Below are 57,671 nucleotides of genomic sequence, written 5' to 3'. Positions count from 1 at the left end.
CCTATCAGATCATTGAGAAAAAAGGAGCCACGTATTATGGAATTGCGATGGGTCTGACCCGCATTACGAAAGCAATCCTTAATAACGAAAACAGCATCATGACCGTCAGCGCCTATTTGAACGGTGAATACAATGTGGACGATGTGTATATCGGTGTTCCGGCCGTCCTCAACCGCACGGGTATCCGTAATGTGGTGGAAATCAACCTGAATGAAGAAGAACAAGAGAAACTGAATCACAGTGCCACTGTTTTGAAAGATATTCTAAGCGAACAATTCGATGTGAAACAAACGAACTAAACTTCTTTTGAAAAGAGATGATCCGCCATGTGGTTCCAACAGTACGATCCTTTTGGTAATCTGGGCGTGAGCGCGCTGTTAGCCGCTCTCCCCATCTTTTTCTTCTTTTTGGCGTTAACCCGCCTCCGTATGAAAGGGATTCTAGCTGCCTTTCTCACACTCATCATGAGTCTGGTTATCGCTGTGTTGTTGTTTGATATGCCATGGGATAATGCGCTTGCCGCAGCCCTTCACGGCATAGCGAACGGTCTGTGGCCGATCGGATACATTGTCATTATGGCCGTCTGGTTGTACAAAATTGCTGTACATACTGGAAAGTTCACGGTCATCCGCTCCAGTATCGCGAACATCTCCCAGGATCAGCGGCTGCAGCTTCTGCTGATCGGGTTCAGCTTCAACGCTTTCCTTGAAGGGGCCGCAGGATTTGGTGTACCGATTGCCATCAGTGCCGCCCTGCTTGTAGAACTGGGCTTCCGCCCGTTGAAAGCCGCAGCGTTATGCTTGATCGCCAATGCTGCTTCCGGTGCTTTCGGAGCAATCGGAATTCCTGTCATCGTAGGTGCCCAGATGGGAAACCTTGAAACGATGGAGCTTTCCCGGACACTGGCTTACCTGCTTCCCGCTATCTCCTTTGCCATTCCGTTTGTGCTCGTCTTTTTGCTGAATGGATGGAAAGGCGTGAAAGAAACCCTGCCTGCCCTGCTCGTCGTCAGTGGCATTTACACAGGTACCCAGCTGTTTACGATTCTATTTCTCGGTCCCGAACTTGCCAACATCCTTGCCGCCCTCTTAAGTATGGCTGGTCTTGCGCTGTTCCTAAGAAAATGGCAGCCGAAAACGATCCACAGAGAAGCGGATGCTCCAGCCGTTCAGAATGGCGAAACATACAGCCTGAAGGAAATTGTTAAAGCCTGGTCTCCGTTCTACATCTTAACGGCCGTCATTACCATATGGAGTCTTCCTGCATTTAAAGCCCTGTTCAATGATGGAGGCCTGCTTGCTGGTACGACCCGGTTGGTATCGATTCCATACCTGCACCAGCAGATTCAGAAAGCTCCACCGATCGCGCCGGAAACAACCGCGCTTGATGCCATTTTTAAACTTGATTTTATTTCTGCGACCGGCACAGCGATATTGGTGGCTGTTCTTCTGACTGGATGGTTCAGCTCTGCGATCACCCTTCCAGAAGGGATGAAAAACTTGAAAGCGACGATCCAGGAATTGTGGATCCCCATCTTGACGATCTGTTTCGTCATGGGCTTTGCAAACTTATCCAATTTTGCCGGGCTGAGCTCCACCATCGGACTCGCCTTATCCAAAACGGGAAGCCTGTTCCCACTCGTCAGTCCTGCGCTCGGCTGGATCGGTGTTTTCATTACCGGCTCTGTCGTCAGCAATAACGCCTTATTCGGTCACTTACAGGCAGTTACTGCTGATCAGATCACAGCCAACCCGGCCCTGCTTCTCGCCGCCAATACCGCCGGCGGCGTGATGGCCAAGCTGATCTCCCCGCAGTCCATTGCGATTGCGACAGCAGCGGTTAAACAGACCGGTCAGGAGTCCACGTTATTCAAGATGACACTGAAATACAGTTTCATTCTGCTGATGGTTGTCTGTGTAACAACTTATGCTTTGTCCCTCATCGGTGTATAAAAAGAAATCCCCGCTCTTCTTTAAGAAAGCGGGGATTTTCTTATGACTTCTCATTTCGATCATGGAGATGTTCAAGAGTTTTCACGAGCGAAGCCTTGAACTGTTTCAGTTCTGCTTCATCCATAGCGAGGTGATCAATGACCTGAAACGGGATGTCACTGGCATCCTTTTCCGCATTTCTACCCTGGTCTGTCAATGTTACGATCACCCGTCGCTCATCCTCCGGCGACCGTTTCCGTTCAAGCAGTCCCGATGTTTCCATCCGCTTCAGCATCGGTGTGAGCGTTCCGGAATCCAGATATAAACGTCTGCCAAGCTCATTCACCGTCATGCTGTCCTCTTCCCATAGTACAAGCAGCACCAAGTACTGCGGATAGGTGACATCCAACTTTTGAAGCAGGGGTTTATACATTTTCGTCATTTCACGCGCCGCTGCATAAATGGAAAAACAAATCTGGTTTTCCAATTTCAAATGCTCTTCAGCCATATCGATCTCTCCTTTATATCTTCAGTGTAGCGAATCCATCCATTTGTCACAACAAAACCAGTTTTTGAGTATCGCTGGTTGACAAAATGATCTCTTTGCTATAAATTAAATTGTGCACAACTTAATTATACACAATTTAAAAGAGGAGTGAAGAAAGATGGAAAAAGCTTTATATACAGCAGCAGCAACAGCACAGGGAGGACGACAAGGTACGGTAACGTCCAGCGACGGTACGTTGAACCTTGATCTATCCATGCCTAAAGAACTTGGCGGCTCAGGAAAAGAAGGAGCGACTAACCCCGAGCAGCTATTTGCAGCCGGTTACTCTGCATGCTTTGACAGCGCTCTTCAACTCGTTGCCTCTCAGGCGAAGAAAAAAATTACATCTGCGATTACAGCCAACGTAAGCATCGGAAAAGAAGGGGAAGGCTTCGGTCTTGCTGTTGAACTTGCAGTGGAAATCGAAGGAGTTTCCCAGGAAGAAGCGGAAGAGCTTGTTGAAAAAGCCCACCAGGTGTGCCCGTACTCCCGTGCGACACGCAACAACATTGAAGTTAAACTGACAACAACTGCAAAATAAAAAAGAGAGCTCCTTTCTAAAGGACCTCTCAGCTTGTAGAGAAACCCCTGTTTCTTTACAAGCTTTTTTCTTTCTTACCGCCAGGAGCGAAAGCCCCCTTCCCTTTCCGCGGAAGGGGCAACGCTCCTTAGGGGGTCTTTTTCATATTCTGGCAGGCAGCCGTCATCAGCGCCTGTTTTTTCACTTTTTCATTTCCAAGCAAACGGAAATAGCACAGCCCATGCCTTTCTTTTGAATCTGCAAAGCTACGCTCAACAGCCTGAAAGATACGTTTCGGCGGCTTTTTTATGTAATTTTATGAATGTGGACCCGTCTGCTCGTTATCCAGTGTATCCTGCTTTTCTTTAAGGCTGGGATACGCCGTCTTCAAGTGTTACGAGAAGCGTTCGGTGGTGACGCCTGCGGGAACAGCACGAGCCGAAGATCCACTTGGGAAGGTGATTTTTTCCTGACCAAGTTAGCTGAGGCCGGGCCCGAGGCAAGCACCCACCGATAAGCGGAACGTAGCCCAAACCACACGGAATGACAAAGGTTTTCTCTACAGACGAAAAGAAGCCCCATAAAAGGGACCTCTCTTTTTCTATTCAAAGGAAAAACCCTCCATAGGCTAAAGCGCCGGCGATTACGAAAGCGGGATGCACCTTCACCCGCTCCATCAGCACGTAGCCGGCCACGATCAGAATGGCCGTCTGCAGCCAGCCGATGCCTTCAAACGATTCCTTGAAAAAGCTCCACGCCATGACGCCGAGCAGCACGGCGATTACCGGACGGACATACATTGTCATCCGCTTCACTTTTGGTGAATCCTTATACTTGAACAACAGGCCGAGCAGCATGATCATTAATATCAAGGACGGGGCCACCGTAGCAAAGACCGCAACAAAGGCACCCGGCACTCCGGCCACTTCATAGCCGATATAACCGGCCATTTTTGTCGCAATCGGTCCGGGAAGTGAATTCCCGAGTGCAAGTACTTCACTGAACTCCTGCACATCCATCCACTCGTAGTTCTGGACCACTTCATTTTCCACAAGCGGAATCGAAGCCGGCCCCCCGCCGTAACCGAGGATGCCGGGAATGAAGAAGGCGAGAAAAAGCTGCCAGTAAATCATCATGAAGCTCCCGCCTCCTTCGCTTTCTGCTTATCTTTTTTAACAAGGGCAAATACTAACAGGGCTCCGATAATGATCCCCGGGTGGATGGAGAGCACTTCCATCAGGATGACCAGCACGACAGCAGCGATGATTGTGTTCCGCCACCCCATCCCTTTGCCTGCCTTATCTAAAAACTGCCACGTCAACACCGCCAGCATCACGCCCACGACAGGAATAACAGCGGCTGTCATCCCCTGCACCCAGTCAAATTGTTTAATGGATGACAGAGAGGTCAAAAGAATGATGATCAGCAGGATGGTCGGAATAATCGTCGCCAGAACCCCGATCAGCATCCCTGTCATTCCCTTCACCTGATGGCCGATATAGCCGGCGAGCTTTGTTGCAATAGGGCCTGGGAGCGTATTGCCGAGCGCCAGGATGTCTCCGAACTCCTCTGCTGTTACCCATTTGTATTTGTCCACCACTTCTTTATGAATCAATGGAATCGACCCGGGGCCGCCGCCATAACCGAGCATACCGACTCGGAAAAAAGCGATAAATATATCCCAATAGGTTCTCATGATTGCAGAACTCCTTCTCCTCAATTACCACCCCGCGGTTATCCCATCGGTACGCGATTCCGTGCCTCCGACGAGGACACCGCTTTCCGGATCTCTCCAGATCATCTGCCCCCGGCCGAAGCTGTTCGGCTCGACCTGAACCGTAATGTCATGGCCTTTATCCACGAGCTGCTGGGCGATGTGGGAGGGGAAGGTCTGTTCCACTTCCACCTGCTTATCCTTCAGCCACTGCCAGCGCGGCGCATCAAGGGCCGCCTGTGGATTCAATCCGAAATCAATGGTATTCATGACGACCTGCACATGTCCCTGCGGCTGCATGAAGCCACCCATCACACCGAAAGGGCCGACGGGGTTGTTTCCTTTTGTTAAAAATCCTGGAATGATTGTATGATACGTCCGCTTTCCACCTTCAAGAGCATTCACATGGTCAGGATCCATGGAGAAATTATGCCCGCGGTTCTGCAGGGCGATGCCTGTGCCGGGAACGACCAGTCCTGACCCGAAGCCCATATAGTTGCTTTGAATGAAGGAAACCATATTGCCATCTCCGTCCGCGGCCGCTAAATAAACCGTCCCGCTCAAAGATGGTTCACCCGCTTCCGGCTGACGTGCTTCTTCTCTGATGAGCTGCCGGCGCTCCTCCCCGTAGGATTCATTCAATAGATCTTCTGCTGTATGCCTCATGTAGGAAGGTTCGGTAATATGTTTCTGTCCATCCGCAAAAGCAAGCTTCATCGCTTCCATCTGCTTATGATACGTATCCACCGAATCCTTGGCAGGAAATTCGAAGCCCTTCAAAATATTCAACGCCTGCAGCGCTATCAGACCCTGGCCGTTCGGCGGGATTTCCCACACTTCATAGCCACGGTAATTGACGTGGATCGGATCCACCCACTCACAGCGGTGCTGAGCCAAATCTTCCTTCGTTATGTATCCGCCGTGCTTCTCTGAAAAAGCCGCAATTTTCTCCGCCAGTTCTCCTTCATAAAAAGAGGCGGCCTTCGTTTTCCCAATCGAGCGCAGCGTTTCTGCATGATCGTGGGACGACCAGATCTCCCCTGCTTTTGGAGCCCGTCCTTTTGGTGTGAACGTATGGAACCATTCTGAAAATACATCATCCTCCAGTTCCTTTTCAAACGTCTGGACAGCCTTGTTCCAATATTTCGCAAGGGTTGGTGAAACAGGGAAGCCTTCTTCGGCATACTGTACAGCGGGTGCGAGCACCTCTTCTAATGGAAGCTTTCCAAACGTTTCACTGAGTTCCGCCCACGCACTCGGGGCTCCAGGAACAGTGACAGGCACCCAGCCGTATTTCGGAATCTCCTCATGACCATCCGCCTTCACCTGGTCAATGGAAATCGACTGCGGCGAGCGCCCGCTCGCATTCAGTCCGTGCAGCTTTCCTTTCGTCCAAACCAGCGCAAAGGCATCTCCACCAATGCCGTTGGAGGTCGGTTCGACAACCGTGAGACAGGCGGCCGTGGCAATCGCGGCATCAATGGCGTTGCCTCCTTTCTTTAAAATGTCGAGGCCCGCCTGCGCCGCCAGCGGCTGGGATGTTGAGACCATTCCATTTTTGGCATAGACGGCCTTGCGTGAGACCGGATAGGGCTGGGCATGGTGGTTAAATGATATCATAATCAAGCACTCTCCTTATTCTCTTGTTCATATTCATTCGGTTTGTTCTGTTTCATACTGCTGATGATCCCGTACGTTAAGGACGCGGCGGCCATCACCAGAAGCACAGCTGAAATCGGTCTGGTAAAGAAGGTTGTCAGATCGGGACTTACGGAAATCGCCTGACGCAGGTTTTCTTCAATCATCGGACCAAGGATGATGCCAAGAATGAACGGGGCCAGAGGAAACAGATTGGCTTTCATCCAATAGCCGATCAAACCAAAGGCAAGCAGCACCCACACATCAAACATACGATTGTTCACTGCAAAGCTTCCGAGCACGCAAAGCAGTAGAATCACTGGAATTAACACATGCTGGGGAATGTTATTGATTTTCAAAAACACTTTAATCCCAAGGCTCTGAACAATCAGCATCAGGAACGCCGCCAGGAAGAAGGAAATAAAGATTCCATAGACAAGAACCGGCTGGTTTTCCATCAATAACGGTCCAGGCTGAATGCCGTGAATGAGCAGGGCCCCAAGCATCATCGCCGTTACGGCATCACCTGGGATCCCAAAGGCAAGCATCGGGACGAAGGACCCTCCAATGGACGAGTTATTGGCAGATTCCGCTGCAATGATCCCTTCCTTTGTCCCTTTTCCAAATTCATGAGACTTCCTGGAAAACTTCTTCGCAATATCATAGCTTAAGATATTCGCAATGCTCCCTCCGGCTGCCGGGAGAATACCGACAAGTGTCCCGATAAAGCTCGACCTTATCACATTCGTTCCGGACGACCACATATCCTTTAAAAGCTTCGGGAGTGGGTAGCTGACGTTGGACGCCTCACTGAACGGAACAGGAGCGGGCGGTCTTTTGATATCACTCATCAGCTGGGAAAAGGCAAACAATCCGATCAGCACCGGAAGGAAATTAAAGCCTGACATGAGCTCAGACATTCCGAACGTAAAACGTGGAATCGCGGTAAGCGGATCGGAACCGACAAGGGCGAACAATATACCGAGCATCCCGGAAATCAATCCCTTAATTAAGGACCCATCACTCAAGCTGGCGATGGCACTGATGCCAAACAGCATCAAAGCGAACATTTCCCAAGGGCCGAACTCCAGCGCCCATTCCGCAAGAATCGGAGCTGTGAAAATAAGTATGATACCGGAGATGATCGTACCGATGAACGATGACCACAACCCAATGGCCAGCGCTTTTCCAGCTTCTCCGTTTTTCACCATCGGATAGCCGTCGAACGTTGTTGCGACGGACGAAGGAGTCCCTGGAATCCCGAACAGGCAGGATGTAATCAGACCTCCAGCGCTTCCCCCCACCTGTACACCCATCATTAACGCAATTCCGTTGACCGGATCCATGCTGAAGCTGAATGGCAGCGTCAAGGCTACCCCCATCGTTATGGTAAAGCCCGGGATGCTTCCCACAATGATCCCGGCAACAACGCCGGCAAGCAGGATGAGGATCGTCTGTATATTCAATATGGATTCGAAACTTAATAAAATACTATCCATTATTCAAACCCCTTTTTAAAAAAGAACTCCTGATGGCAGAAAGACTAGCAGGAACTTTTGGAAGATAAAGCTCAAGACATACGTCACAACGTTAGAAATGATCAGCACAAGCCAGAGACGCTTTCTGTTGGATGATAGAAGCAGATACAGAGTGAACAGAAACGCAACCGAAGATAGAAAGTACCCGGCTAATGGCATGATGAAGATGTAGGCACCAAACAAAGCGAACGTGTACCACACTTTCTTCCCTTCCGCCCACCGCTCTTTCAAGCTTGTCTTTGGTTCTGCGCGCTGCTGTTTTTCTGATGTTACATACGCATACACACTTTTCACGAGCAAAAGAAGGCTCAGGACGGCAAGGATACCAATGATAATATTTGGAAAGAAGTCTCCTTCGGTTTTGCCGAGGCTTCTTTCCGGGATTAATGTGGATCCGTAAAAGGCCAGTCCGCAAAAGGCTAAGAGGATTACAGCGTTCATGGCATCTCTTTTAACGGTCATCATGTCAGACGCCTCCTCTTATTCAAGCAGCCCGCTTGTTTCAAGGGACTCTTTCATTTCCACTTCATTTTCTTCCAGGAACTGAACGTATTCTTCGGTATTTTTGTAGGAGACTTCACTTCCGAGCTCTTCCATTCTTTCCTGGAATGACTCACTTTCAGCTACGTTTTGAAGAGCATCACTCAACTTCTCTACAATTGCCTCCGGCGTATCTTTCGGTGCAGCAATCCCACGGCTTACTGCAGAGGTAACGTCAATCCCTTGTTCTTTCAATGTTGGTACATCCGGGAATTCAGCACTGCGCTCTTCACCTGTGTATCCAAGCAGCTTCATCCGGTCATCCGCCATATACTCCTTACCAGCAGCAATCGATACACTGCCTAAGTGCACATCATTAGCAACAATCGCTTTCATCCGTTTGGCTGTTCCTTCATACCCGACAATGTTGAATTGAATATCTGCAGCGGTTTGGATCAACGCCGGCTCAAGCTGGGAAGTAGAGCCGATGGAAGCGGCATATGTAATGCTTTCCGGATCTCCTTCTGCATCAGCGACGACGTCTTCCATATTGTCCCACGGGTTTTCCGGGTGCGTAGCGACAAGATCATAGGTCGATGTCATAAGCGATACAGGCTGGAAGTCAAAATAGCCGAAATCTGCCTGCCCCATCAATTCGGACATCGCCATGGAATCATGAATCGCAAGAAGCGTATAACCATCCGGCTTGGCATCAAGCGTCTGCTGAGCTCCAATGACACCACTTCCACCTGAAATGTTTTTAACAATGACATCCTGGTCCAGTTCCTTTTCCAGCTCTTCGGCAATAACACGGTTAATGGCATCGGTATCTCCCCCTGCATCCCACGGAACAACAATCTGAACCGGCTGTTCCGGATAGCTTTCTCCTTCTGCTTCCGTCGACCCCCCTGCTGAACTACACGCGGATAAAACCAAGCTGCCGCCAAGAATAAGTGCCCCCATCATTTTTTTCATTCCTCTTCCTCCTCGGATTTTTAATTTTTCAAATAATTTCGAATTAAATAATATACTAGATAAAGCATGTCCCTATGTCAATACAATTTCAAACAAAAATAAAGATAAATCCGTGTAATTGCTTACAAAAAGATTGAATTAGATTATATTCACTTACATAAAGTAAAAGATTACCTGTTTGTTCCATCTTGGTGGTTTGCTATAATGAGGGTGGAAGGAGTTTGCTATGAAAAGTAACGAGTTTGATCAAACGGATCGTATCATTGTCGATGAACTAGTAAGAGACGGTCGGATTTCATATGTGGAATTAGCTGAAAAAGTCGGCATTTCCCGAGTCGCCGTCAAAGATCGTATCAACAGCCTGATCAATAAAGGCGTGATTGAAAACTTTACAGCCGTCATCAATTCTGAGCGGTTCGGTCAAAACATTTCCGCCTTTTTCGAAGTCGATGTCGAGCCAATGAATCTACAGGCAGTGGCCCAGAATCTGGCAGACAATCCGAGTGTCGCAAGTATCTACCAAATGACCGGACCGAGCACACTGCACATGCACGTGCTTGTGGAGGATTTTAAGATGCTGGAAGCCTTTATCAATGATGAACTCTACTCCGTAGAAGGAATCACCCGTGTGGACAGTTCAATTATTTTGAAACGATTTAAAAGCAGGAAAGGGTACAAGTTGTAAGCCCACCTGTGGAATAGAAGCATATCCCTCAATCCCTATACCTGCAGATCAAACGGACCTCATACGAAACAGTGACATGGATATGTTTTCGTTCATTGAACTAATGATTTCATTCAACATGAAAAATCCAGTGACCCTTGTCACTGGATTTCCTCTTCTATATCTTCTTAGGACCAACCACTATTTTGACAAGCTCTATCATTTCCCGGGAAATTTCCTACTTAAATTTTTCCAAATGCTGTATCATGTCTAATAAAGAGTTTACATAGAAAGGAGAGCGCTGTTTATGGACGGACTTACCATTACGAAGGCGGAAAAAAGCCGGGGTGGTACGACAATTTTTTCCCCATTTGATTTACGTATTGAACCAGGACAGGTCGTGTCTGTTTACGTTCATACAGATCTCCGACACTGGCTGATTGATATTCTTAATGGAGACGAGACGTTATCTGGAGGCTGTATTTCCTTCCATGACCGCCCTTCTCCTATTCCTTTAGGACTGCTCAGCCTGGATGCCCCTCTTTATGAACGCTTGAAGGTGAAGGAGCTGTTCCGTTTCCACAGGGACCTTTATCACTCCAGCGTTTCCTTGGAATCAGTCTTGGATCGGACACGCCTGTCAGACCTTCAGCACCATCAGGTGAAAAAGCTGACCTTCTCCGAGAAAAAACGGGTACAGCTGGGCTGTCTCATTTTACAGGACCCTCCATTCTTTCTCATGGAGGAACCCGACCAAAATGTAGACCTCGAAACGAAACAGATTTTGATGAAGATCTTACAACGACTGAAAGAAGAAGGTAAAACCGTGTTGATCTTGACCAGTAACCTGGAGAGCGCCATTCTGATGGGCGATCACACCCACCGTCTCCATCAGGATGGTATACATAAAGTGGAAAAAGAGCACGAAGAGTCCGCTGAGCCTGAAACAGATGGTGCATCCGTCACCTTCCATAAAATCCCGACAAAAGTGCAGGAAAACATGATTTTATTTGACCCGCCTGAAGTCGATTACATCGAAAGCATTCAGGGGCAGTCATATGTCCATATCCGCGGGGAAGCCTTCCAGGGAATGTTCACGCTGAATGATCTGGAAGCCAGATTGAAGCTGTTCGGATTCTTCCGCTGCCACCGGTCTTATATCGTGAACCTTCAGAAGGTCCGAAAAGTCATCACGTGGACCAAAAACAGCTACAGCCTCCAGCTCGATAACGCAGAAAAGACCGAAGTCCCGCTTTCCAAAGGTAAAATGGCTGAACTAAAGGAACTGCTGGGCCTCAAATAGCTCCGTTCAGCCGGCAGGTGACTCCGTTTACGCAAAAACAGCTGTGCGCTTCGTTGATCTCCCGTAATCTGAAGGAGAACGAAGCGAAACGGGGGAATGAAAATGGATCACATTATTGAAGTCAATCATGTCCAAAAAACATTCGGAAAAGAACAGGCCCTGAGGGATTTAACCTTCGGAGTAAAAAAGGGAGACATTTTTGGGTTTCTCGGACCAAGCGGAGCTGGAAAAACGACAACCATTGAGATTCTGACCGGCCAGCAGGTCCCGACTTCCGGCGAAGCCCGTGTTTTTGGCGTACCTTCCAAAGATATGCACCATCCCCATTATTTGAAGCGGATCGGTGTGATGTCGGATTCTAGCGGTTTATACGAGCGCTTATCGATTCGTGACAACCTCCTTCTTTTCTGCGAATTGTACGATCAGCCTTCTACACAAGTCGAAGAGGTCCTTGAAATCGTTAATCTGACAGCAGAAAAAAATAAGCGGGTATCGAAGCTGTCCAAAGGGATGAAGCAACGGACGATGCTCGCCCGTGCTCTTCTGCATCAGCCCGATCTCCTTTTCCTCGATGAGCCGACAGGAGCTCTTGATCCGGCCAACGCTCAGCACATTCATCACGGTCTACGAACTTTAAATGAGCGGGGGACGACCATTTTCTTAACGACGCACGATATGAATGAAGCGGAAACGCTCTGCAGCACCGTTGCATTTCTGGATAAAGGAAGTATCCAACTGCTCGACTGCCCGAAAAAGCTTAGAAAGCAGTTCGGCGACGGACATCTGATGGTGGGACTGACAGACGGCCGGGAAATTATGCTTCCGAACGAGCCCGCAAGCGCAGAGAAAATCTACCAATGGATGAAGAACAGCGAAGTGGAAACGATTGAGATGAATACACCAACCCTCGGCGATATTTTCGTAGAGGTCACAGGGAGGAATCTAGTATGACATTTTCAATGAAACGGATTTATGCGATTTTCCAAAAAGATTTGAAGGAATTATACCGGAACCTCTTTGTATCCTCCACGATCATTCTTCCGATTATGATGGCTTTCATGATGAGTCAGGCGGAAGGTGTCACAACAGCCAGCGTCACCTTAGTGATTACACTGAGCTTTGCTGCTGTTGGGACCTTTGTCCAGTCTGCAATGATTGCTGAAGAGAAAGAGAAGAATACATTGAGAAGTTTAATGATGTCACCGGCTTCCACCTTGGATATTATGGCTGGCAAAAGCCTTGTTACCTTTGTCATGACGCTTGCCACACTGATTGTCAGTTTGTTGATCGTCGGCTATTCCATTCAAGAACCTGTGTGGATGACCGGCATGCTTCTCCTGCTGCTTGTTTTCTACATTACCCTTGGAACACTGATCGGCCTGCTGACCCGTACATTAATTGAAGCCTCTGTTGTCCTTATGCCGATTTTACTTTTGTTTGGGATGAACGTTACTTTTGAATCGTTGATGGTGAGTTATGAATTCCTTTCGTTTCTTGAGTACCTGCCAAACTATCAAATCCAGCTGTTTATTGATGACCTCGGTCAGCGGATATCCTTGAAACCTGCATTCATCATCGGCGTATGGACAATCATGACGCTTATCGTAACTATTGGTGTGTATAAAAAGAAATTCACAAGATAAAACAGAAATAAAGGAATAGACGGCAGATTTTCTTGATAACGTTTATGCGTGTGTATTTTCATATAAAAAAGCCTTTCTGATTGGTTAAAGGAATCAGAAAGGCTTATGTATCTGCTTATTCTAAGTTATCGACTGCGTATTGAGCTTGTTCTTTAGTGAATTGCTCTCCATGCTCTGAAATCAACTGATCATAGATGGCTGCTGAAGACATATCCATCGTTTCAGCATAAGATTGCGCTTTTTTCAAAGCATTATCTTTCCAATCATGCTCTATGTTATCCATCGCATATTCTGCTGCTTCTTCAGGGAATTGCTCCCCATATTCAGAAACCAATTGATCAAAAATGGCCGCTTTAGACATATGCATCGTCTCAGCGTAGGACTCTGCCTTACTCAATGCAGAACTATGTTCTCTTGGAACACTAGCCTCTTGAGATGCTTCTTCTTCTGATGAAGTTTCACTAGATTCATCTTCCTCAACGTTTTCTTCAACTGCTGGCTCTTCTGGCTCTTCTGGCTCTTCTGGCTCTTCTGTTTCTTCCACTGTTGATTCATCGTTGGATGTTTCTTCTGTTGTTGGTTCGCTCACGTCGTCAGAACCTGTAGCTTCCTCATCTCCTGAAGTTGCAGCTACAGAAAATATGATAATGGCGATGACCCACACCCACCATTTTTTATAAAAAGGCTTCTTTTTCTTTTCTCTTTTACTCATAATAGACTCCCCCTATTTATTTACACCTATGCAATTATTACTATTTTTTCATTTCATGTCAATAGCACAGTCTACATAAATGTGATGAAATTCATAGGATACTCTTCCTATAGTATATTAATTTCCCTGAATTCCATGGGAGTAGATGGGGAGATAAAAGGAACAAAGCGGAGATTACCTATATAAGCAGCCTTATAATGCTTGCTCCTTCTTTGATGATGATTCAATTTTATATTGGACAGCTATATAGATTCAGCCTGGCAATCATAATTCTCACTAAAGAGGCGACCTCTTCCGAAACCACCTTCGTCCCTCCGAGGGCAATCCCCCTTTCAAATAACTTCTGATTCAGCAGATAGCTCATTTCTACAGGAAGAGTGTCTGTTTTTGTTAAAATGACCGCCCCGTTGTTTTTTGCGGCGAGCACCGATCCTGTTAATGCATCGGGAAAGCTGTAACCGGTGGCGATGTAGACATTATCTGCGTCCATTTGAAACCTTCGGATAATTTCAGCCGATGTGCGAAAACGGTTATTTCCAGAGACGCGCGTGGCATCAGGCAGTTCATTCATCACATCATCACTGACCACCGACGAACCTCCGATCACAAAGGAATGATCAACAGAACGGAGAGCTTCCCTGGTAACCTCCGGCAGGGAAGCGGTACGCGTCAACAAAATCGGGTGTCCTTCCTGGCCGGCATAGGGAGCAATGGAGAGAGCATCGGGAAAATTATCGCCGTAGACTACAAATGCTGTATCCGATTTCTCCATACGTTCTGCAATCTTTGCGGCTGTTTCGTAGCGGTCTTTCCCGCCAATCCGCTCAACAGTAAGCCCCATCGCTTTTACTTCTGTTACAACTAATTCAGAAATGACACCACCGCCTCCTAGAATGATAACTTCGGATGCCTTCAAGCGCTCCATTTCAGCGCGGGTCGTGTCAGTCAGACGGTCTTTTTGTACCAAAAGAATGGGAGCGTCGATTTCTTTTGCTAAGGGCCCGCCCGCCAATGCATCCGGAAAATTGGAAGCCGTGGATAGAATCACGGTATCAGCCTTGTTCCACCCAGCTTTAGAGATTTCTACAGCTGTTTCGAAGCGATTTGAGCCGGCAAGTCGGTCCTTTTCATCCGCTGCTGAAGCCATAGGAATAAAAAATAGCAAAAAAATAAGAAAGAAAAGGATGATCATAGTTTTCCGCATGAGTTTTTAAACAACTCCCTATAAATATTAAAGTCATGAACGTCAGTTATTAACAAATCTGATAATTATATATCGGTTGAAATGGCCTGCGATTAAATAGATGCTTATCATCTGCGAGCTGTATCTTATAGTTCCCTCCAACACATGACTGTCACTCAACTCCTTTAAATGGCTCATAAAAAAGCTCCTTCCCTTATAGAGAGAAGGAGCTTTCGTTATATAAATTCGGAAAGAAAACCAAGCGTAACAAGCAAAGACACCGCTCCGAAGAAACACGAAGCCAGTGAGAAAAAGAGCGGCCGTTCTTTTCGGACTAAAAAACTAAGACAATAAATCAAAGCTGGAAAAGGGAATAAAATACTAGCAATTTCCCAACCAGTAAACAAGTAAAGGAATGCCATGAAAAACGCAAGATAGCCTGAGATCGTTCGAGCAAGCAGAAATCCTTTTTGTTTTCCGGACTCTTTCACGTTCCAATCTCCTAAAGCCTCTTCCGTCTTTTTCAGTTGATAGGGTTTGTCTGAATGATAATAAAAATACATAGGCTGAAAATACGGAATGGTTCCGACCAGGGAGCTTTTCCCCCAAACAAACCGCTCACCGGCTAGTGGGAATGATTGATACACGTTTTCTGTACTTCCGCCTTCCTTTACATAGGGAGGGGAGGGGGTATGCTCCGTATCAATAGAAAAGACAATCCGTTGATTCTCTAAATGGCCAAAGTAGCTTCTCCAGCTTAATGTACGAATAGAGGAAAAAAAGAAGCGCCACAATTGCCTCCGCACCGTGTAAGCCATACTTGTATCGACCGGCATCCATCCTTCGCCTTCAATATAAATCTCATTCCAAACATGAGCCTGATGACGGCCCATAGCAAAGGCCCCGACCATCACTCTGCAGGGAATGCCGAGTGAACGGCAAAGAGAGGCATAAAGGAAGGAATATTCGCCACAATCTCCCTTCTTTTCTTTTAGAAAATGGGAAACCCCTCTAGCTTTAACCGGAAACGTATAAGAATAGTTTTTCACTAGGTGGACGAAAAGTTCCCAGCCTTTTTCTTTATCTGTAGTGGCATGTTCCGTAATAGCTGAAGCCATATGAGTCATTTCCTCGTTAACAGGAATCATAGGACTTGAGCGTGTATAGCGCTCCCGTTCTTCTTTCGTAAGAGGTGTTGAGCTTTTTGACGTTTTTTCTATTCCAACAACGTAGGAAGCCTGGATCTGCTCCCCCGGGGCTAATTCATAGTAACTGATTGTATTTCCGATAATGTCTTTATCCTCCTGGCGGGGAGGATGTTTCTTTTCTTGTAGGATCGTTTGCCGCTGTGTCTCTGGTGGATTAGCCAGCCAGACACTTACTTGATCAGATGTTTTATTCTTGTATCGGAACGAATAGTCGAACTGTCTCATCACTTCACCTGCTTTTCTCCATTGGAAATCATGCAGCGATCCCCTTCACATCCGCCAACAGGTAATATCGTCCTTCTACTGGCCAGCCAGTCATACAAAGGAGACCCTAACCCTGCCCATATGGATATTTGGATGATGGGAACCGCTATCCAGAATAAGGGCAGCTGCTTCACTATTCTCTGCACACTGAAGATCCCTTTTTCCATTTGGTTATCCTTTAATGTAAACGTATGCATCCGTTTTTCTGCCTCTGTCTTATCTATAGCATACCTTTCCAGTACTTGGTTGTCTCTAATCGATTCATACTGCAACTTTCGTCCCCGGTCTAACTTGGATAGGAATCTCATACTTTTGGAGCATACCGGACAATGAGAATCGTAAAAAATGATGACGGCTGCTTGATCACTGAACTTGTTTTGTTTCATACCGCTTCACCTTTGCTCCTTGGAATTTGTTTCGTACTCTAAGAACTGCTCCTTTTATCCAGCTATAGACTCTTTTATACTCCTGGTCGTTGAGCATCAGAAACTGCATAGTAATCATAGAAGCTGAGAACGTAAACAGTCCCATGACAATCGCTATTCCGATATGCAGTCCGATAACACTGAACATAGCAAAGTATTTGGTATACCGATTTAATAGAAAAAAGGGAAAGGACAACTGGACAAAAATGGCGCTGTAAGCCCCTGCCAGCAGCAAAATCTCAGAAGAAGCTATCATATTTTGGAAGAAAGGATGTGTATATTCGCCAACTTGGAGAATATAATAGAGCGCTGTTCCGTTCGTCCACATCTCCCCCATCACTTTATGGGTTCCAGAAGATAGATACATGAAGCATAACTGAATAATAGAGGTAAGGATGGCCAGGTTATGTAAGGCATTCCATACGGGAGCATGCCCTATGGCATTGCTTTCTTTATTTGCCCTCAAGCGGTCTATCGAAAAATACGCAGAAGTATTCGCAAACAGCATATAGAGCAGAATGATCCGCATAATGTTATCTCCACCGTCAAGAATCAAGACGTTGGCATGTTGTAATGACCACACAAACAAGAGGTTAACGATAGCAGTAAAACGTGTCATCACTCCCAAGGTGAATAAGAGGGCAAACAAGATACCGAGGTGAAAAATGATGTCAAAGTATAGAAGAGAATCTGAGAGCTGGTATAAAGAAAAGTTACTGGTCAGAGCCATCTGCTCTTGGAGATGATCGTGATTCTGCATTCCATTAGGCCCCCAGATGAACCTTCTTTGAGAGTAATGAATGAAATACATAAACAAGATGAGCAGACCAAAGGAAACTCTAAGCAATCCAGCTCCAATCAACATATGTTTTTTTTCCGTTAACATTCCATATAAGCGCTTCACTACCAGGACCTCCTTTATAGATTTCAATCAAATACAGGAGAAACTTCCACGAAATCCACCCATTTAAATTCATGAAGCTGCTGTTCTCTTTCATACTGCTCATTATCCTTTTCAGAAAATGGAACAGCTTTTGTTTCCTGCATGATAATTTGTGTTTTTTCAATATCCTTCTCTGGATAGACACTTCTTACATAGGATTGAGCATATCGGTTCAGAGCTTCCTGGGCATATTCATCTTTTTTCTGAGTCCGTTCATTTTCAAGCAGATGATCATAGTCCTCTCGATCCAGGTTTTTCTCTTCGATTTTCTGTGATATTTTCAACGTCACCTCATCCGTTTGATAAAGGGAAGTGAAGGCCCCTCTCTGGATCCGAACTAAACGGTTATACGGAGTAAAACGGTTGGCCTGATTTTTATCAATCATAAACGTTGTGAGATCAAGCCAGTCTGATGTACCTCCATCGGCAAACTGAGCCCGAACCATGAATTGGTTGTTGGTAGAAGCCGGGTTGGGAGCAAACAGCCTCCAATTTTGAGAAAATAAAGGTTCCATATAGGCATTGACGGCGAAACTGTACTTTGCTTTAACGGGGTTGAAAGGAGTTAGATATAAGGCTGTTATAACTAAATGAAAAACAAACACGCAAAGAATTAAGCTGACTCCAATTTTCTTTATCATCGTGTCACCTCTTTAAAGGCAAATCTTCTGCCCTCTATAAAAAGGGCAGAGATTTGCGTTGGAATAACTCACCTAAGTATTATTGATCAAAGACGACTTTCACATCTTCATAATCGCTTTCTCCCTTAATTACATCGTTTCCACCAATCTGATTTTTCGCCCAGTCATACGCATCAGCACCAGCCTTGGCTGTCACGCCCGCTACAAAAGCTCCTCCTGCTACTGCTGCTCCTTTAAGAGCGTAAGCTCCCACCACTGCTGGAATAGCTTCCGGCTCGGCTCCATTTTCAGAAACCTGCTTCACTTCCAGAGTTGTTTGGGACTCGATATCATCTGTGCTAGCCAAAGCGGATGTGGCTGTCGTCCCTCCAACAAATAACCCTAATGCCATACAACCTGCCATCAATTGCTTCTTTACTTTCATTTGTTATTCCTCCTTTAATGATCGTACAAAGCATGAGCCAACCAGATACAGTACAGGTACCTCCTTTGTGGTATCCCCCCCTTCAAAATTGCTTTTCTTCTCTTACACTTATTTCCTAGATAAATGGTATCATGGTAACCATGAAAGATGTATTTCGCATGTTATGGAAGAAAAGGGCTGTTTTTCTCGATTTTTTCATCCTATTGCGCAATATGAGAGAAGGAAGTGTTGAAGAGTGGATATGGGAAGAATATTAAAATACTTTAGATTGAAAGAAGGCATGAGTCAGGAAGAAGTCTCAGAATCTATTGTTTCCCCCTCCTACTTATCAAGAATTGAAAACAACAAAACCACTGTAGAACCGGAAACCCTTATGCTGCTCTTGGAAAGGGTGGGGGTGAATTACGATGAAATACAAGCAAATGAAGAAAAATTAAAAAAACTCCTCCGTCAATGGGAAGAGCCCTTACTGAACAACGATAAGCAGGCGTCCGAAAAGATTTACCAGGAGCTGAAGTCTTTCATAACCCCCGTGACTAACACCAACCTTCAAGCTGAATATCATATAAAAAGGGTAAGGGCCTGCATCATCCTTCAAGCATTTGATGATATTAATGATTCCATTTTATTTATCAATGACATCCACGATACTCTCACATCCCGCAACCGCTTCTTTTACTACAAACACCTTGGAAACTACTATTGGGTGAAGAATCAACCCATGATCGCAAAAGAACATTTTGAGAAAGCTTTGTCCGAGTATTCCTCGGTGGATTTAAGCGAATTGGAACAAGCGGATCTATATTTCCTTTACGCCCTGACCTTATATGTGTCTCAAAATGAGACCTTAAGCTTTTCTTATGCTCAATCCGCTTTACTCCTGTTTCAAAACAACTACAAATCCAGACAGTGTTTAAAGATACACATCCACCTTGGCATTTGCTACAGCCGATTGGGAGATGTCCCCTCCTCCCTCTCCAACTTTGAGAAAGCGGAAAGCCTCGCACGAGACATTGGAGATCAAGATCATTTAGGAATCATTTATCATAATATCGCCACGATGCATTTAAGAAAGAGGGAAAGGCAAATTTCTCTTGACCAGTTAGAAAATGCTCTTTACTACAAGAAAAAAATAAGCACCAGTTATATGAAATCCCTTGTGCTGCTGGTCCTCATTTACTATCAGGAGAACGAAAAAGATACCTGCATGAAGTACTTGAACGAACATCTTGAGGTGGCAAAGCAGCTTCCTGAAGACAATATCCACACAAAAGAGTACTGGTTCTTCCATTCTTTTTTCTTTCAATCCGAAAAAGAGTGGGAAATCTATGTCAAAAAAACGTTCCTGCCTTCTCTAAAAAAAGAACAGAAAAATCAGGAAATACAAAGGTATTCCCGATTTTTGGGAGAATACTATGAAGGAAAAGGAGGGTATAAAAAAGCAGCTGAGTACTATAAATTAGCGCTCGACAGCAATCCAGTCGCTGTCTACTAACTACTTCAACAGGGAGGGGAAATCATGAAGAAACTATTGTTGATCTTTAGTTTGGTCCTTGTGTTCATGGCCGGTCCAGCTTCAACCATGACGGCGGATTCTGTTGAAATTGGAAAACCTGGAGTGTCTGAAACCACCCCGAATGGTGATGAACTTCCGTTGAGTAATTAAATGAAGGTTTTTCTGCTGTTCCTTACATAAAGCTTTGTGGCCATTTCAAACACCCCCCATATTCCTTTGAATATGGGGGGTTTTCACTCTTCAAAACAATCTTAAACAGGATCTAAAAGTGAATAACTGAGTTCTTCTTCATCCCTTCTTCTATTTAATCATGATTTTTTCTTCATTTACCATCCATACGGCACACCCATTTCCCCTATCATCCGGTCAATCATACTCATCATCACGATCAAAAAGAAAACCGCCATCGCTACACTCGTCATCACAACGCCGTAAAACACATCCAGACCTTTAGCCTCCCCACCCGAATGAATCGAGAATAAAAGGGCCGTACTTGCCGTTACGTATAACGCAATACTGACAAAAAAGAAAAAAGCCCCAACCGTATTCATCGATAGCAGCATAAATAGATTGGCGGCAAGAAGACCGGTCACAGGAAGAATGACGAGCGACCCGTATTTCGCCATGACGCTCATATAAGTGATCTCCACCCGCATCCATTTGCCTACACCAAGGTTGACCGCGATAAACACCGCTAAAAAGAGCAGTTGATAAAGGAAAGGCTGAAGGACGAGCACACCAAAGAATACATCTGGTACGGACTCACCGAAGGCCCACAGGCCGCGCGCCGCGTTTCTCGCCGCTAAGTACGAAAAGAACGGCATAAGAAAAGCGAGCAGCAGCAAAGCGATGAAACCATTCGTCCGCTGCGAGCCATCCACCCGCTGACTGGCCCGAAACGGTTCCTGCAGCGCTTGAAGCGCAAAGCGGTAAAACTGCCGCCCTGTCTGCTTTGCTGTAGCTGTATAATCCTTCTGCGGAGGCAATGGGGCCGCTTCGACCGTCGATGCCGATGCATGCTCCGCAAGAACAGAGGCACCGCATTTTCCGCAGAACTTACTATCTTCATTCAATGGATTTCCGCATGTCGCACAATGCATATCATCCCATTCCCTTCATTAGAAGTCATCCGTCTGAACGATTGGTCTCATTGATCGCTACCTCTTCAATTTTCCAGCTGTCGCCGTCTTTGATAACGGTGTAATCCTTTGTCCGCTCGTAGTGCGTTTTCTCCCCGTCTGCATTGGTAAAGATAAACGCTTCATCTGTCGTCACCACATACCCATCCACACCGTAAGCAGCGGATTCTACAATGTTATTTTCCGTGAACTCATAGGTGAAGCCTTTGCCTGAGATCCCGTCCAAATAATCCCGGAACTCTTCGGACGCCTGGCTGTCTTCCTCTAAAAAAGAAGCGATCATCGAGAAATCCTCCGCGTTCAAGGCTTCTTCATAAACCTCCCGGAAATCGAGCACGTGAGCCTCGGCCGGTTCGGAGTCATCCGATTCCGGTACGTATTCAAAGACCGGTTCCTCCAGTTCTTCCTCAAAATAAAAATTCAGCTCACCCCAGTAGTCGCCATCCTCCGTACGGACCTGCTCGGATTTAACCACCTCTTTTTTATCATTCTTCCACTCCGCATGAAGCACCAGTTTATTTCCGTCCGGCACAGGGCCGATCACTCCAAGCTCATACAGCGTTTTCTTCGTACTCTTTCCATTTACAAAAAGAACCGCGTCCGGCTGGTTGGTATCGACATCATACGTATAGCCTTCAAAATAGACTTCCATGTAATAGTCAGACTCCTCCGCCAGCACCTGGTATTCCCACGTCTCTTTGAACGTACCATATTCGTTCGATGCCTCTCCCTCCACCTTATACACACCAGGGTAGGCTTTGGCAGTCCCTTCGTCTTCGGCCGCATTCTCCACCGTGATTTTTTCTTTGCCGACTGTAAAGGAAGCCTCGTCCATGTTCGTTAAGAACCTGATTGACGTTGGAACCGCTTCGATCTCATATGTCTTGTACATCCCGGGAATCACGGCTGTTTTTTTGACAGACAAAAGCGGACTGCCGTATTCATCACGGATGATGGTATCGAACCGCTGTTGGCCGCTGACAGCGTCAAGCATCTGTTCACGGATGGTCTCCCAGTCGTTCTCCTTCATGTACTGCAGGTATTCCTTTTCATTCAGCCATGCTTTTTCATCAAGAGACAGTTCACTTACAAAAGCTGCCGCATCATTATTCGTCACTGCACGATCCATGGCCCGAATCTTCGTTGTCGGGTCAAGCATCGATGACAAAATAAAATGAGCGGTCAGCAGTACAGCCAAAACCGCACCTATCGAAATCAGCGTGATTTTCTTTTTCCGCGTCATCGGTGTTCTCGGAGCCTTTGCTTCCGACCGGGTCAGCGGAGCATCCTTGGGTGCACCACATTCCGTACAGAAGGTTTCCTCCCTGCTCATTTCGTGACCGCACTGTTTACATACATCCATCCGACGACCTCCCTCGTCCTTGAAGGTGTTTCCCCTGCTGCTATGTACCTTCCTCCCTTCCCCTGATTTAGTTCCATATATTGGGGAGTAATTAACTATACTCAAACGCCCCGGGGTGTATGACTGTCCCTTTTTCTATAGAAAAAAGAAGAGGACATCCCTCCATGGGACGCCCTCTCCTTCCTATGTCTCTATTTACTTTGTAAACTTCACGCAGACCGGCTCGGGTACAAAAACATCCGACTGAACAAGCGTCAGCCTGCCGGTTGATTTGTCCCGCTCGAACAACGTCATTGTATTGGACTTCTGGTTCGTCGCAATCAGGAACTCCTCGGAAGGGTCCATCACGAAATCACGCGGCCAGTTCCCTTCTGTCGATGTCCACTCTACAAAAGTAAGTCTGCCTGTATCCTGATCGACGTCGTAAACAGCGATGGAATTATGCCCGCGGTTGCCGGCATAAACAAACTGTCCATCCGCAGAAATATGAATGGCACTGCCATCATTGGTTTCATCAAAGTCCTTAGGGATCGCCGCAATGGCCTGCTGCTCGGTGAAGCTGCCATCCTTCTCATCGTAATGAAGGACAAGCACTTCTGAGCTTAACTCTGTCATCACATAGGCATACTTTTTGTTCGGGTGGAAAGTAATGTGACGCGGACCGGAACCCGGTTTCGTGTTGAACACCTGCACCTGGCTCAACTCGCCATTGTCTACGGCGTAAGTGATAACACGATCGCTGCCAAGGTCAATCGCAATGACGTATTTCTCATCAGGGGTGAAACCTGCATAGTGCATGTGGGGTTTTTCCTGACGCTCATGAGGACCGGTCCCTTCATGCTCCACGATTGAAACTGCAGGATTCAGGGATCCATCTTCATTGGTCAGGTAGGAGACCACTTCTTTTGTATGATAGTTAGCCGTGACAACATTGTTGTTCAAATGATCCACACTCACGTGGCACGGTGGAGAGCCTGCAGCTGTCTGAGCGTTCAATTTTGTGAGTTCTCCCGTTTCTGCATTGATGGAAAAGGACGTGACACCGCCGTTTTCCCCGTCTTTGGAAACTGCATAAAGATTTTTTTGATCGTCACTTACTGTAACGTAAGTAGGGTTCTGCAGTTCTGCAGCCAACTGAACGTTTTTCAGTTCCTTAGCATCTGTATCAAGGGTGAACTGATAGACGCCTTTACTTTCCTGTTTGGTGTACGTACCAATGTAACCAACGTATTCCGGCATAGTAATACTCCTTTACTGAGGTGATAGAATTGAATTTCCGAATTAATTATCTCATAAACCGCCGTTGTCCTAAATCAATACCTTTATTCTTTCAGTTCATGAGAAATTCCCGATGTTCACAATTTGCTTGGACCTTTATCCAGGCTCATCTATTTACACCATAAAAAAGTATGGATTTAAACATATCTTTGTTAGATATTCATTTAATTAAACAACCCCCATACCTCTAGTAGGAGGAGTGGGGGTGTAGCGTTGACTATTGCTGCTTTCTAAAAGAGTAATACAACCACTTTTCGATGTCTTCCACTTTGCCTAACAATCGTTCCCGCACAATCGGCACAACCGTTTCCAGTTCGTTAATCGTCGCCTTAGTTTTTTTCAGTTCCTTTGTTACTTTATAAGGCCTTAGAGAATGATCAGGACGCTCCATCATCACTTCCCACTTACGCATGGCATTGATAATCTTCTGCCCCTCATCCTCACTCACAGCACCTTCTACTACATAGATGTCATTGGTATGTGCGCTGATTTCCTGAACCGTCTTCAGAACAGCTTCTCTAGGAGATTCTCCCGGGTTCACAGCTTTCTCACGCCAAGGTCCTTTCCCTAAAGCATCTACAGAAGGAGCGCTTGCCTGTCCGAAAGCAAACATATTAACGCCTGATGTTCCATGAGCAGCAGCTAACACATCATTCACCGCTGCCTTTTCTCCAAGATGGTGATAGAAGGAATATATCCCTGTATAGTACATCATCCATTCGGGAGTCAATTCCTTACTAGCCTTAATCGTTGACTGGATGCTGTTAAAATCGTGACCGTACGCTTGCGGAATGACACCGTCAATATCATCCACCCAGTCACTGATCAATTTGGCTTCTGCCCCAGGCTCGGGGGTAGCTGTCAACATAAAGGAAGACTCTATATCTTTGCTTTGCTCATGAAGCTGATCTACGAACTTGTTTTCTTGTTCGCGCAGCCACAGCTCCCATTTCTCCCACAAATCATCGTTTTCAGATAGCTCCCTTGGATCTACACCGTACTCTTCTTTGAAGCGTTCGCGGTTGGATTGGCTGAAGCTGTAGCTTTCTTCAAAACGATGGTGAGGGTAGCGCATGTAGTCAATATTTAAACCAGTGATGTCATAGCTTTTCTGCTGTTCTTCGTAGATTTCCAACATGAAATTCTGCACTTCTGGTTGGGCTATATCCAACCAGTAATAGTTGTTACTGGAGTCGGAACCCACTGTACCCGGTTCGTCGTTTCTTTGAACCGCACTCCACTCCGGATATTTTTCAAATTGAGAAGGCAGTCCAAGACTGCTGTGTCCGATCATGAAGCCATCTGTCCAGGATTGAACGGTAATCCCTCTTTTTTTACCTTCTTCAATAAAAGCCTGAAGGATGTCTGATCCATACGTGCCATAGGAGTTGTCAGCGAAATTAGGGTGCTGCTTCGGCAATCCATATGCTTCCATCGTTTCACTAGGGAAAATGGTGTAGCCCCAGAAGGTCGTCTCTAAATAGAGAGAATTAAAACCCGCTTTTTCCATACGGTCTAAGGTTGTTTGAACATCATCCAAATCTTGTTCCTCTGGACGATACCAGATAGCGCGCTGTTCCGCTGCATCTGAAGGAAGGGAATAATAATACCCGTCATAAGCTGCTTGTGTAGCCTGCTTCGTATAATCCAAAGCCTTTTGTGGATTGCTGCTTTGGTTTTCGGCTGCTTTTTGCAGGAATTCTTCAGCTAACGTGATGGATTCGCCCGCTTTTTCATATTCGGCATCTACATAGTTCTCTTTTGCATAGGTTATACGATCCTTCGCTTCCTGAAGAGCTTGCTCACTCTTAAAAATATACGTCGAAGCATCACGGATCAATTCCACGCTGCCTTCTACTTCGAACTCTACTTTCATACCGATTTCCGCTTTCTTCAAAAAGTCCGCTTCCGTTCCGTGACCACTCACGACAAATCCGTTTTCAGGGATCGCACTGTCTCCGCCACCGATTTTAGTCACAACTCCATTTTTCACGGTAATCTCATATCCATAAGGATTTGTTCCCGTGCTGGTACCAAACTCAGGAGTGTACACTAACAACTGGTCTGCGCCTCGATTGCCAGGAAAAGGCGCTCCATCCGGATTTGAATCATCTGTAGGATCAACATCATCCAGGCTGCTGGCATACTTTTTTTCAACAGGTTCAATAATCTCGACGGTTTCCCCGTCATCCAGCCCTTTTAAGAAGCTCGTAATTTCTTCTGTGGATGGAGAGCTTGTTGATAAAACGACGCCATCCTCCGGGATACCCTGATCACCATTTCCAGAATGTTTCACCTCATAAGTAGTTAAGCCGCTTTTTTCAAGGACAACTTCATAGGACGATTCCTTCGTTTCCGTATAATAGCTGAATGTTGGATCAAACAAAACAAGCTTGTCTGTGTTATTTCTATCATTTACTGCATGAATCTCCATTGTCTTTCCATCTTTATTGGCCACTGTAGTCACATTGTTTTCTTCTGCACTCAACCCGACCGCCCAAAACGTTACCACCATCACGGCTATTGCCATCCCTACGCCCCAACGACTTACCACGTCTTTCATAGGATCCCTCCAGTTTTTGAATCCGCTTACAAATTTCAGCGGTAACCACTCGTTAAAAAGGATTGTTCCTTCATTAGGAAAATTCAGTCGAAAAAATTCTTCACAAAACCATCTAGAGGACGCCTACTTCCGGCCAATGGAGCTGGACGCCTAATCTCACTAACTGCTCCTGAAATTCTTTGGTATATGTTTTATCACTGTGAATGTCTTTCAAGCCAGTCTCTTTCTCTATCGCAAAAGCAGCTAATGCTCCAGCTGACTCTCCTATATTCCACTCGACAGGATGCACACGCATACACCCGTTTGTTAAATGTGTACAGCCAATGTTCTTACATGCAGGAATCAAATTTTTCATTCGTTTCGGAATGAAGGCACCTAATGGAATTTCAAAAGGATAGCTGGGGGCGTAAAAAAGTCGGTTGGTTTTCGTAGTTGGATGAAGATCAATCCGGTAAGCCCCGATACCAACGGAGTTTGGACGTTCACGAACGCCTCCATAAGGGGAATGATCGACATTGATATCTTGTTCGACAACGGTTTCTAATGCCTCAATACGTCTTGATTCTCTAATATATGGATGTTTGGCAAGCCCGTCTACCGTCCCCATGATATCTGGTCTAAGTCTCAACCCTGGATAGCCATAGCCACCGTCATCGCGGGGGGCTTCCGTTTGCAGCCAGTACAGCAGACAGAGACTGAGCTGTCTGGAATGCGTCAGATGCTTCTCACGTTCTTCAGGAGAAACATCGATGATGGGCCCTTCCCAGTAATCGTTCTGAGGCCAGTTGATCAGCGAGATATCTCCCTTGAAAAAACCGTCCTGAAACAGGGTTGGATCAATAATTCTACGATATTCCCATAACCCTAACTGCTGACCTTCAGTAAACATCCGGAACGTCTTGGATTTTCCGGTGTCCGCATCAGGGATCTCCCAGCTGAGCTGGAGATGGTCCAGGAAATCTGCCTGGTAGGAACGCCAATAACTGTACATCTCTGGTTCATCAATGACATGACTTTCAGATGGATCATACTCAAGGGCAAACACTTGCGTAAATGACTGCATATCATCTGGATGATAACTCTCCAGCGCATGCGGCTCACCGGTCATCGCTTTAGATTCTGCTCCGATACGGTAATCCACCTTTGCAAGTGGCAGAAGGTCTCCACATTCTGTCGCATCTAAAACAAAAGTCCCCCGCAATACCAGCGGCCCCTTTTCCTGGGAATGAACTTTCACAGATGCAATACGCTCGTCCCTCACTTCGACCTCCACAGCTTTACAATTCATCAAAACTTGAATTTGTCCATTGCTCTCATAGGGCTGGAGCATATCCTCCAGAATTTTCTTCGCTACTCTTGGTTCATGGGAAATCCTGCTGACCCATGCTGTTCCAGGGTTTACATGTGGGTTCTTCTTTCCTTCCTCGCGTATCGGATAATGATCACGATAATAATCACGGACACGATTGCGAAACTCCCTGTATGTGTCTGTACAGCCAAACTGTTCAATCCAGGGGTGCTCATCCGGAGGTACCGCCTGCGAAGTCAGTTGACCGCCGATCCAATCCGTCTCTTCTGTCAGAATGACACTTCTGCCCATACGAGCGGCAGAAAAGGCAGCAAGCGTCCCGCCAATTCCCCCGCCAATAATTAATACATCAGCTTTCAAGATTCCCCCTCCTTTCTTACACACCGAAACCCGATTTCGAATGTTCGGTTCCAAGGATAGTGCACATCAGTGAGCTCATATTCCTGTGCCCAGTCATCCAGCAATTGAGAAGCCCTTCCTTCAAAAACGGGGGTCACAACAGTCTGAAGTGATTCTGATGGTTGAACGTCTAAACGTTTTCTACCTTCTTTTCTCACAACCGATTGATATACATAGTCATCGAGGAAACGTTCCACTAAAATCCCCTCTCTGTGCTTCTGTCTTTCCAAACCGCTTTTTTCTGAAAGCCAGGATAATGCTGCTTGCGACACCACCGTCCCTAGTGTATTCCCTGCTGTATTCCAGGCTGCGAATGCGTACAAGTTTCTCCAATTCAATTGTTTGAACAGCAAAGGAAACAGCCTCGGATCCGCACCATTGGCGTAAGCAACATCAGCAATGGCGACAGGCCTTCGTTTCATGTAGGACCGTAATCTTGACAGCCACTCCGGAACGTTACGGTGGTTGGTGTCCACTTGGTTGAGATGAAGGCTTAGCGCTAAGTCGCCCTGACGATGCCCAGGAACATTGACGCCTATCACGACATCGGCATACGTCAGATCTTCTTCTGTCCTGGAACCTATCGCGTAAATCTGCCCCTTTACCGATTCCATGATCGGACGATCTTCATACATAGCACGACTTAGTGCGCCGGCTATGCCACTGTAGACAGGGTAAAAGACCGGCACATCCGCTTCTTCCAACTCAAAAATCATCCGCGTTAAGAGCGTCACGGCCACTTCATCAGCTCCAGGATATAAGAAAACAGAGTCGTCAACACCCTGCTCACGAGCTGTCTCCCTTAACAGCTCCTGTTCTTTCACATTCCATCCATATTCGCTCGTGTCGTCTTGAGGGAAGACAAGATGATCAATCCACCCTTCTTTCACCTCATTCACTAACTGACGGTTGACAGAGAAATTGACAGCTCTTGCGTTTTTGTAATCCTCCAACACCTCCTCAGGGATCAAACCTTTCATCTCTTCTACCATGTGTGCATCTTCTTGCTCTCCCAGTTTTTCAAAACGATGCTCATGATAAGAAAGTGACCAAATAGCTCTGCCATAGTCCTTCCAGTATTCTTTTTCTTCTTCATTTATATTGTTGTTGGACATCCGCATGGTTGAACTGAATACCATGATCTTCAATGATGGGGCGTATTCTTTCACCTGCTTCAAAATTGCAAGCTTACGTAGTAAACGTTGTTCCGTGTACGGATGAATTCTAGATGGGACAAGTCCCCCATAAAGGAGCATGTCCATAGAGAGGATGACGCCATCAACTTGGGAAGCCATATTGATCAGCCATTTTTCAAGGGAATCTGTATCAGCTGGACGTTTTAAGAAGCCTAACTCCTCAACCGAAGGAGCTATCACTTCCCAATCCGCTATCCGAGCCATGTCTATTGGAAGTTTTCTTGTTACTGGTCGACCATCAACCGGTAGTAGAGCAATTTTCCTTCTCACCATAAACCTCTCACTTCCGAATTAAATTTAAAGTCCGTATGCCTTTAGCTGGGATTGTCAAGGTGTCCTGACAACGTTCCATTCCTTGGTAGATCAAATAATCGGAGAACACGTCTGTTTCCAAAGGTTCCACTTGAGGATTCCATAGTCTAACCTCGATTCCTTCATCTTTTTGACGGACAGCACTTATCTGGACGCTTGGATTAGAAAACGTCATCAGTGAAGGCGTCCCCCCTATACCAGACTGTATTGTTGGAGGATATCGGAATCGATTGGCCTGATTTAACGCAGACACCGCATCTCCCTGAAAACCAAAGCCATATCGAAAAGAATAGTCTCCCTCGCACTGAGCTTCAGGGGTTTCGAATGACGGCCCCGCTCCGCCTCCACGTGTTCTTAAATCATCCCTTGAAAGCCAGCCGACACCCCGTATCAGTGTCACTTCTAATTCATCCCGACTATTAATCTGATATTCCTGCAGACCACGATGCACAAAGCTGAACCCATGAACATGGATGAATGAAGTACTGGGTTCAACGACCACTGGTACCTCCTTCAGCTTTTCTGCCTCATCATGCTCTTCTTTAATCGCTGGTCGGTGTACAACATCAAACGCCGTATCACTGTAGGATGAATGGATCTCTTTATTGGCAGGGAAAACAAGGCGGAGTCGCTGGTCATGAGCGTTGTTGACGATTTTCACCTGAACGTCCGCCATTGGATCATGTCTGTATAAGCGAATGACAAAATGAGCTTCGATGGTACTCTCGTTCTCCGAAGGGCCGGTCCTCTCTGCATTAAGAGCGGCAGGTGTACGTAAATGAAGGGAATAACGTAATTCTTGAAAATCCTGGCTTTTCCTCACTTCAGGCGTTCCTTTATGAATACCTTTTGTCACGACATCATTTACAGGTGGAGAATAATTGTATTCATCTCCAGCATCCAGCGAGCTGTATAATCGGTTTAGCCCTGAGAAGCTTTCCCCTGTAGTGAGATCCTCCACATACAGTTCACCTTCTTTTAAGGTTACTGTCATATATTCATTCTCAATCACAGGTTGAGAGTGAGTGTCTGGCAGCTGAGGCTTTCCTTCTTCAATCGAAAACGTTTGGAAGGATAAGGCCGGAAGTCCCTTGACTTGTATGGCCAGCTTGTACAGCCAGACGCTTTTGAATTCTGGAAAAGCATCTGTCGGAGAATCAAAATGCCGCTCTTGTTTCTTATCGAGCACAACCGTATTTAAAACCTCTCCCTTATGATTCTTTACGACAAATGAGCGTTCCTCATACAACCAAATCTCTCCTTCGATCCAACCGTTGAATTCATAGGCGTGAGGATTGAAGACGACAAATTGAGTCATCTCTTCAAATGGCTTTCCTGAAGCCGCTCCACTCACAGCAAAATCCTGCATTCCCATTCGATAGGCCGCTTCCTTCTTCAAAACCTCTATCCTTTGAGAAAGCTTCAACGTTCTCGTTTCCATTTCTCTATGTACCTCATCGATACTACATCCGCAAATGCTGTCATGAGGATGGTTTTGGATGAGCAGCTTCCATGTTTGCTGCATGTATTTTTCCATGTGACTGACTCCAGCTAAAGCGAGCATCGGTTCCACATATCTCGTCAACTGATCTTCCATTCTCTGATTCTGTTCTTTTAGGTACGTTCTCGTTGAAAGAACATTAGGAAGAAGATAAATATGATCATTGGACCGTAATTCGCCTTCATAAACGTCTAGTTCATCACATTCTTTTTCAACGCTCTTAAAATATTGCTCATAGCTCGACTGGATAAGCTTCACTTCCTCTGTTTCCATCTGACTCATCCGGTCTTTCATATTCACCCATGCCGGCATTAAATGGTCCCCACCGTTGGTTAATAACAGCTGCTTCGTATCTGTATAAGGCTTCACTTTGTCTACGTATGCCTGAAATGTTTTCAAAGGTTTTTCTTCATTCAGAATCGGCTGGTAATATCCTTCGGGTAAAAAGGCGGTTAATACACGGCTTCCGTCAGGACTCTGCCACCAGAACTCTGATTTTGAAGGCTGAACGCCCCTCCAAAGGACGGCATGTTTCAGTTGAAAGGATGCCAGAATCTGCGGCATTTGACTGATATGGCCGAAGGTATCAGGTAAATACCCAATCCTTTGTGAGCGCCCCAGATCATTCGCCATCTCCAGTCCCAGCTCCAAATTCCGCCATAAGGATTCGCCGGAGACGAGAAATTCATCAGCCAGGACATACCAGGGGCCGACGATTAACTTTTCTTCTTTTATCAGCCGACAAACCTTTTCTCTCTGCTGATCGCTGCATACTTCAAAATAATCCTCAAGGGCAGCCATCTGCCCGTCGAGGACGAAACGTTCAATATCTCCTGTCTCGATTCCTTCTACAATCCGTTCCATTACATGAATGAAGCGGTGCCGGAAGACTTCAAATGGGAAATACCATTCCCTGTCCCAGTGGGTCTGGAATACAACATGGCACAGATAGGTTTCCTGCTTCATCCTTTAACAGCTCCTTTCATAGCTCCAGCAATGAAGTAGCGCTGAAGGATAGCAAATACAATGATGATTGGCAGGACGGAAATGATAGAACCTGCGGCAATATAGCGCCAATTCGAAGAGAAGTTTCCCTGCAGAGACTGAACTCCTAGTGGTAACGTGTACATGCTTTGATCGTTCAGAATGATGAGCGGCCACAAAAAGTCTCCCCATGCCATCATAAAAGTGAAAATGGCCAAGGTTACCATGGATGGACGCACAAGAGGCATAAGGATTCTCCACCAAATTTGAAAGGCATTCGCTCCATCCATCCGTCCTGATTCATCAAGTTCATAGGGAATCGTCAAGAAAGCCTGCCTCATCAGGAATATTCCAAAGGCTGTCGTAGCGTGCGGCAATACCAAACCTAAGTAAGTGTTCTGCAGCCCTAGATTCAATGCGAGAATATAGATGGGAATCATCAATAACTGAAATGGAATCATCATCGTACTGATGATCAAGATGAAAGCGATATTCTTTCCTCTGAAGTTCATTCTTGCCAACGGGTATGCAGCAAGAGAACAAAATAAAAGGTTGGCACCGACCGTCAAAACAGCTACGACGGTACTGTTGAAGAGATACGTAAAGAAAGGAAAGTATTCCAAGACTGCCCCGAAATTCGCCAGCGTTGGATTCTCAGGAATGAACTTCGGAGGATAAGCAAAGATATTTTCAGACCCCGATTTGAGTGACGTTGCTAAAAGCCATAGAAAAGGGCCGACCATGATAATCGATACAAGAATCAGCGTTATATAAGATAAGGTCGTTTTTATGATTTTTCTTGGTGCAGGCTTTGTCTTTTTTTGTTTTCGTTTCATTTTTTTTGGCTTGGGATGAGTTTGTTGTGCTTCATTTTCAGCAATTCGTTCGTGAGGTTCTTGTTTCAATGCTTCAGCATTTAACTTCATACATTCATCACCCTTTCATCGCCTGTTCACGACGGTTCATGAAAGCTATATTAACAATGGAAAACATGAGTGTAACAATGAACAGAATAACTCCCGCAGCACTGGCGTAGCCCATCTGCAAGCTATCGAAAGCCTCATTATAAATATAATACACAAGAGTCATCGAACTGTTTAACGGCCCTCCCTGAGTCATCACGTAGATTTCTTCAAACACTTTCATCGCGGAAATCGAAGACATGATCGTCACAATCATGATGGAAGGCATCAATAACGGAATGGTTATATGAAGGATTTGGCGGAATTTACTAGCTCCGTCGATATCTGCCGCTTCATATAAGTTGGTAGGTATGGCTTGTAACCCTGCTAAATAAATAACCATATAATAGCCCATCCCCTTCCAGACGGTTACCGCCATAACCGCGAACAAAGAAGTCGACGTGGAAGTCAGCCAGTGGATAGGTTCATCAATGACACCGAACGTATCCAGTACATAGTTCAAGACACCTTGATCGGCATACATCCATTTCCACGCAATCCCAACAACAACCATGGATGTTACAACAGGAAGGTAGTAAATGGATCGGAAGAAGGTGATTCCCTTCAGCTGTTGATTGACAAGAATAGCAAGGAAAATAGGCAGAAAGACAAGCGCAGGAACCACAATGACTAAGTATAAAAGAGTCTGGCCGAGCACCTTCCAAAACAACGGATCTGCAAATAGTTCTTTATAGTTGGCCAATCCTACGAAATCAGGATTCTTTTGAATCATATTGTAATCGGTAAAGCTTAACCAAATCGCCTGAATCATGGGGTAAAAAATAAATGCTCCCAGAATTGCACAGCCTGGCAGTAGAAATAAAAGCGGGGTGAATTTACGTTGATTCATGACTTTTCACTTCCTTCCTCATCTGTGATGCTAAAAGAGCTGCACCATACATCCCTGAACGGTTCCTATACAGGGAGGGCGTCACTTCTGTTTCCACTCCTTTCTGGTTTAAGAGGTCCTGCATATCCTCCCACCAATAGTCTCTCGACTCAGTAACCCCTCCACCTAAGATGATTCGGTCAGGATCAAGACTTATAGAAATGTTTTCAATGACTAAAGCAAGATCGCTGATAAATTGCGTCACAACCTTATTTACTCGTGCATCCTGTTGGGCAGCCTTGAAAACATCCCGCCCCTGAAGAAAAGTTCTACCCGTCTCCTTTTCCGCTTCTTTTCGTAAAGCAGAACCAGAGATATACTGCTCCAAACACCCGGATTTTCCGCAGTTGCACGGACGTCCTCCAGGGTAGAGCACCATGTGTCCCCACTCACCACCCTGGTGATGGGCACCGCGAACAACCTGACCGGAAAAATAGTTCGCACCGCCCACCCCGGTACCAAGAGTCAACATGATGGTATGCTGCGTTTCAATGAGTAGATGATTGAAATACAATTCTCCAATCAACGCCGTATTTGCATCATTATCTACGATTACAGGGAGGTTGTATTTCTCTTCAACCCAGGATTTCAAAGCGAACCCATGCCAACCCGGCAGATTTTCGGTGGCATATTCGACGACTCCCGTACCCACATTGATCCTGCCGGCGCTCCCTATCCCGATGCCTCGTATAGGTGTTTCACTTGCTTCTGTCAGGGTTCCGATCACACCACTTAAACTGGATAAAATAGCATCCCTACCCGCCTTCGCATCCGTCGGGGATGTGCTCTTATGAACCAATTCCATCTGTTCATCAAGAAGGACACCTTTAACCGTTGTACCTCCGATATCGATCCCAATGACATGCATCCCAATCACCCTCCGGCCTCGTTAGTAAATTTTATTAATGACAGATCTCGCCGTCTTTTCTTTCATTTCCAGTGACCGCTCTTTATCATTTAAAGCAAGTCCCGTGCACAATAAATCGATGATAAATAATTGGGAAATCTTCGCAGACAGGGAGCCACCTTCAAGAGGAGACTCTTTTCCTCCACTAAGGAGCACATAATCCGCAAGCTGCGTGATCGGTGACCGGGCGTAATAGGTGATGGCAATGACCGTAGCTCCATTCTTCTTTGCAATTTCCAAAGAATCCAACGTGTCCTTCGTACTTCCGGATAAGCTTATTCCTACAACGACATCCCCTTTTCCTAAGGTAGCTGCCCCCATCGCCTGAATATGTGGGTCGATGATGGCATCGCTATGCTTTCCAATTCTGATCAGGCGGTTTTTGGCGTCAAGAGCCGTCAGCCCCGACGTTCCTACTCCATAAAAGTGAAGATGGTCCGCCTTGGCAATCGCTGAAATACAGGAATGTAGCAGCTCTTCATCAACCATTTTCAACGTCTCATCGATCACAGACTTCGTATTATTAGCTATCGCATACTGCATCCCCTGCTCAACGACTTCGTCTTCCTTTGCATCATTTGATAAGGTTTTAGCCAGCGTCAGCTTGAATTCCTGATAACCTTTGAATCCCAGTTTTCTGCAAAAACGTAACGCAGTCGTCTCTCCTACCCCTGATTTGTCCGCTAGATCCGTGACCGAACAATAGAGGACACTTTCGATATCCTCTAACACTTTGTCCGCCACTTTCTGCTCCGACTTTGTCAAAGAAGGGTAGTAGCTACGGATTACGCTTAGTAAATTCCCCTCCAACAACTTTTGCGTCATGTTGAACACCTGCTTTCTTCATTTGATCTGTAAAACGTTTCGTAATCACTTGCGGCCTGGTGATTGCTGAACCGACCACAACGGCATGGGCTCCAAGTCCAAGCGCATGGACCACTTCATCCGGACTCCAATACCGCCCTTCAGCGAGGACAGGAACCTTGACTCTTTTCACTAACCGATGGACCAGGTTGAAGTCCGGTTGAGTAAGTTGAGGCGAATAGTCTGTGTAGCCGGATAGGGTTGTGCCGATACAATCCGCTCCGATTCTTTCTGCTTCCACCCCTTCGTCCACTGTTGAAACATCGGCCATAACGAGAGTATTCTTTTCTTTAATGTACTGAATTAATTCTTCCAATCTCTCTTTCTCCGGCCTTTCCCGGCCTGTCGCATCCAATGCAATGACATCAACGCCCGCTTTCAGTAATTCATCGACTTCTTTTCTTGTAGGCGTAATGTAAATGTCGCACTCGGAATAATCTTGCTTGACCAAACCAATGATCGGAAGCTTTGTGACCGATTGGATTGCTTTTATATCGTCATAGCCATTCGCACGAATGCCCGCTGCTCCTCCAAGTTCCGCTGCCGCAGCTACTTTAGCCATTAGATGTGACCCATGAAGAGGTTCATCCTCTAACGCTTGACAGGAGACGATCAGCTGACCTTCCACCTTTTCAAAAAAATCCTCTTTTTTCATCCCTTCACCACCATCCATAAGCTCCTCACTTTCCTATCATTCGATTATTAAAGAAGGAAGAGACCGTGGGCTCTTCCTTCTCTTTAAATGAATGACTTATTGCAATGCTGCATTCCACTTCTGTTCAGCATCAGCCAGCGCATCTTCGATCGACTTTTCACCGAGCATCGCCGCTTGAAGAGCATCCGTCATCGCTTTTTGAAGGTCAGAGTAATTCTTCATTGGTGGAACAAGGACTTCGGAGTCTTTCAGCTGTTCTGCTGATATGATACGTGCTTCGTCTTCTGGAGAAGGGTTCTCTGGAAGTTCATTGAAGTATGGGTCATCCAGAGCTGTCTCAATGGATGGAAGAATAGGTACAATTTTATCAAATTCCACTTGGTTCTCAGCATTCGTCATGAAAAGGGAGAACGTAACAGCCGCCTCTTGCTTTTCACTTTGTTTCGGTACCACCAGGTTCATCGCGGCAACATTCATCAATCCCGTTTCCCCCGTAATAATAGGAGCTACATCGGTAGCTTCATAAATATCAGGCGCATTCTCATTCACTGTATTTAAGAATTGTGGGCCGGAGGATAGAACAGCCAGCTGTCCTGCTTGATACATATCGACCGCTTTCCCGTGCCCTTCTGTCAGCACTTCACGTGGAATCAATTCATTTTCATACATATCAACAAAAAATTGGAACGCTTCTTTTCCTTTGTCTGTGTTGAAGGTCGCTTTTGTCATATCTTCATTCGTCAGTTCAACACCCATGGTAACCATCGTTTCTAGTAAATGGCTTCCATCGATGGATGGAAAGAAAGCATACTGCCCTGTTTTCTCTTTAGTTGTCTTCGAAAATTCCAGTACATCTGCATATTTCGTAGGGACATCATCGCCAGTCATCCCCGCTTCTTCCAGGATATTGTTGTTGTACATACTAACCTGGGAGGATAAATACCACGGAATTCCAAACGTTTGACCACCGAAGGAGTTCGACTTCCAAATGCCTTCAAAATACTCCTGTTTCTTTTCATCAGAAACCGCTTCATCCATATTCACAAGCGCATCGAGTTCTGCTAATTGAGAGGCGAATTGCGGGTTCAAGTTCACCACATCCGGTGCGGTTTCAGAAGATACAGCGGATAGAATCTTCTTCTCCATGTCACCCCAAGGTACATCCACCCACTTAACCTTGATATCAGGATTTTCCTCCTCAAAGTCTGCAATGACTCCCTCAATGTACTCTGTAAAGGTCGGTTTCAACTGCATCGTCCAGAACTCAATTTCCGAAGTTTCTCCGGAATCGGAAGAATCCTCTCCTTCCGCCGACCCTTCTTCACTTGATCCTGAACAAGCAGCTAGAACCAGCATGAAAGAAAAGGTAATCACCAACAAAAATGAAAACTTCTTCAAACCCCTCATCTCCTTATTTTGTATAAAATATGTTAACGGCGGAGGATAGATCTTCCCGCCAACATTCCCATAAGTGACCATGATCGCTCTCGACATAAATATGTTGTGCTGTTTGAATACTCGTTTTTAGTTGTCGGTTTCTTGTAAGTATGTAGAGATATTCATTCGTAATGGGTGAAACAAAGTCATCTTCTCCTGTCCCTACCGATTGATAGATCGTCCAAGGGAGGATTTTATGGAGATTTGCTCCACCTTTTATATCCTTTTCAGAAAAAGCCGCAGATTGAAGAAGGATATGGGTCCATTGATTCGGATCATGCAGGGCAAGTCGCAAGCTTACTGCTCCTGCTAGTGAATCCCCCAGCATACCGAGCTTTCTGATTTTGAAAGTCTCCCTGAGTTCCGGCAACAGCTCTTCATAAATAAACTGTTGGAATGCCTGGACATCTCTGCCTTCAGAATGGTAATAATGCCAACGATCTATGGAGGTGCCTGGTGGTAAAAGGATGAAGCAAGTGTTTCTCCCCAGTCCTTTCTGTAAATCATTCTCAAACTGTTCTTTCAGCATCCCAAGTTTTAAATAATCGTCTCCATCATGAACTATAAGAAGGTCGACACAATCACCTGGGGCTTCCCCTGATTTCAGCAATCTGTACGTGACTGTTTTTTTCAGAAAAACGCTCTCTATTGAATGATTTGAGATGAAGCTCCTTACCATCATGACCTCCCCGCTTATGTAAGCCCTTTCATAAACTAACCTTAGCACAGCTTTGTGTTTTTGTGAAGATATTCTTTATATTATTTAATAAAAAAGGAGTAATCCTCCATTTTTCAGAAAAATAAACAACTATTCATGAGGCGAGCATCTCTCTATACATTGTCTTTGACAAGCAGAACCCTTCAGCAGCATTTACACAACCCCAGCTTTATCCCCCGTGTGATATTTGGATAACTAAGTGTTTCAAGTCAAAAAAAACCGGACGCTATGTTGGAGGATAAAACACAGCGTCCGGTCCCTTTAATACTTGAGACTATTTATATTCGACACTTAAAAGGTACTATACAAAGAATGAAACTAAAACCAACATAACAAAAGCCGTCAGCCATGCCAGAGTAGTTGGAATTGACCATACCATTATTTGTTCTTTCGCATTCTTAATACCAAGCATACGGTTCACAACCCAGTAAAAACTATCATTAAAATAAGAGAACAATAGTGACCCTGTTGTTGCTCCTATTGCTGCAAGGGGCATGTACACTCCATCCACTCCCGCTAATATAGGAGCGGTGATGGAAGCCGCCGTAATCATTGCCACTGTTCCACTTCCTTGAACTAGTCGTACAAAGCTAGAAACAAAGAACGGCAGAAGAACGAGCGGCACGGACATGTTTACAATCAATTCAGCAACATAGTCCCCTGATCCACTTTCACGAAGAACGTTTCCCAGAGCGCCACCAGCACCTGTGACAAGTAAAATAATACCTGCAGATTTAATCCCCTCTTCCATTCGGTCAAGAGAATCTGTACGGCTTAACCTCGTCGTCAAAGTATAAATCGCAAAAACCAAACCGATACCGACAGCAATAACAGGGTTCCCGAAGAATTGAATATAGCCGAAGATCCCTTCTGTTAATTCCTGCGCAGAGACGACTGTGTTTGCAAAAATCAATAAAATCGGTATTAAGATTGGAGCCATAGACATGAATAAGGATGGCAGACGTTTGTTCTCTTGCTGATTAATAAATTCTTCATAAGTATCAGCCGGCTGTTCCGGCCGTATCCATCCTAACCCCTCTTCGTCCGGAAGCTGGTGAATTCGTTTACCTATCCATTTTGCATAGAATACACCGACGATGATCAGTGGAATAGAGAAAATCAACCCCCATAAAATCATGAGCCCCACACTGACGTCGAATATTCCTGCAACTCCGAGCGGTCCTGGAGTAGGAGGAACGAGCGAGTGCGTTACTACTAGTCCGATGGCTAGTGCGACACCCAAGGTTACGATAGAACGTCTGGTTTTCTTTGAAATCGCTTTCAATAATGGCGTTAAAATAACAAATGCTGAATCCACAAAAATAGGAATGGAAACGACGTAACCAGTTAACGCCATCGCCCAGTCCTCTCGTCGTTTCCCTAACATTTTTACGAATGAATAGGCAAGCCTTTCTGAAGCACCCGCGACTTCCATGACTCGCCCTAACATGACTCCAAAACCGATGACGATACCGATTGAACCAAGGGTTCCCCCAAAGCCATCTGTTATAGCATCTGCCACATTGGGAGGAGTCATACCTGCTACTAAACCGATGATCGAGGCTGAAATAATCAATGCGATAAAGGCATGTATTTTAGTTTTCATAACTAAGAAAACAAGCAGAGCAATACCAATAACCAAACCTAATATTATTTGTCCACCTGGTGCTTCCACTCTCATTCATCTCCTTTATGTTCCTTAATAGGGGAATTCCATGTATAGAACGCTTCTTTCATTTGCTAATGAACTTCTGTTTATATATAATCACAAGCGAGTCCTCCCTTGGACTGTCAGTTCTGGATCTTTGGTAGGGTCGGAACATGAACGGCACCAAGGGGACTCTTTTTGAGAATGTATGTTTATTATCTATTTTTTGAAAAATGGTGTGTATTTCGCTGCAGCCTTAATAGCTTCCACCATACTGACCGGACTTGCTATTCCTTTACCGGCAATATCAAAAGCCGTCCCATGATCAACAGAGGTGCGCAAGTACGGGAGACCGTTTGTCACAGATACAGTCCGTTCAAAGTCGTACATTTTTGCAGCAATGTGCCCTTGGTCATGATATAACGAAAGCACAGCGTCATATCTTCCGTTTGCAGCCTGATGGAAAACAGAGTCTGCTGGAACTGGTCCATTCACATCAACTCCTTGTTCACGAGCTGCTTCTAAACCGGGCTTCAGCTCTTCTATCTCTTCGCGCCCAAACAGTCCGCCTTCTCCAGAGTGGGGATTTAAACCGGCAAGCGCCAGTTTTGGCTCTTCTATCCCCAACAACTCCAAAGCTTTCTTACAACGAATCAAGTAATCTTCCACCCGCCCCTTTGTCATCATAGGAATGGAATCGGCGAGAGAAACGTGACGGGTAAGGAAAAAGATGCGCAAGTCGTTCACTTCAAACATCGTCATCGGATCATCAGCCTTTGTAAACGCTGACAGCATCGCTGTATGATCAATATAAGGGACTTCTTCTGCTGCTTGCAGGGACTCCTTGTTTATTGGAGGAGTACAGATGGCGTCAGCTTCTCCAGACTCAATTAAGTCATGAGCTGCTTTAATATACTCATAGGAAGCACGCCCGCACATCCCCGAAACAGACCCCATTTCATACTTGTCGAGGTCGACATTGTCGAGATGCATCAGATCGATGGTACCGGTTTCAAAAAGTGCTTCTGACGTCTGTTTGATAACATTCAGGTTCAGGTGAGTATTAATGGATTCCATGATTACTTTCAGGACGCCTTGATCACCAATGACAACAGGATTACATACATCATAAATTTCCTGCTTTGCTAAGGATTTGATAACAATTTCAGGTCCGATACCAGCAGGGTCTCCAATTGGAATTACTATGACAGGTTGGTTATTTTTCATTACTCATCATCCTTTAATTATAGTTTTTTGTAGAAGAAATCATATAGTTCATACAAGTGTACAAAGCTTTCTTATCCCCAATCATCCCACCCTTAGTGACTATCGGCAGGCCATCCAGATAGCCTCCTGTAAAGTTTCCATAGGCGGCAAGCGGTAGTATTTCGTCTTTTAGGGCAATCCCATGTGCTCTAGTGATCGAGGCTACAGAAGCAGTTACATCTCCACCACTTAAATAGCAGCCCTTAAATGATTCACTATGGCTCTGCAAAAGCCGGCGGCTGATGACGCCGAGACCATCTGTTATTCTCTTGGCGAGTCCTTCTTCCGTTGTCCCTTCTTCTTCTGCTATTTGAGAAAGGTTCAGCATCTTCTGTCCCGGATGATAGGTTGTCACGAGCAGAATATCGCTGTCCCTAATTCTTTCCCCCGCTATATCGACTATCCGATTTACTTCCTGATCCCAAGTTTCTGAAAAAGTAGCCAGGCGAGCAGGATCCACATGTATCGGTTTAACATTTGTTTTCTGCGTGAAATAATCAATTTGAAGACCGGTTTGGGAAGTGGCGCTGCCTATGGTTATTAAATATTTTTCATTCGTTCGGACATGGTTCAACTTCTTACTTGCATAGGCAGCGGTGAATGGGCCCGGATCTACGGCAAGAATAGGACTGTCGATGTCTTTGACAACTTCCGCAATCGACTCAATATGCTCATCGGTAACAGCGTCGAAACAAATGACTTTCGAATGTTGCTTTACGTCATCAATTTTTTTCTTTAATGCAGCCGGATCACCCATGACCATATCGAGACCTACGGAAGTAATTGGCAGGGACGTCTGACATCGTATGATTTCCTCCACCTTTGACGTAGTTAAAGGCTTAACGGGGTCTGCTGCTACATCTGTTTGTTGGAGAGGAATATTGTCCACCAATAAAAATCCTCCAATAGTGGTTCGCGCCGAATCCGGGAAGGAGGAGACGACTACAGCTACTGCATCCTCGCCGAGGAATTCAAGCATTGTCTCCATTTCGGTTCCGATGTTTCCTCTCAAGGTACTATCGATTCGCTTACTGTAAATCCCTCCCTGTCCAACACGTTCACTCTTCTCAAGGGCTGCTTTCACCCTGCTTCTTGCCAGATCCTTTGAAGCATAGCGACTGTCAGTGTCCAGGCAGATCGCTTGGTATCCAGCATCCAGAACAGGCAGACCATGAATGATGGTTGCCGTTTTGAACCCTTTTTTATTTAGCTTTACTCCTGTTGCATTGGCTCCAGTCAGGTCGTCACAAAGCACAACAATATTGTTCATCCTCACCCCTCCTTCATTTAATAGACGTTGGTTACTTTCTGTAATTCTTCGACTGTATTACTATCTATTTGACCATCTGTGATAATACCGTTGATTTCTTCTAAGTCACATACGTGAGCAAAAGATCGTTTGTTGAATTTACTGTAATCTGCAACGACCCATTTGACACTCGCATTTTTGAGCATCTGCTTTTTGATGTACGATTTCTCTAGCGTAGGAGTCGAAATCCCCTCTGTTGGATGAACAGCATTTGCGCCGATAAAGACGATATCCACTTTAATCTGTTTCAAAAATTCCTGTACATGGGCACCGATGAAAGCACCGACACCTCTCTGGAGTTCTCCCCCTGTTGATATGACCTGGCATTCTGAATTGAGGAGTTCCATAGATATTTTCGCATCGTTGGTCACAATTAAAAGGTCATCTCTTTTGCTTAAGAGCTTAGCGATTTCAAGGTTGGTTGTTCCGGAGTCTAATAACACTCTGGAATGCTCCGGAATACGTTCGACTGCTTTTCTAGCTATTTCTTGTTTCTCTGCTGTATAACTGGACAGCTTCGTTTGATAAGGTATCTCTTGAGTCAATGTTTCCGGCAAAACTGCGCCACCATGGGAACGAATGAGTCTGCCTTCTTCTTCGAGCGAAGCAAGATCCCTTCGAATGGTCATCGGTGACACATCAAACAGGGAGGATAATTGATCAATGTAAACCGCTCCTTCTGTGTGAAGATGTTTCAAAATCTCAAACCGTCTTTCTGCTTGTATCATGTGCTTCAACCTCTTCCAATGTTCGTTTGTGTTAAGTATACGCTTACAATTAAGGTAAATCAACATAAATAAACAAATAATGTTACTTTTTGTTCGTTTAATCTAAAGAAATGTTTGAATTTGTTTGTTTTAGTGATGAACTTCTAAAGTCCATTAACAAAATTATCCATCAAATAAATCAATGGGATCGAACTAAACCTCTCATTTACCATAATCAAAAGAAAAAAGCGGGCCGATTCGTTATCAACAACAAATCGACCCGCTTTTTATTCGTTTCCTCTGCTACTACAATGAATCATCTAGTATCTTAAAAAAAGAACACGTGTGCCATCACAGCTATAATCGGCAGCGTAATCAACGTCCGCTGCAGGAAAATCACAAGAAGGTCGACAATACCGACCGGGATTTTCGATTTAATAAGCAGGATGCCGACTTCAGACATGTAAATCAGCTGAGTCAATGATACAGCAGCAATGACGAATCTGGAGAGCTCACTTTCAATTCCGCTCCCGACGACAGCTGGAAGGAACATGTCCGCAAATCCGACGAGCATCGCTGGTGCGGTCTCTACGGCGGATGGGATTTGGAGGAGATTCAATAGACCGACGAATGGATAGGACAAGTACGTAAATACAGGTGTGAATTCGGCTAATATCAAGGCGAGGGTTCCTAGAGCCATCACTAAGGGCAGCAGGCCGAACCAGATATCGATGACATTTTGAACGCCCTGCCTGGCTACTTGTTTGAAACCGGTGACTTTCTGCGCTTTTTCTAATGCTTTCTGCAATCCCCACTGGAAATTGGAGGTGTTCTCAGGAACCGCTTCACTGATCTGTTTTCCAACGGGCTCATAGTATTCATCTTTTTTCCTGGATAGAGGAGGGATACGTGGACATATCACTGCAGCTGCCAATCCGGCCACTACAGTGGTCAAATAAAACTGGACAAACATGTGTTCAAGTCCGATGAAGGTAATAACGACTAAGCTGAAGGCGATGGAAGCAACGGAGAAAGTGGTCGAGATGACGGCTGCTTCTCGTTTGGTATAAAAGCCTTCTTCATACTGTTTTGTGGTAATGAGGACCCCGACTGTTCCGCTTCCCATCCACGAAGCGAAGGCATCGATGGAGGAGCGTCCCGGCAATTTGAAAAGGGGGTACATGATTTTCCGGAAGATGGAGCCGACGAATTCCATTAAGCCAAACTCCAGCATTAAGGGCATCAGTAAACCGGCAAACAAAAACCATGTCGTCAGAACGGGGATCAAGGAATAAAGGACCGTTCCGCCGGTAATATCGGCATACAGCCAGCTCGGGCCCCATTTGAATATCGTACAAATGGCGAATAAGGCCCCCATCGTGCGGATGGTCAACCAGAAAGAATGGATATAAAACAATGACTGTAGAAAGTTCGACTGCATGATCCACCTGGGTTTGGCGGCTTTTGTATAAGCCGCCCCCAGAGCAGACAGGGCTAGAATCACAGTCATGAATATATACAGGTATGGCTCAAAGATGGATTGAAGCGCTTCTGCCATAATTCCGACACCGATCGTCACTTTACCATTGTAATTGATGGGCACTAAGAAAAGCAGGGCGCCAAAAACGGACGGAATGATAAATTTTATGTAATCATTATTGGTAAACGTCGACGCTCGCTTTTCCTCCCATTGCTCTACTTTTTCCGGTGTGTGCATGTGCATTCCCCCTTCGTTTAGAAATCGTGGTTATCTGGTCAACGCCTTCTGTTCTGCTCTTTTCTTCATCGCGACGAGACTGATCATTTCAAAGCCAACCGCAGAAGCAAGACCTGCCGTGATATCACCGGCATCGTACGTCGGCAGCACTTCCACTAAATCGAATCCGACAAGGTTAAGCCCATGCAGGCCTCTCACACATTCCAGCGCTTCAAAGCTTGTCGGCCCTGCGACTTCAGGCGTTCCTGTTCCAGGTGCATAAGCCGGGTCCACAAAATCGATGTCGAAGCTGACAAATACCGGATGGTCCGGCCCGATTTTTTCATGAATGCGCTCAATGACTTTTTCATAGCCCATTTTGCGGACCTTTTTCATCGGCAGGACTTCAAAGCCGAGGTCTTCCGCATCCTTATAGTCTTCCGGTCCGTAAAGAGGTCCGCGCAAACCAATCTGTATCGAACGATCCATATCCAGCAGCCCTTCTTCCGCCGCTCTCCGGAATGGTGTCCCGTGCATATACTTTTCACCAAAATAGTTGTCCCACGTATCGCCGTGGCTGTCAAAATGAACAAACGCCATCTTGCCGTATTTTTTATGGAAGGCGCGCAGGTTTCCAAGGGAAATCGAATGATCACCGCCTAAAATGATCGGCGTGACCGATTTCTCAAGAAGAGGATCCAGTCCTTCGACGATGTTGTCGTATGTACGGTGGATGTTGCCTGGGATCACATCGATATCGCCATAATCGACACCAGAGGCATAGTCAAAAATATTGATGTCCTGATCAGGGTTGTACGGGCGCAGCAGCACGGATGAATTCCGGATATGCTGCGGTCCGCCTCTTTGACCTGTCCGGTTTGAAACTGCCGTATCAAAAGGAACTCCGAGCACAGCGAAATCAACGTTTTCTTCCGTTTTCACAGCTTCCAATCTCATAAATGTGCTCAATCCGCAAAAGCGTGGGGACAATGAAGAATCAATCGGTTTATACATCAAAAAACTCCCTTTTTATTATTTAAAGACCTAATGAAATGTATTTCGTTTCCAGATACTCCTCGATCCCCTGGGGACCACCTTCTCGACCGAGTCCACTTTCCTTGAATCCTCCGAAAGGTGCCTGAGCAGCGGACGGGGATCCGTCATTGACACCGACAATTCCGTATTCCAGCGCTTCCGAGAGGGTTAACGCTTTGCTCATATTTTCTGTGAAAAGGTAAGCAGCCAGACCGAACGGGGTATTGTTGGCTTGTTGTACAGCCTCTTCCTCATCACTGAATGATGTGATTGGTACGACGGGACCGAACGTTTCCTCCTTCATGCAGATCATGGACTCATCGACGTTTTTCAAAATCGTCGGCGGCATGATAAGACTTCCTTTAGAGGTTGAGTCCGCTCCACCGGTTACAATTTCTGCCCCTCGGGAGCGTGCATCTTCGATATGTCGAGCCACTTTATCGCAAGCCCCCTGGTTGATAAGCGGGCCGATATCTGTGTCAGGATCCATGCCGTCACCGACTTTAAGCGCTTCAACAGCTGCTTTTAATTTGTCGGTAAAAGCATCAACGATGGATTCATGAACAAAGAAACGATTAGAGCAGATGCACGTCTGCCCGGCATTTCTGAACTTCGAGGCCACCGCTCCTGCAACCGCTTTATCAAGATCCGCATCCGCCAGCACGACAAAAGGAGCCTGCCCACCGAGTTCCAGGGACACCCGCTTCATCGTTTCCGCAGATTTTTTCATAAGCAGCTTCCCGACTTCTGTGGATCCTGTAAACGAAAGCTTCCTTACTCTGGCATCTGAAAGCCACACATCACTGATCGTTTCTGCATCACCGGTCAAAACATTGATCAGCCCTGCAGGCGCCCCCGCTTCTATAGCCAATTCTACTAAGCGGATCGCCGTTAATGGCGTTTCTTCTGCTGGTTTAATAAGGACTGAGCACCCTGCTGCAATAGCGGGCGCGACTTTCCGAGTGATCATTGCCGCCGGAAAATTCCACGGCGTAATAGCCGCTACCACTCCGACAGGCTGCTTTTGAACGAGAATCCGCTTATCAGGCTTGGAGGCCGGGATGGTCTGTCCGTACACTCGCTTTGCTTCAGCGGCATACCAGGAGATATAACTGTTGGCGTACCCAATCTCGCCCTTGGCTTCCTTCAGCGGCTTGCCCTGCTCTTTTGTCATGATTTCAGCGAGCTCATCGGTGTGCTCCTCTATCAATTGAAACCATCTCGTTAGAAAATCGGCGCGCTCATCCGCCGTCGTCTTTTTCCAAGCTTGATAGGAACGATGGGCAGCTTCCACCGCCTGCTTTGCTTCTTTCTCACCGGCATCCGGTACAGAAGCAACGATTTCTCCGTTGATCGGATTATAGACCGGGAAGGTTTTGTCTGTCTGTATCTGTTCTCCGTCAATTACGATATTCATAGTCAGCCTCCTTTTTACACATGCTGGGGTGTCGAGCAGTTCTTGATTGCTGTTTCTAAAATGGATAATCCTTCGTCTAATTCTTCATCTGTAATGACAAGCGGCATCAGGAAGCGGATGACATTCCCGTACAAACCTGCTCCTAAGACAAGAAGTCCTGCATGCTGGGCTTCGGAAATAATTTTCTGAGTCAACAGCTTGTCCGGTGCCTTCGTATCCCTGTCTTCTACGATCTCTACAGCCACCATGGCTCCGAGGCCACGAATTTCACCGATACAATCGAGATCTTCGGATAACTGATGGAACCTGTCTTTGACGACATTTCCGATATGAACGGCCCGCTCATTCAATCCCTCATTTTCAATGACTTCAATTGCCGCAATAGCCGCACGGCAGCCTAATGGATTCCCGCTGTATGTACCACCGAGCTCACCAGCACCGGCTGCATCCATCACTTCACTTCGTCCGATGACCCCGCTGATCGGTGTTCCGGCTCCTAGTGATTTGGATACGGTAATCAAATCCGGCGTCACGTCATAGTGATCAATCGCAAAATACTTTCCTGTCCGGCCAAATCCTGTCTGAATCTCGTCAGCAACAAAAAGAATGCCGTGTTCCTCGCACAACCCTTTAACCGCCTGTACAAAGCTCTTTTCAGGAACGATGAAGCCACCTTCTCCCTGCACCGGCTCCATAACGACGGCTGCGATAGATTCAGGTGCGACTTCTGTGAGAAGGAATTTCTTGAATTCTTCGATCATGAACAAGTTGTATTCTTCCTCCGTCATCCCTTCCGGTTTCCGGTATGGATACGGGAATGGTGCCTTATACACTTCCGGAGCAAAAGGTCCGAAGCCGAACTTATAAGGCTTCACCTTACTCGTCATCGACATCGTCATTAACGTCCGGCCATGGAAGCCATTTTCAAACGTAACGACGGCCTGTCTACCTGTATGTTTTCGTGCAATTTTCACGGCATTCTCCACTGCTTCTGCACCGCTGTTCTGCAGGAGCACTTTTTTATCATGTGAGCCCGGGGCAAGAGCCGCCAGCTTCTCAGCCAGTTCAATATACGGTTCATACATCATCACGTTAAAGCCTGTGTGGATATACTGGTCAACCTGATCATGGAGAGCTGCCTTCACGGTTGGATGACAGTGCCCGACGTTGATCGTCCCAATCGCACCGGCGAAGTCGATGAACGTATTGCCATCCACATCGGTCACCTTCGCTCCCTCTGCTTTTGCCGCAAACGTCGGGATGCCATAACTGACAGCATTCGGTACGATATTGTGACGCCTTTCTAAAAGCTCACTTGCCTTAGGGCCTGGAAGCTGTGTTTGAATGGACGCGTGTGTTGTCATTATTTTTCCCCCTTCAATTGAAAATGGATGTTCGTTCCGCGAGATCCGTCAGCGTGGACAGCATATGGGCTTCAATCGCTTTCTTAGAAGCGGCCACATCGCGTTTCTTCAGCGCTTTCACAACCTCCAAATGCTCCGGCACGGAGAGAACCTCATCCATCGCTGTTGTATAAAAGTTGTCTCTTAGAATCAAATAACAGTCAGACCATTGGTTCAGCCTTTGGATTTCCTGAAGAAGAAATCTGTTCCCCGCCACTTGTGCCGGGTACGCGTGAATGAGGGCGTTGATACGGAGAAATTCCTCGTAATCTTTGTCCTCATAAGCCTTTACTTCTTCGTCTAGCAGCCGGTCCATTTGTTGAAAATGTTCACTGGTCATCTGATGAACAGCCAGCTCTGCCGCATAGCTTTCAAGAACAATTCGAAGATTAAACACATCTTCGAGCTCTTTATCCGAGGGACTGCAGACAAAAGCTCCTCTATGTGGAACAAGTTCAATCAATCCCTCATTTTCGAGTTTGGTGAATGCCGCACGGATGGGGGTGCGGCTCATTTCGAGCTCGTTACTTACCCAGTCTTCCGTTACTCGCTGTCCTGCCACCAGGCGCTTCAGCATAATGGCCCGTTTGATTTTTTCGTACGCAATTTCTTCGTTTTTCCTTTTATTCATTTCGCCTACCACCATTGTGTTTAAAGATTGTATACAATTTCTATATACAATTAGTCTACAACAAACGTTTTCTGATTTCTACAATTATTCTGAATTTTTATGTGATTAGATTTTAAGTCTGATGCTTACAGCATGCTGAAAGACATAAGAGAGCCTGTGAAATTAAGCTTACACAAAGGCCCGAATACAGAAAAAAAGAGGCATTATCACAAGCAAGTCCCGAAAAGGGAACTGCTTCAATAATGCCGTAATCAAATCCTTCCACTCATCATCCCCAGCGCACGGCTGCCAAATAGAACAGCCGTATCGATTTTCTCAATTTGTGACAATGCCTTTGGTTTTATATTGCGATGAGGAGTTGCGCTTTTCTAAACAGAATTTATAACTCTTATCACAAGGTTATGGCTTCATCGTCTGGTAGCTTTGATATTTATGAATCGCCTGACCGGCATAAGAAGGTTCATTCTCATAGAGTTCATCTAGTATGTTCAGCTGGTCATTCATATAATCTTCCCCTTCTTCAAAGAAGGACACCTTCTCATAAGGCTCCAAATATTGTGTTTCTACTCCCATTACGATCTTGCTGCCAATCTGATTGGCATATTGGATTTCGTGCTCGGTATGATACGATATGGAATCTTTTCCTTCTGCAAAATCCCGGTAGGCCATGATCGCCACCCCATCAGTCACGGTATCCATGACATGATCTGAAAGAGGCTTGGTTACGCCTTTATACGTGGTTTCATATTTTTCTCCATCAAACCAGAACGGCATAGCAACCATGAACTCAAAATCACTTTTCATTTTAGGGAACTGCACGATAGAGTCGATCACATGCAGCCCTTTCAAGTATTGATCGATGACTTGTGTTCTTTCATCTGTATCCCACTCGTCAAGTAAATAAGGTTCAATATCAAACTGGATGCCATCAAATTTCTCGTCTCCTCCGGCGGTCTGGTTGTAACAAAGTACACTGAACAAACGGGATAAGGGGACATGTCTATTTTCAGCTAATGCCCATTCCGCCGCTCCATCCAAAGCATGGACTTCAATTCCATTGGCATGGGCAAGCTGGATAAACGCTTGGTAATGTTCAGGGTGCTTTTGGATATAGGGCAGATCCTCTCTTGCGCCAATGTTCAAGTAAATCATGTTAACACCTTTTTCTTCCGCAAAGGAAACCATCTCTTCCCTGGATTCTTCCGTATTAATATCCTCATTCGGAAACCACGCCCACATCGCTTTGTCTTTGCCGGATGCTGTTTCTGCTGAGATGCTTCCGGGAAGAAATACGAAAACCACAGCCATTGCGCATAAACCTGTCAACCAACCTATTCTCTCAGATAATTTTTCCATTAAGACCCTCCTGTATTTTACATACACCTGCGTCTTAAGAAACGAGTTGCCAACCTTGACTATCACACCCTCCTCTGTGATCTATTAAAGCGGGTTCGCCGATGCGATGTTACGATAATCATTGCACCTGACATACCCGTTTTTCCGCGATGAAAAAGGAAGCCTTGCTTCTTCGAGTTCAGGAAGATCTGGAGTGTGACCTTCCAAATAGTCTGAGAGCTTTCGTACTGCTGTCCGAAGTCTCGCCATTAACCCTCCATATCGAATGTCCAGAACTTCCCATCCAAAAGGCTTATTCACTTTCATCCACTGTTCGTAATGCATATCTCTTAGCCGCTCCACCTCTTGTAATAGACTGGGCAGAAGTTGTTCTTTCATATGTTGCAGGGTTTGATGATCTTTTTCCTCATAAGCGGCCTTCAACTGACGGTTGAGTTCGCTTTTCAGGCTTAAGACCGCACACATTTGACTGGGAACCTCCAGAATCCAACTCCAGATCCCCACCTTTTTCTTAGCACCCTCCAACTGACGATGGAGGTCTCCGTAATAAGTGTTCAAAGGCCGGCCTTCCGTTTGTTTATCAAACAAACCGACGAATGGGTCCTGCCATAACAAGTATTTGGATGGATTAGCAGGCTCCAACTCCCCCTCCTCATACTCTGGAGGTTGATCCAGCTCTCCTATTTTTAGAAAAGCTTCCATATCTGCTCCTGTGCAGAAAGCAAATCGTTCCCTAACCTTCTTCCTATCCGGCTCTTCATCATAGCCATGTTCAGCAATCAGCTGCAGTCCCAAAAGACTTTGAAAAGGGTTGGTTTCCGCTCCGTTATCCCCCCACAGGGTGGAGAATACTTCTTGTATGCCTTCTTTTTTACAAGCCCTGTAGGAAGACTCGATGACACGGAATGTTTTTGGATAATGAATCGAAACACCGTTCCAAGTCCAGATCCCTCCAGCAAATAATGGTTTCGTCCCGAACGATTGATGCTTTTGCATGAATGCTCTGTAAAACTCCTCATCCTCATGATAGTAATCCCAGTAGACGTACTGAAGATCTTTAGGCATCTCTTGAATGACCTCATCCGGAATCCGGGCATCCAAATCGTAATAGTGTCCTTTGTCAGAAGCCATCCGGAAGTACATGTCACTCCATATCATCGGATCAAGCCCTTTGTTCCGGGTGATTTGCAAGACTTCCTTCAGATGATCGTTCATGATCTCAAAGCTTGGACGGTATCCGTGCTTCTTCCAATATTGTCCTCGCCCTAACAAGTGCGCCTCATCCATACCGATATGGATTCGTTTCGTCCTGAATGACTGCATCACGGAGGAAATCATCTGCTCAATCAATTCATAAGTTTCTTCTGCCCCTGTAAGCAGAATATCGGATGTATCTTTCAATGCCTCATTCCCGTCCCACTGTAAGAAGGTCGACAGGTGAGCAAGAGTCTGAATGCTCGGAATCAATTCAATCCCGAATTGATCTGCATAATCGTCCAATTCCTTCAGTTCTTCCTGACTGTAACGCCCCCGCCTATAACCAAAGTACGGCTGCTCTTTGATTTCGTATGTATCTTCCATATAAAGCATCAGCATATTCAACCCCATAACGGCCATGATCCGGATGATCGTTTTGATTTGGTCCGGCTTCATGACACCATTCCTGGAACAGTCGAGCATGATTCCGTTCATGGTGAACTGTGGGGTTTCCTCCATAGTGAAAGTAGAGGTGTGAGCTGCTTTTTTCAACAATAATCCCAACGCCCTGAAGAAATGAATCGGCTGATTGAAAAAAATAGCTCCTTCCTCTTCATTCAAGGTGACCTTCAGGTTCTTATGCTCCCACCGTTTCACCTGAATCCGCAAGCCACCCTCTTTGTTGAGTGAGCAGCCATAAATTTCTGCAAGCTCCTCCAGGGCTGCTTGAAATTCTCCACTATCCCCTTCCATCCTTACGTTCACAAAAGTTCCCCCTTCCCTTGGTACGAATGAGATACCCGTACAGCCCTTGATTCCTGATCCGATTGGTAGATGGATTCAATGACTTGAATGATAGACTTGCCGTACACCCCCGTATTTTCAATAGGAGCTTTCCCTGTGATCCCATTCACCAACTCGGTTAATTGCTCTTGAAAAGGGTGGTCCAGATTAGAGGCATACACTTGTTCATACTTTCCACCTTTACTCACCCACACCCCTTTTCCTATCTCCACTTTCATCATCCCGTTTGTGAAGACAAATTCCGTGAGCTGCTTAGGGACCGGGTTATAACCTGATATTGAAACGCTGACGGGAATCCCTGATTCTGTCTCCATGTGAAGCAATCCAGCTCCCTCAATCCCTGGTGACGTATACGACAAGTTGGCGGTAACTTTCGTAAACGGCTCATTCACCACCCATTGAATCTTATCAATGCAATGAGCTCCGATGTTCATGATGATGCCACCCCCGGAGCAATCCGGATCCAGAAACCATTCCGGCCGGTCAGCTGTAAAGTAGTTGAGATGACGCTTCTCATTGATGAATACCAATTCTCCCAGCTTAAGCTCATGGATCACCCGCTTCGCTCTCTTGTTTTCTTGAAAATAGTGCTGAATATGTCCGACCAGCAACTGTACGTTGTGCTCAGTTGCTGCTGCCAGAACCTCCTCACAATCTTTAGAGTTCAGGGCCATCGGTTTTTCCAGCAGAAGGTGACAGCCTTGCTGGGCAGAGAACAGCGCCGCCTCCTTATGTAAGTGGTGAGGAAGGGTGATGATGACAATATCCGGTGTGGTTTCATGGATCATTTGTTTGTAATCGGTATAACCATTCAGCCTGAACTCTTCAGCTAAAGCATCTCTTTTGGAAGAGTCTATCTCCGCTAAAGCCACTGCTTGAAGTTCGTCCAGGGATTGAATAGCTTGCAGGTGTTCTTTAGCAATTAGTCCTCCTCCGATGACTCCGACGTTTAACATCACCTTTACACCTCCTGTTTTTGTAGTTGTTTCCTTAAGTATGAGAAATCTTTTACTGCATTCCCATAAATATCCTTCTTCGTATCGTCCGCTTCAGCTACTCCTTTGGTGAATTCCATAGAGAAGCTCCCTCGATACTCTTCATCTTTTAGAATTTGAAGACGTTCCTGGATGAAATGAGGTTCTTCTTCCAGGGCATGAAACACATGGTTTTTAAAGAGACTCACATGAGCATGAGTGATTTTTCCTCCTAAATGATCGAACCATTTATTCAGGTCCACCTGGACATGAAATGGATGGATGACCGCTCTGACGTCCATTGGTGCGAGTTGTTCAAGAACCTCCCGTGCAGTTCTGGGATCTTCCATGACCGTCCCTGGGTGACACTCACATAACAGTTCGCAATATTCAGGGATTTGTTTCTTCCAATCTTTAAGATTACGAATATACGCATCCAGCGAGGCTTCCGAATCTCCAAAGTTGAACTTCACTTGCTTCGAATGTAACCGGTCAATCATGGCTGCAGCTTCCGCTCTTTCTTTGTCCTGATCGTCATCAAAACCGACATAAGAATTATAGATTTCAACCGGTAATGAGTGATTTATGAGAGCTCTTACTTCTTCGTTAGAGCTTTTCAATGCATGGTTCTCCCATAATTCAATCCCATCAAAACCATCGGCCTTCATCCTTCCCATCCACTCACTGACGCGAAGGGAGGGGTTGCGACCTGCCTCCCAGCGATTTCTTTCGAAGAGGACGGTATTCATTAAAAATCGACTCATCGTACACTTCCTTTCATTAACAATCCATTCAGCCCAGGGCAGACAGGGAAGTCAGTCCTTCTTCAAACGAAGATAAATCCACTTGATAGATATATCTCGGACGCCCTCTTCCTCCGGACTGCTCTTCTCCGATGATTTTGGCGAGACTGTGGCTTTCCAGTGTCGTAAGGATCCGGCGTGCACTTCTCAAGGTGATGGAGAACCCCTTCGCTAATTCCGCGGCTGTCATTTTATCTCGGCCTAATGCACGGCATAACCCGATCAGACGATAGATGGTCGCTCCACTGATGCCTATATTTTTCATGTGTTTCAGTGACTGTTGACCTTCCAGTCTGTAAGGAAACGATGGTGCCAGACAACTCCATCGGTCGACAAGTTTTTGTATTTCTCTCCGGATGCAGGAGTGGGTTGGCGTGATCAAATGGGTTTCCTCACACATCGTCTGAAAAGCTTGGAAGACGCGAGGATGAGTGGTAATGATACTTGTGATATGTTGATTTTCCAAACCACGCTTATGATGGGTGATGATATCGTTCACCTTCATCTCTTTCCTATGTTCAAAGATTTCCAGGTTCTCAAGCGGCAGGTTTTCCTCCATAACCTGCATACGGATTTCTTCTTTACTCCTATAGTCAACGCTCCACTTCCCTTCTGAAACCCGGCTTTGGCTGAACAGACACTTGGTCAAGGCAGCATTCAGAGCTATTGGAGAGCAAGTCAGTTCATGGAACGTTATTTCAGGGAACTTCCTCTTCAGGTTCTCACTTTCAAACATGGGAGTCAGAACAGCATCAAAGGTAGATAAAGAGAGACTCTCCAAACTTGGATCTCTATCTGACTCTTTCAAAAGAGGGGTCACCGTGAGAAGAGGAAATTCTTCAGCTACTCGCTCTACTTTATTCCAAACCTCTTTTTGTCCGACAAACAACAACCTTTTTTTCATATGAAGTCACATCCTATGAACGGGAATCGTCAAGCTATTATTTCAGACCTGATGAACTGGCCCCGCGGACAAAGAACTTCTCTGTGAACAAGAAGACAATCAGGATAGGGATCAATGTCATCAATGCCGCGGCCACCAAGTACTGCTCCTTACCGAACCAGGCGCCGGACATCGACAGCACTCCGATGGGCAGCGTGAACTTCTCTTCTGAAGATAGGTAAATCACAGGGGCCATGATTTCGTTCCATTTGGTCATGAAGGTAAAAATCGTCAGTGTCGCTAACTGTGGCTTACACATCGGCAGGAAGATCCTCCAATAGGTCTGGAACGGAGAACATCCATCCAACTTCGCGGCCTCCTCATAACTCTTAGGAATCGATAGGAACGCCTGCCTCATCAGGAATACCCCGAAGGGCTGAGCCAGCCATTCTAAAATCCATAAGGGAACGAGCGTATCTAAAAAACCCATATTCCTAAAGATGATAAATTGCGGGATAATCATAACTACTGGTGGGATCATCAAGGTACCGAGCACCATGACGAACAAAGAATTTTTAAAAGGAAATTCCAGACGGGCAAACGCATACGCAACCATGGAACAGGAGAATAATGCACCAAGGACAGACAACAACGTCACAACCAGACTGTTCCACCCGTATTGAGCGAAATCCGTCATTCGCCAGACTTCTATATAGTTCTCCCATTTAAAAGGATTGGGAATCCATTCAACCGGTATCGCTGTATATTGCGTGTAGGATTTTAAAGAGTTCAAGGCCGCTGCCACAAAAGGTGTCAGCATGATCAGCGCACTGAACGTAATGATTAGATAACTGATAATCTTCCTTTTCCTATTGGGATTTTTCATAGATAACACCTCTAGATCCTCTATTTCTCATAGTGCACCCACTTGTTCTGCAGTTTCACTTGAACGAGCGTAATGGCGAATAAAATAAGGAACAGCACCCAGGCAATGGCCGAGGCATAACCCATCTTCAAGAAGGCAAACCCTTGCTGGAACAAGTAAAGCATAAGTACCATACTTGCATTATTCGGACCACCTGCTGCCGTAATGTCTCCGGAGTTCCCTGTCATGACATAGATTTGTTCAAACGCTTGGAAAGTCGTGATGGTACTCAGGACAAGAACGAGGAACGTCGTACCAGAAATCAAGGGGACCGTTACATGCCTGAACTTCTGCAGTACGCCTGCCCCTTCGATATCTGCTGCTTCGTAAAGATCTTCCGGAACGTTCTGCAGCCCGGCCAGGAAAATAATCATCATATAGCCGATTCCTTTCCAAACAGCGACGGTGACCAACACCGGAATGACAAGGGCTTCATCGTTCAACCATTGCTGCGGCTCCATTCCCAGTTTCAATAACAAGTCATTGGCCAATCCAAAACGGGGGTTGAAGATGGCATCCGCCACATACAACACGACCGTCCAGGAAGAAATGACAGGAATGAAATGAGCCATCCTGTAAAGCTTCAATCCTTTCAGACTTTGATTCAAAGCCGCAGCTAAAATCAAAGCGAGGATCGTCTGTGTCGGAACAAACAGGATGGTAAAGTAAAGGGTGTTCCATAACGACTTCCAGAAAACCGGATCGTTGATTAATTTGTCATAATTATCAAGTCCGATCCATTGCGGAGCGTTCAGCATATCGTACCTGGAAAAACTGAAGTATAACGATGCAATTAACGTAAAGGCAATAAAGACGATGAACTGAATGAGGTAGGGGGAAATCATGAAAAGCCCCCATTTCCCCTCATCCGT

General features: G+C 45.8%; 53 protein-coding genes and 1 pseudogene (2 of these 54 running past the window's edge). 9 read left to right on the top strand and 45 right to left on the bottom strand.

Annotated features, from left to right (window positions below; translation table 11 throughout):
• Both H615_RS0109410 and H615_RS0109405 read left to right on the top strand, forming a co-directional pair.
• Window positions 1-299, top strand: partial view of an L-lactate dehydrogenase gene (locus tag H615_RS0109410; RefSeq protein WP_027954911.1) — the end only. Its footprint begins 667 nt before the window's first position; 299 of the gene's 966 nt are visible here — the last part of the coding sequence; its start codon lies beyond the left edge, outside the window; it ends in the stop codon at window positions 297-299.
• A 27-nt stretch (window positions 300-326) separates the two neighbouring features.
• Window positions 327-1,952 carry an L-lactate permease gene (locus H615_RS0109405; protein ID WP_027954910.1) on the top strand — a complete coding sequence of 542 codons (1,626 nt, stop codon included), beginning with the start codon at window positions 327-329 and terminating at the stop codon, window positions 1,950-1,952.
• 40 nt (window positions 1,953-1,992) lie between these two features.
• Here H615_RS0109405 and H615_RS0109400 read toward each other — a convergent pair whose 3' ends face one another.
• Complete coding sequence (locus H615_RS0109400) at window positions 1,993-2,439, bottom strand: MarR family winged helix-turn-helix transcriptional regulator (RefSeq protein WP_035531788.1); 447 nt, start codon at window positions 2,437-2,439, stop codon at window positions 1,993-1,995.
• Window positions 2,440-2,596: 157 nt separating this feature from the next.
• Here H615_RS0109400 and H615_RS0109395 point away from each other — a divergent pair, with 157 nt between their 5' ends.
• A complete protein-coding gene (locus H615_RS0109395; RefSeq protein ID WP_027954908.1) occupies window positions 2,597-3,019 on the top strand; it encodes an organic hydroperoxide resistance protein in 423 nt (140 codons plus the stop codon).
• A 127-nt stretch (window positions 3,020-3,146) separates the two neighbouring features.
• Here H615_RS0109395 and H615_RS22065 read toward each other — a convergent pair.
• The 7 genes and pseudogenes from H615_RS22065 to H615_RS0109365 all read right to left on the bottom strand — a co-directional run.
• Window positions 3,147-3,281 (bottom strand): annotated as a pseudogene (locus tag H615_RS22065) (transposase); the annotation flags it as partial.
• Between the two features lie 322 nt (window positions 3,282-3,603).
• Window positions 3,604-4,131, bottom strand: a complete 528-nt coding sequence (locus tag H615_RS0109390; RefSeq protein WP_027954907.1) for a chromate transporter — start codon at window positions 4,129-4,131, stop codon at window positions 3,604-3,606.
• The gene (locus H615_RS0109385) at window positions 4,131-4,694 is read right to left on the bottom strand and encodes a chromate transporter (RefSeq protein WP_027954906.1); all 564 of its coding nucleotides are present in this window, start codon (window positions 4,692-4,694) and stop codon (window positions 4,131-4,133) included. Before H615_RS0109385 ends, H615_RS0109390 begins: the two co-directional genes overlap by 1 nt.
• Window positions 4,695-4,718: 24 nt before the next feature.
• Window positions 4,719-6,332, bottom strand: a complete 1,614-nt coding sequence (ggt, locus tag H615_RS0109380; protein WP_027954905.1) for a gamma-glutamyltransferase — start codon at window positions 6,330-6,332, stop codon at window positions 4,719-4,721.
• Between the two features lie 2 nt (window positions 6,333-6,334).
• A complete protein-coding gene (locus H615_RS21160) occupies window positions 6,335-7,849 on the bottom strand; it encodes a tripartite tricarboxylate transporter permease (protein WP_035531786.1) in 1,515 nt (504 codons plus the stop codon).
• Window positions 7,850-7,864: 15 nt separating this feature from the next.
• Window positions 7,865-8,353: a tripartite tricarboxylate transporter TctB family protein gene (locus H615_RS0109370; RefSeq protein WP_027954904.1), complete on the bottom strand. Its 489-nt coding sequence runs from the start codon at window positions 8,351-8,353 to the stop codon at window positions 7,865-7,867.
• 15 nt (window positions 8,354-8,368) lie between these two features.
• Window positions 8,369-9,343 carry a tripartite tricarboxylate transporter substrate binding protein gene (locus H615_RS0109365; protein WP_027954903.1) on the bottom strand — a complete coding sequence of 325 codons (975 nt, stop codon included), beginning with the start codon at window positions 9,341-9,343 and terminating at the stop codon, window positions 8,369-8,371.
• A 226-nt stretch (window positions 9,344-9,569) separates the two neighbouring features.
• Here H615_RS0109365 and H615_RS0109360 point away from each other — a divergent pair, with 226 nt between their 5' ends.
• The 4 genes from H615_RS0109360 to H615_RS0109345 all read left to right on the top strand — a co-directional run bounded on the left by H615_RS0109360 (window position 9,570) and on the right by H615_RS0109345 (window position 12,953).
• The gene (locus H615_RS0109360) at window positions 9,570-10,028 is read left to right on the top strand and encodes an Lrp/AsnC family transcriptional regulator (RefSeq protein WP_027954902.1); all 459 of its coding nucleotides are present in this window, start codon (window positions 9,570-9,572) and stop codon (window positions 10,026-10,028) included.
• Window positions 10,029-10,314: 286 nt separating this feature from the next.
• Window positions 10,315-11,310, top strand: a complete 996-nt coding sequence (locus H615_RS0109355) for a LytTR family transcriptional regulator DNA-binding domain-containing protein (protein WP_027954901.1) — start codon at window positions 10,315-10,317, stop codon at window positions 11,308-11,310.
• Window positions 11,311-11,412: 102 nt separating this feature from the next.
• Window positions 11,413-12,261, top strand: coding sequence for an ABC transporter ATP-binding protein (locus tag H615_RS0109350; RefSeq protein ID WP_027954900.1), 849 nt, complete (start codon window positions 11,413-11,415; stop codon window positions 12,259-12,261).
• On the top strand, window positions 12,258-12,953 hold the full coding sequence (locus H615_RS0109345; RefSeq protein WP_027954899.1) for an ABC transporter permease: 696 nt from the start codon (window positions 12,258-12,260) through the stop codon (window positions 12,951-12,953). The genes H615_RS0109350 and H615_RS0109345 overlap by 4 nt, the downstream gene beginning before the upstream one ends.
• Before the next feature lie 115 nt (window positions 12,954-13,068).
• Here H615_RS0109345 and H615_RS0109340 read toward each other — a convergent pair whose 3' ends face one another.
• The 7 genes from H615_RS0109340 to H615_RS0109310 all read right to left on the bottom strand — a co-directional run bounded on the left by H615_RS0109340 (window position 13,069) and on the right by H615_RS0109310 (window position 18,753).
• Window positions 13,069-13,665: an Ltp family lipoprotein gene (locus H615_RS0109340; protein WP_027954898.1), complete on the bottom strand. Its 597-nt coding sequence runs from the start codon at window positions 13,663-13,665 to the stop codon at window positions 13,069-13,071.
• A gap of 229 nt (window positions 13,666-13,894) precedes the next feature.
• Window positions 13,895-14,869: a cell wall-binding repeat-containing protein gene (locus tag H615_RS21155; protein ID WP_051254651.1), complete on the bottom strand. Its 975-nt coding sequence runs from the start codon at window positions 14,867-14,869 to the stop codon at window positions 13,895-13,897.
• A gap of 215 nt (window positions 14,870-15,084) precedes the next feature.
• Entirely contained in the window at window positions 15,085-16,281 is a 1,197-nt protein-coding gene (locus H615_RS0109330; protein ID WP_027954897.1) for a transglutaminase-like domain-containing protein, read from the bottom strand.
• Window positions 16,281-16,706 (bottom strand): thiol-disulfide oxidoreductase DCC family protein, encoded by a 426-nt coding sequence (locus H615_RS0109325; RefSeq protein WP_027954896.1) that lies wholly within the window; start codon window positions 16,704-16,706, stop codon window positions 16,281-16,283. The genes H615_RS0109330 and H615_RS0109325 overlap by 1 nt, the downstream gene beginning before the upstream one ends.
• On the bottom strand, window positions 16,684-17,649 hold the full coding sequence (locus tag H615_RS21150) for an HTTM domain-containing protein (RefSeq protein ID WP_051254650.1): 966 nt from the start codon (window positions 17,647-17,649) through the stop codon (window positions 16,684-16,686). Before H615_RS21150 ends, H615_RS0109325 begins: the two co-directional genes overlap by 23 nt.
• Window positions 17,650-17,672: 23 nt before the next feature.
• Entirely contained in the window at window positions 17,673-18,329 is a 657-nt protein-coding gene (locus tag H615_RS0109315) for a DUF5819 family protein (RefSeq protein WP_027954895.1), read from the bottom strand.
• Window positions 18,330-18,408: 79 nt separating this feature from the next.
• Window positions 18,409-18,753, bottom strand: a complete 345-nt coding sequence (locus tag H615_RS0109310) for a hypothetical protein (protein ID WP_027954894.1) — start codon at window positions 18,751-18,753, stop codon at window positions 18,409-18,411.
• A gap of 241 nt (window positions 18,754-18,994) precedes the next feature.
• On the opposite strand from H615_RS0109310, the gene H615_RS0109305 reads away from it, so the two are divergent.
• Together H615_RS0109305 and H615_RS22320 are read left to right on the top strand one after the other, a co-directional pair.
• Window positions 18,995-20,248: a helix-turn-helix domain-containing protein gene (locus H615_RS0109305; protein ID WP_244877745.1), complete on the top strand. Its 1,254-nt coding sequence runs from the start codon at window positions 18,995-18,997 to the stop codon at window positions 20,246-20,248.
• A gap of 24 nt (window positions 20,249-20,272) precedes the next feature.
• Window positions 20,273-20,419, top strand: a complete 147-nt coding sequence (locus H615_RS22320; RefSeq protein ID WP_156896470.1) for a hypothetical protein — start codon at window positions 20,273-20,275, stop codon at window positions 20,417-20,419.
• 176 nt (window positions 20,420-20,595) lie between these two features.
• Here the strand turns inward: H615_RS22320 and H615_RS0109295 are convergent, their stop codons facing one another.
• The 30 genes from H615_RS0109295 to H615_RS21120 form a co-directional block, all read right to left on the bottom strand.
• The gene (locus H615_RS0109295) at window positions 20,596-21,369 is read right to left on the bottom strand and encodes a zinc-ribbon domain-containing protein (RefSeq protein ID WP_027954892.1); all 774 of its coding nucleotides are present in this window, start codon (window positions 21,367-21,369) and stop codon (window positions 20,596-20,598) included.
• 25 nt (window positions 21,370-21,394) lie between these two features.
• Window positions 21,395-22,771: a TcaA NTF2-like domain-containing protein gene (locus H615_RS0109290; RefSeq protein WP_027954891.1), complete on the bottom strand. Its 1,377-nt coding sequence runs from the start codon at window positions 22,769-22,771 to the stop codon at window positions 21,395-21,397.
• 195 nt (window positions 22,772-22,966) lie between these two features.
• Complete coding sequence (locus H615_RS0109285) at window positions 22,967-24,010, bottom strand: lactonase family protein (RefSeq protein ID WP_027954890.1); 1,044 nt, start codon at window positions 24,008-24,010, stop codon at window positions 22,967-22,969.
• Window positions 24,011-24,266: 256 nt separating this feature from the next.
• Window positions 24,267-26,612 (bottom strand): family 10 glycosylhydrolase, encoded by a 2,346-nt coding sequence (locus tag H615_RS0109280; protein ID WP_027954889.1) that lies wholly within the window; start codon window positions 26,610-26,612, stop codon window positions 24,267-24,269.
• A 112-nt stretch (window positions 26,613-26,724) separates the two neighbouring features.
• Window positions 26,725-28,281, bottom strand: a complete 1,557-nt coding sequence (locus H615_RS0109275) for an FAD-dependent oxidoreductase (RefSeq protein WP_244877738.1) — start codon at window positions 28,279-28,281, stop codon at window positions 26,725-26,727.
• Window positions 28,278-29,786, bottom strand: coding sequence for a DUF4127 family protein (locus tag H615_RS22060; protein WP_169516193.1), 1,509 nt, complete (start codon window positions 29,784-29,786; stop codon window positions 28,278-28,280). Before H615_RS22060 ends, H615_RS0109275 begins: the two co-directional genes overlap by 4 nt.
• 10 nt (window positions 29,787-29,796) lie before the next feature.
• Complete coding sequence (locus H615_RS21145; protein WP_051254649.1) at window positions 29,797-32,295, bottom strand: glycoside hydrolase family 38 N-terminal domain-containing protein; 2,499 nt, start codon at window positions 32,293-32,295, stop codon at window positions 29,797-29,799.
• Window positions 32,292-33,239, bottom strand: a complete 948-nt coding sequence (locus tag H615_RS0109265) for a carbohydrate ABC transporter permease (RefSeq protein WP_244877737.1) — start codon at window positions 33,237-33,239, stop codon at window positions 32,292-32,294. Before H615_RS0109265 ends, H615_RS21145 begins: the two co-directional genes overlap by 4 nt.
• 7 nt (window positions 33,240-33,246) lie before the next feature.
• Window positions 33,247-34,125 carry a carbohydrate ABC transporter permease gene (locus tag H615_RS21140; RefSeq protein ID WP_035531779.1) on the bottom strand — a complete coding sequence of 293 codons (879 nt, stop codon included), beginning with the start codon at window positions 34,123-34,125 and terminating at the stop codon, window positions 33,247-33,249.
• Window positions 34,112-35,032: an ROK family protein gene (locus tag H615_RS0109255; RefSeq protein WP_035531776.1), complete on the bottom strand. Its 921-nt coding sequence runs from the start codon at window positions 35,030-35,032 to the stop codon at window positions 34,112-34,114. Before H615_RS0109255 ends, H615_RS21140 begins: the two co-directional genes overlap by 14 nt.
• A gap of 21 nt (window positions 35,033-35,053) precedes the next feature.
• Window positions 35,054-35,896, bottom strand: a complete 843-nt coding sequence (locus tag H615_RS0109250) for a MurR/RpiR family transcriptional regulator (protein ID WP_035531773.1) — start codon at window positions 35,894-35,896, stop codon at window positions 35,054-35,056.
• Window positions 35,850-36,590: an N-acetylmannosamine-6-phosphate 2-epimerase gene (locus tag H615_RS21135; protein WP_051254674.1), complete on the bottom strand. Its 741-nt coding sequence runs from the start codon at window positions 36,588-36,590 to the stop codon at window positions 35,850-35,852. The genes H615_RS0109250 and H615_RS21135 overlap by 47 nt, the downstream gene beginning before the upstream one ends.
• Window positions 36,591-36,686: 96 nt before the next feature.
• On the bottom strand, window positions 36,687-37,988 hold the full coding sequence (locus H615_RS0109240) for an ABC transporter substrate-binding protein (RefSeq protein WP_156896469.1): 1,302 nt from the start codon (window positions 37,986-37,988) through the stop codon (window positions 36,687-36,689).
• A 13-nt stretch (window positions 37,989-38,001) separates the two neighbouring features.
• The gene (locus H615_RS0109235; protein ID WP_027954883.1) at window positions 38,002-38,706 is read right to left on the bottom strand and encodes an alpha/beta hydrolase; all 705 of its coding nucleotides are present in this window, start codon (window positions 38,704-38,706) and stop codon (window positions 38,002-38,004) included.
• A gap of 340 nt (window positions 38,707-39,046) precedes the next feature.
• Complete coding sequence (locus H615_RS0109230; protein WP_027954882.1) at window positions 39,047-40,420, bottom strand: GntP family permease; 1,374 nt, start codon at window positions 40,418-40,420, stop codon at window positions 39,047-39,049.
• A 192-nt stretch (window positions 40,421-40,612) separates the two neighbouring features.
• The gene (gene pdxA / locus H615_RS0109225) at window positions 40,613-41,620 is read right to left on the bottom strand and encodes a 4-hydroxythreonine-4-phosphate dehydrogenase PdxA (RefSeq protein ID WP_027954881.1); all 1,008 of its coding nucleotides are present in this window, start codon (window positions 41,618-41,620) and stop codon (window positions 40,613-40,615) included.
• A gap of 13 nt (window positions 41,621-41,633) precedes the next feature.
• Window positions 41,634-42,929, bottom strand: coding sequence for a four-carbon acid sugar kinase family protein (locus tag H615_RS0109220; protein WP_027954880.1), 1,296 nt, complete (start codon window positions 42,927-42,929; stop codon window positions 41,634-41,636).
• A gap of 17 nt (window positions 42,930-42,946) precedes the next feature.
• On the bottom strand, window positions 42,947-43,696 hold the full coding sequence (locus H615_RS0109215; protein ID WP_027954879.1) for a DeoR/GlpR family DNA-binding transcription regulator: 750 nt from the start codon (window positions 43,694-43,696) through the stop codon (window positions 42,947-42,949).
• Between the two features lie 307 nt (window positions 43,697-44,003).
• Window positions 44,004-45,392, bottom strand: coding sequence for a YjiH family protein (locus tag H615_RS0109210; protein ID WP_156896468.1), 1,389 nt, complete (start codon window positions 45,390-45,392; stop codon window positions 44,004-44,006).
• A 30-nt stretch (window positions 45,393-45,422) separates the two neighbouring features.
• On the bottom strand, window positions 45,423-46,385 hold the full coding sequence (gene speB / locus H615_RS0109205; protein ID WP_027954877.1) for an agmatinase: 963 nt from the start codon (window positions 46,383-46,385) through the stop codon (window positions 45,423-45,425).
• A 22-nt stretch (window positions 46,386-46,407) separates the two neighbouring features.
• On the bottom strand, window positions 46,408-47,823 hold the full coding sequence (locus H615_RS0109200) for an NAD-dependent succinate-semialdehyde dehydrogenase (protein ID WP_027954876.1): 1,416 nt from the start codon (window positions 47,821-47,823) through the stop codon (window positions 46,408-46,410).
• A 14-nt stretch (window positions 47,824-47,837) separates the two neighbouring features.
• Window positions 47,838-49,187, bottom strand: coding sequence for a 4-aminobutyrate--2-oxoglutarate transaminase (gene gabT, locus H615_RS0109195; protein WP_027954875.1), 1,350 nt, complete (start codon window positions 49,185-49,187; stop codon window positions 47,838-47,840).
• A gap of 13 nt (window positions 49,188-49,200) precedes the next feature.
• The gene (locus H615_RS0109190; protein WP_027954874.1) at window positions 49,201-49,857 is read right to left on the bottom strand and encodes a GntR family transcriptional regulator; all 657 of its coding nucleotides are present in this window, start codon (window positions 49,855-49,857) and stop codon (window positions 49,201-49,203) included.
• Window positions 49,858-50,256: 399 nt separating this feature from the next.
• Complete coding sequence (locus H615_RS0109185) at window positions 50,257-51,213, bottom strand: hypothetical protein (protein WP_027954873.1); 957 nt, start codon at window positions 51,211-51,213, stop codon at window positions 50,257-50,259.
• Between the two features lie 84 nt (window positions 51,214-51,297).
• Window positions 51,298-53,175 carry a beta-N-acetylhexosaminidase gene (locus tag H615_RS21130; RefSeq protein WP_051254647.1) on the bottom strand — a complete coding sequence of 626 codons (1,878 nt, stop codon included), beginning with the start codon at window positions 53,173-53,175 and terminating at the stop codon, window positions 51,298-51,300.
• Window positions 53,172-54,170, bottom strand: a complete 999-nt coding sequence (locus tag H615_RS21125) for a Gfo/Idh/MocA family protein (protein ID WP_035531866.1) — start codon at window positions 54,168-54,170, stop codon at window positions 53,172-53,174. Before H615_RS21125 ends, H615_RS21130 begins: the two co-directional genes overlap by 4 nt.
• Window positions 54,171-54,175: 5 nt before the next feature.
• Window positions 54,176-54,952 carry a sugar phosphate isomerase/epimerase family protein gene (locus tag H615_RS0109170; RefSeq protein WP_027954872.1) on the bottom strand — a complete coding sequence of 259 codons (777 nt, stop codon included), beginning with the start codon at window positions 54,950-54,952 and terminating at the stop codon, window positions 54,176-54,178.
• 28 nt (window positions 54,953-54,980) lie between these two features.
• The gene (locus tag H615_RS0109165) at window positions 54,981-55,895 is read right to left on the bottom strand and encodes a helix-turn-helix domain-containing protein (RefSeq protein WP_027954871.1); all 915 of its coding nucleotides are present in this window, start codon (window positions 55,893-55,895) and stop codon (window positions 54,981-54,983) included.
• A gap of 37 nt (window positions 55,896-55,932) precedes the next feature.
• Window positions 55,933-56,760, bottom strand: a complete 828-nt coding sequence (locus tag H615_RS0109160) for a carbohydrate ABC transporter permease (protein ID WP_027954870.1) — start codon at window positions 56,758-56,760, stop codon at window positions 55,933-55,935.
• 20 nt (window positions 56,761-56,780) lie between these two features.
• Window positions 56,781-57,671: the 3' portion of a carbohydrate ABC transporter permease gene (locus H615_RS21120; RefSeq protein WP_211225368.1), read on the bottom strand. The gene runs 123 nt beyond the window's last position; 891 of the gene's 1,014 nt are visible here — the last part of the coding sequence; its start codon lies beyond the right edge, outside the window — the gene reads right to left on this strand; it ends in the stop codon at window positions 56,781-56,783.

The organism is Halobacillus kuroshimensis DSM 18393, from assembly GCF_000425705.1.
GTDB classification, from domain to species: domain Bacteria; phylum Bacillota; class Bacilli; order Bacillales; family Halobacillaceae; genus Halobacillus; species Halobacillus kuroshimensis.
This window is presented reverse-complemented; position numbering and strand designations above follow the sequence as displayed.

Coding starts and splice junctions, on each gene's coding strand:
- H615_RS0109405 (WP_027954910.1), top strand. CDS start 327: ATGTGGTTCCAACAGTACGATCCTTTTGGTAATCTGGGCGTGAGCGCG.
- H615_RS0109400 (WP_035531788.1), bottom strand. CDS start 2,439: ATGGCTGAAGAGCATTTGAAATTGGAAAACCAGATTTGTTTTTCCATT.
- H615_RS0109395 (WP_027954908.1), top strand. CDS start 2,597: ATGGAAAAAGCTTTATATACAGCAGCAGCAACAGCACAGGGAGGACGA.
- H615_RS0109390 (WP_027954907.1), bottom strand. CDS start 4,131: ATGATTTACTGGCAGCTTTTTCTCGCCTTCTTCATTCCCGGCATCCTC.
- H615_RS0109385 (WP_027954906.1), bottom strand. CDS start 4,694: ATGAGAACCTATTGGGATATATTTATCGCTTTTTTCCGAGTCGGTATG.
- ggt (WP_027954905.1), bottom strand. CDS start 6,332: ATGATATCATTTAACCACCATGCCCAGCCCTATCCGGTCTCACGCAAG.
- H615_RS21160 (WP_035531786.1), bottom strand. CDS start 7,849: ATGGATAGTATTTTATTAAGTTTCGAATCCATATTGAATATACAGACG.
- H615_RS0109370 (WP_027954904.1), bottom strand. CDS start 8,353: ATGATGACCGTTAAAAGAGATGCCATGAACGCTGTAATCCTCTTAGCC.
- H615_RS0109365 (WP_027954903.1), bottom strand. CDS start 9,343: ATGAAAAAAATGATGGGGGCACTTATTCTTGGCGGCAGCTTGGTTTTA.
- H615_RS0109360 (WP_027954902.1), top strand. CDS start 9,570: ATGAAAAGTAACGAGTTTGATCAAACGGATCGTATCATTGTCGATGAA.
- H615_RS0109355 (WP_027954901.1), top strand. CDS start 10,315: ATGGACGGACTTACCATTACGAAGGCGGAAAAAAGCCGGGGTGGTACG.
- H615_RS0109350 (WP_027954900.1), top strand. CDS start 11,413: ATGGATCACATTATTGAAGTCAATCATGTCCAAAAAACATTCGGAAAA.
- H615_RS0109345 (WP_027954899.1), top strand. CDS start 12,258: ATGACATTTTCAATGAAACGGATTTATGCGATTTTCCAAAAAGATTTG.
- H615_RS0109340 (WP_027954898.1), bottom strand. CDS start 13,665: ATGAGTAAAAGAGAAAAGAAAAAGAAGCCTTTTTATAAAAAATGGTGG.
- H615_RS21155 (WP_051254651.1), bottom strand. CDS start 14,869: ATGCGGAAAACTATGATCATCCTTTTCTTTCTTATTTTTTTGCTATTT.
- H615_RS0109330 (WP_027954897.1), bottom strand. CDS start 16,281: ATGAGACAGTTCGACTATTCGTTCCGATACAAGAATAAAACATCTGAT.
- H615_RS0109325 (WP_027954896.1), bottom strand. CDS start 16,706: ATGAAACAAAACAAGTTCAGTGATCAAGCAGCCGTCATCATTTTTTAC.
- H615_RS0109315 (WP_027954895.1), bottom strand. CDS start 18,329: ATGATAAAGAAAATTGGAGTCAGCTTAATTCTTTGCGTGTTTGTTTTT.
- H615_RS0109310 (WP_027954894.1), bottom strand. CDS start 18,753: ATGAAAGTAAAGAAGCAATTGATGGCAGGTTGTATGGCATTAGGGTTA.
- H615_RS0109305 (WP_244877745.1), top strand. CDS start 18,995: ATGGGAAGAATATTAAAATACTTTAGATTGAAAGAAGGCATGAGTCAG.
- H615_RS22320 (WP_156896470.1), top strand. CDS start 20,273: ATGAAGAAACTATTGTTGATCTTTAGTTTGGTCCTTGTGTTCATGGCC.
- H615_RS0109295 (WP_027954892.1), bottom strand. CDS start 21,369: ATGCATTGTGCGACATGCGGAAATCCATTGAATGAAGATAGTAAGTTC.
- H615_RS0109290 (WP_027954891.1), bottom strand. CDS start 22,771: ATGGATGTATGTAAACAGTGCGGTCACGAAATGAGCAGGGAGGAAACC.
- H615_RS0109285 (WP_027954890.1), bottom strand. CDS start 24,010: ATGCCGGAATACGTTGGTTACATTGGTACGTACACCAAACAGGAAAGT.
- H615_RS0109280 (WP_027954889.1), bottom strand. CDS start 26,612: ATGAAAGACGTGGTAAGTCGTTGGGGCGTAGGGATGGCAATAGCCGTG.
- H615_RS21145 (WP_051254649.1), bottom strand. CDS start 32,295: ATGAAGCAGGAAACCTATCTGTGCCATGTTGTATTCCAGACCCACTGG.
- H615_RS0109265 (WP_244877737.1), bottom strand. CDS start 33,239: ATGAAGTTAAATGCTGAAGCATTGAAACAAGAACCTCACGAACGAATT.
- H615_RS21140 (WP_035531779.1), bottom strand. CDS start 34,125: ATGAATCAACGTAAATTCACCCCGCTTTTATTTCTACTGCCAGGCTGT.
- H615_RS0109255 (WP_035531776.1), bottom strand. CDS start 35,032: ATGCATGTCATTGGGATCGATATCGGAGGTACAACGGTTAAAGGTGTC.
- H615_RS0109250 (WP_035531773.1), bottom strand. CDS start 35,896: ATGACGCAAAAGTTGTTGGAGGGGAATTTACTAAGCGTAATCCGTAGC.
- H615_RS21135 (WP_051254674.1), bottom strand. CDS start 36,590: ATGAAAAAAGAGGATTTTTTTGAAAAGGTGGAAGGTCAGCTGATCGTC.
- H615_RS0109235 (WP_027954883.1), bottom strand. CDS start 38,706: ATGGTAAGGAGCTTCATCTCAAATCATTCAATAGAGAGCGTTTTTCTG.
- pdxA (WP_027954881.1), bottom strand. CDS start 41,620: ATGAAAAATAACCAACCTGTCATAGTAATTCCAATTGGAGACCCTGCT.
- H615_RS0109220 (WP_027954880.1), bottom strand. CDS start 42,929: ATGAACAATATTGTTGTGCTTTGTGACGACCTGACTGGAGCCAATGCA.
- H615_RS0109215 (WP_027954879.1), bottom strand. CDS start 43,696: ATGATACAAGCAGAAAGACGGTTTGAGATTTTGAAACATCTTCACACA.
- H615_RS0109210 (WP_156896468.1), bottom strand. CDS start 45,392: ATGCACACACCGGAAAAAGTAGAGCAATGGGAGGAAAAGCGAGCGTCG.
- speB (WP_027954877.1), bottom strand. CDS start 46,385: ATGTATAAACCGATTGATTCTTCATTGTCCCCACGCTTTTGCGGATTG.
- H615_RS0109200 (WP_027954876.1), bottom strand. CDS start 47,823: ATGAATATCGTAATTGACGGAGAACAGATACAGACAGACAAAACCTTC.
- gabT (WP_027954875.1), bottom strand. CDS start 49,187: ATGACAACACACGCGTCCATTCAAACACAGCTTCCAGGCCCTAAGGCA.
- H615_RS0109190 (WP_027954874.1), bottom strand. CDS start 49,857: ATGAATAAAAGGAAAAACGAAGAAATTGCGTACGAAAAAATCAAACGG.
- H615_RS0109185 (WP_027954873.1), bottom strand. CDS start 51,213: ATGGAAAAATTATCTGAGAGAATAGGTTGGTTGACAGGTTTATGCGCA.
- H615_RS21125 (WP_035531866.1), bottom strand. CDS start 54,170: ATGTTAAACGTCGGAGTCATCGGAGGAGGACTAATTGCTAAAGAACAC.
- H615_RS0109170 (WP_027954872.1), bottom strand. CDS start 54,952: ATGAGTCGATTTTTAATGAATACCGTCCTCTTCGAAAGAAATCGCTGG.
- H615_RS0109165 (WP_027954871.1), bottom strand. CDS start 55,895: ATGAAAAAAAGGTTGTTGTTTGTCGGACAAAAAGAGGTTTGGAATAAA.
- H615_RS0109160 (WP_027954870.1), bottom strand. CDS start 56,760: ATGAAAAATCCCAATAGGAAAAGGAAGATTATCAGTTATCTAATCATT.